This window comes from Pseudomonas sp. W2Oct36 (assembly GCF_041060465.1).
Classification (GTDB): domain Bacteria; phylum Pseudomonadota; class Gammaproteobacteria; order Pseudomonadales; family Pseudomonadaceae; genus Aquipseudomonas; species Aquipseudomonas graminis_B.
Genome location: NZ_JAUERW010000001.1, coordinates 574,385 through 632,055, shown reverse-complemented (window position 1 = coordinate 632,055; position 57,671 = coordinate 574,385). Strand labels below are relative to the sequence as shown.

The 57,671-nt window shown below is 61.1% G+C and carries 45 protein-coding genes (2 of these 45 running past the window's edge); 21 read left to right on the top strand and 24 right to left on the bottom strand.

Going from position 1 to position 57,671, the window contains the following annotated elements; all coding sequences use genetic code 11:
- From nfuA to QWI18_RS02760, 3 genes are all read right to left on the bottom strand, one after another.
- Positions 1 to 414 carry the 5' portion of a Fe-S biogenesis protein NfuA gene (gene nfuA, locus QWI18_RS02770; RefSeq protein ID WP_065991425.1) on the bottom strand. 180 nt of this gene lie to the left of the window's left edge, so only the first 414 of its 594 coding nucleotides appear in the window; its start codon is at positions 412 to 414; its stop codon lies off the left edge, out of view.
- 105 nt (positions 415 to 519) lie between these two features.
- Positions 520 to 1,539: an acyltransferase gene (locus tag QWI18_RS02765; RefSeq protein ID WP_065991424.1), complete on the bottom strand. Its 1,020-nt coding sequence runs from the start codon at positions 1,537 to 1,539 to the stop codon at positions 520 to 522.
- Between the two features lie 231 nt (positions 1,540 to 1,770).
- Complete coding sequence (locus tag QWI18_RS02760) at positions 1,771 to 4,071, bottom strand: fatty acid cis/trans isomerase (protein ID WP_369318155.1); 2,301 nt, start codon at positions 4,069 to 4,071, stop codon at positions 1,771 to 1,773.
- A 170-nt stretch (positions 4,072 to 4,241) separates the two neighbouring features.
- Here QWI18_RS02760 and metH point away from each other — a divergent pair, with 170 nt between their 5' ends.
- On the top strand, positions 4,242 to 7,952 hold the full coding sequence (metH, locus tag QWI18_RS02755) for a methionine synthase (protein ID WP_369318154.1): 3,711 nt from the start codon (positions 4,242 to 4,244) through the stop codon (positions 7,950 to 7,952).
- Positions 7,953 to 8,168: 216 nt separating this feature from the next.
- Here metH and tssF read toward each other — a convergent pair whose 3' ends face one another.
- The 7 genes from tssF to tssL form a co-directional block, all read right to left on the bottom strand.
- Complete coding sequence (gene tssF, locus QWI18_RS02750; protein WP_369318153.1) at positions 8,169 to 9,935, bottom strand: type VI secretion system baseplate subunit TssF; 1,767 nt, start codon at positions 9,933 to 9,935, stop codon at positions 8,169 to 8,171.
- 52 nt (positions 9,936 to 9,987) lie between these two features.
- Entirely contained in the window at positions 9,988 to 10,251 is a 264-nt protein-coding gene (locus tag QWI18_RS02745) for a PAAR domain-containing protein (RefSeq protein ID WP_122538493.1), read from the bottom strand.
- Between the two features lie 123 nt (positions 10,252 to 10,374).
- Positions 10,375 to 11,400, bottom strand: coding sequence for a hypothetical protein (locus tag QWI18_RS02740; protein ID WP_369318152.1), 1,026 nt, complete (start codon positions 11,398 to 11,400; stop codon positions 10,375 to 10,377).
- Positions 11,397 to 12,680: a DUF6396 domain-containing protein gene (locus QWI18_RS02735; protein ID WP_369318151.1), complete on the bottom strand. Its 1,284-nt coding sequence runs from the start codon at positions 12,678 to 12,680 to the stop codon at positions 11,397 to 11,399. Before QWI18_RS02735 ends, QWI18_RS02740 begins: the two co-directional genes overlap by 4 nt.
- Entirely contained in the window at positions 12,680 to 14,638 is a 1,959-nt protein-coding gene (locus QWI18_RS02730; RefSeq protein WP_369318150.1) for a phosphatidylserine/phosphatidylglycerophosphate/cardiolipin synthase family protein, read from the bottom strand. Before QWI18_RS02730 ends, QWI18_RS02735 begins: the two co-directional genes overlap by 1 nt.
- Complete coding sequence (locus QWI18_RS02725; RefSeq protein ID WP_369318149.1) at positions 14,635 to 17,361, bottom strand: type VI secretion system Vgr family protein; 2,727 nt, start codon at positions 17,359 to 17,361, stop codon at positions 14,635 to 14,637. Before QWI18_RS02725 ends, QWI18_RS02730 begins: the two co-directional genes overlap by 4 nt.
- Before the next feature lie 2 nt (positions 17,362 to 17,363).
- Positions 17,364 to 18,047 (bottom strand): type VI secretion system protein TssL, short form, encoded by a 684-nt coding sequence (gene tssL / locus QWI18_RS02720; protein ID WP_369318148.1) that lies wholly within the window; start codon positions 18,045 to 18,047, stop codon positions 17,364 to 17,366.
- 1,201 nt (positions 18,048 to 19,248) lie between these two features.
- Here tssL and QWI18_RS02715 point away from each other — a divergent pair.
- Both QWI18_RS02715 and QWI18_RS02710 read left to right on the top strand, forming a co-directional pair.
- Positions 19,249 to 20,907 carry a nitrite/sulfite reductase gene (locus QWI18_RS02715; protein ID WP_369318147.1) on the top strand — a complete coding sequence of 553 codons (1,659 nt, stop codon included), beginning with the start codon at positions 19,249 to 19,251 and terminating at the stop codon, positions 20,905 to 20,907.
- Positions 20,891 to 21,385, top strand: a complete 495-nt coding sequence (locus QWI18_RS02710; RefSeq protein WP_065991413.1) for a DUF934 domain-containing protein — start codon at positions 20,891 to 20,893, stop codon at positions 21,383 to 21,385. Before QWI18_RS02715 ends, QWI18_RS02710 begins: the two co-directional genes overlap by 17 nt.
- 330 nt (positions 21,386 to 21,715) lie before the next feature.
- On the opposite strand, the gene sohB is transcribed toward QWI18_RS02710, so the two are convergent.
- Positions 21,716 to 22,738 (bottom strand): protease SohB, encoded by a 1,023-nt coding sequence (sohB, locus tag QWI18_RS02705; RefSeq protein WP_369318146.1) that lies wholly within the window; start codon positions 22,736 to 22,738, stop codon positions 21,716 to 21,718.
- 206 nt (positions 22,739 to 22,944) lie between these two features.
- Here sohB and QWI18_RS02700 point away from each other — a divergent pair, with 206 nt between their 5' ends.
- The 6 genes from QWI18_RS02700 (at position 22,945) to QWI18_RS02675 (ending at position 28,275) form a co-directional block, all read left to right on the top strand.
- Positions 22,945 to 23,655, top strand: a complete 711-nt coding sequence (locus QWI18_RS02700; RefSeq protein WP_369318145.1) for a histidine phosphatase family protein — start codon at positions 22,945 to 22,947, stop codon at positions 23,653 to 23,655.
- A 57-nt stretch (positions 23,656 to 23,712) separates the two neighbouring features.
- Positions 23,713 to 24,027 (top strand): SCP2 sterol-binding domain-containing protein, encoded by a 315-nt coding sequence (locus QWI18_RS02695; RefSeq protein WP_065991410.1) that lies wholly within the window; start codon positions 23,713 to 23,715, stop codon positions 24,025 to 24,027.
- Between the two features lie 207 nt (positions 24,028 to 24,234).
- Positions 24,235 to 25,302: a phosphotransferase family protein gene (locus QWI18_RS02690; protein WP_065991409.1), complete on the top strand. Its 1,068-nt coding sequence runs from the start codon at positions 24,235 to 24,237 to the stop codon at positions 25,300 to 25,302.
- Positions 25,303 to 25,326: 24 nt separating this feature from the next.
- The gene (locus QWI18_RS02685) at positions 25,327 to 26,094 is read left to right on the top strand and encodes an SDR family oxidoreductase (RefSeq protein ID WP_369318144.1); all 768 of its coding nucleotides are present in this window, start codon (positions 25,327 to 25,329) and stop codon (positions 26,092 to 26,094) included.
- A 126-nt stretch (positions 26,095 to 26,220) separates the two neighbouring features.
- On the top strand, positions 26,221 to 27,360 hold the full coding sequence (locus QWI18_RS02680) for a Gfo/Idh/MocA family protein (protein ID WP_369318143.1): 1,140 nt from the start codon (positions 26,221 to 26,223) through the stop codon (positions 27,358 to 27,360).
- Positions 27,361 to 27,501: 141 nt separating this feature from the next.
- Positions 27,502 to 28,275, top strand: a complete 774-nt coding sequence (locus tag QWI18_RS02675; protein WP_065991406.1) for a TSUP family transporter — start codon at positions 27,502 to 27,504, stop codon at positions 28,273 to 28,275.
- On the opposite strand, the gene nudC is transcribed toward QWI18_RS02675, so the two are convergent.
- Complete coding sequence (gene nudC, locus QWI18_RS02670) at positions 28,237 to 29,103, bottom strand: NAD(+) diphosphatase (protein ID WP_369318142.1); 867 nt, start codon at positions 29,101 to 29,103, stop codon at positions 28,237 to 28,239. The two genes, QWI18_RS02675 and nudC, sit on opposite strands and share 39 nt — an antisense overlap.
- Before the next feature lie 90 nt (positions 29,104 to 29,193).
- Positions 29,194 to 30,006, bottom strand: a complete 813-nt coding sequence (locus tag QWI18_RS02665) for a crotonase/enoyl-CoA hydratase family protein (RefSeq protein ID WP_369318141.1) — start codon at positions 30,004 to 30,006, stop codon at positions 29,194 to 29,196.
- 280 nt (positions 30,007 to 30,286) lie between these two features.
- Here QWI18_RS02665 and QWI18_RS02660 point away from each other — a divergent pair, with 280 nt between their 5' ends.
- Complete coding sequence (locus tag QWI18_RS02660) at positions 30,287 to 31,771, top strand: ATPase domain-containing protein (protein WP_296308434.1); 1,485 nt, start codon at positions 30,287 to 30,289, stop codon at positions 31,769 to 31,771.
- Positions 31,768 to 33,798, top strand: a complete 2,031-nt coding sequence (locus QWI18_RS02655) for a response regulator (protein WP_369318140.1) — start codon at positions 31,768 to 31,770, stop codon at positions 33,796 to 33,798. Before QWI18_RS02660 ends, QWI18_RS02655 begins: the two co-directional genes overlap by 4 nt.
- 68 nt (positions 33,799 to 33,866) lie before the next feature.
- Here the strand turns inward: QWI18_RS02655 and QWI18_RS02650 are convergent, their stop codons facing one another.
- From QWI18_RS02650 to QWI18_RS02625, 6 genes are all read right to left on the bottom strand, one after another.
- A complete protein-coding gene (locus tag QWI18_RS02650) occupies positions 33,867 to 34,244 on the bottom strand; it encodes a response regulator (RefSeq protein WP_065991401.1) in 378 nt (125 codons plus the stop codon).
- Between the two features lie 306 nt (positions 34,245 to 34,550).
- Complete coding sequence (locus tag QWI18_RS02645) at positions 34,551 to 34,688, bottom strand: hypothetical protein (protein ID WP_369318139.1); 138 nt, start codon at positions 34,686 to 34,688, stop codon at positions 34,551 to 34,553.
- Between the two features lie 451 nt (positions 34,689 to 35,139).
- Positions 35,140 to 36,321 (bottom strand): ATP-binding protein, encoded by a 1,182-nt coding sequence (locus QWI18_RS02640; protein WP_369318138.1) that lies wholly within the window; start codon positions 36,319 to 36,321, stop codon positions 35,140 to 35,142.
- Positions 36,315 to 36,932 carry a chemotaxis protein CheB gene (locus tag QWI18_RS02635; RefSeq protein ID WP_369318137.1) on the bottom strand — a complete coding sequence of 206 codons (618 nt, stop codon included), beginning with the start codon at positions 36,930 to 36,932 and terminating at the stop codon, positions 36,315 to 36,317. Before QWI18_RS02635 ends, QWI18_RS02640 begins: the two co-directional genes overlap by 7 nt.
- Entirely contained in the window at positions 36,929 to 37,750 is an 822-nt protein-coding gene (locus QWI18_RS02630; protein ID WP_065991398.1) for a protein-glutamate O-methyltransferase CheR, read from the bottom strand. The genes QWI18_RS02635 and QWI18_RS02630 overlap by 4 nt, the downstream gene beginning before the upstream one ends.
- Positions 37,751 to 37,799: 49 nt before the next feature.
- Positions 37,800 to 41,309, bottom strand: a complete 3,510-nt coding sequence (locus tag QWI18_RS02625) for a response regulator (RefSeq protein ID WP_369318136.1) — start codon at positions 41,307 to 41,309, stop codon at positions 37,800 to 37,802.
- 269 nt (positions 41,310 to 41,578) lie between these two features.
- Here QWI18_RS02625 and QWI18_RS02620 point away from each other — a divergent pair, with 269 nt between their 5' ends.
- Together QWI18_RS02620 and QWI18_RS02615 are read left to right on the top strand one after the other, a co-directional pair.
- Entirely contained in the window at positions 41,579 to 41,941 is a 363-nt protein-coding gene (locus tag QWI18_RS02620; RefSeq protein ID WP_369318135.1) for a response regulator, read from the top strand.
- Positions 41,931 to 43,244: a glycosyltransferase gene (locus QWI18_RS02615; protein WP_369318134.1), complete on the top strand. Its 1,314-nt coding sequence runs from the start codon at positions 41,931 to 41,933 to the stop codon at positions 43,242 to 43,244. The genes QWI18_RS02620 and QWI18_RS02615 overlap by 11 nt, the downstream gene beginning before the upstream one ends.
- A gap of 9 nt (positions 43,245 to 43,253) precedes the next feature.
- Here the strand turns inward: QWI18_RS02615 and cobF are convergent, their stop codons facing one another.
- The 3 genes from cobF to QWI18_RS02600 all read right to left on the bottom strand — a co-directional run bounded on the left by cobF (position 43,254) and on the right by QWI18_RS02600 (position 44,706).
- Positions 43,254 to 44,015: a precorrin-6A synthase (deacetylating) gene (gene cobF / locus QWI18_RS02610; RefSeq protein ID WP_369318133.1), complete on the bottom strand. Its 762-nt coding sequence runs from the start codon at positions 44,013 to 44,015 to the stop codon at positions 43,254 to 43,256.
- Positions 44,016 to 44,085: 70 nt separating this feature from the next.
- Complete coding sequence (locus QWI18_RS02605; RefSeq protein WP_369318132.1) at positions 44,086 to 44,487, bottom strand: type II toxin-antitoxin system HicB family antitoxin; 402 nt, start codon at positions 44,485 to 44,487, stop codon at positions 44,086 to 44,088.
- A 36-nt stretch (positions 44,488 to 44,523) separates the two neighbouring features.
- The gene (locus QWI18_RS02600) at positions 44,524 to 44,706 is read right to left on the bottom strand and encodes a type II toxin-antitoxin system HicA family toxin (protein WP_369318131.1); all 183 of its coding nucleotides are present in this window, start codon (positions 44,704 to 44,706) and stop codon (positions 44,524 to 44,526) included.
- A 247-nt stretch (positions 44,707 to 44,953) separates the two neighbouring features.
- Between QWI18_RS02600 and QWI18_RS02595 the strand changes: the two genes are divergently transcribed.
- From QWI18_RS02595 to QWI18_RS02560, 8 genes are all read left to right on the top strand, one after another.
- Entirely contained in the window at positions 44,954 to 45,859 is a 906-nt protein-coding gene (locus QWI18_RS02595; protein ID WP_369318130.1) for a helix-turn-helix domain-containing protein, read from the top strand.
- A gap of 242 nt (positions 45,860 to 46,101) precedes the next feature.
- Entirely contained in the window at positions 46,102 to 47,424 is a 1,323-nt protein-coding gene (locus tag QWI18_RS02590) for a sugar ABC transporter substrate-binding protein (RefSeq protein ID WP_369318129.1), read from the top strand.
- An 81-nt stretch (positions 47,425 to 47,505) separates the two neighbouring features.
- Positions 47,506 to 48,438 carry a carbohydrate ABC transporter permease gene (locus QWI18_RS02585; protein WP_065991392.1) on the top strand — a complete coding sequence of 311 codons (933 nt, stop codon included), beginning with the start codon at positions 47,506 to 47,508 and terminating at the stop codon, positions 48,436 to 48,438.
- Between the two features lie 10 nt (positions 48,439 to 48,448).
- Positions 48,449 to 49,282 carry a carbohydrate ABC transporter permease gene (locus QWI18_RS02580; protein ID WP_065991391.1) on the top strand — a complete coding sequence of 278 codons (834 nt, stop codon included), beginning with the start codon at positions 48,449 to 48,451 and terminating at the stop codon, positions 49,280 to 49,282.
- Positions 49,283 to 49,373: 91 nt separating this feature from the next.
- Positions 49,374 to 50,477 carry an ABC transporter ATP-binding protein gene (locus QWI18_RS02575; RefSeq protein ID WP_074885476.1) on the top strand — a complete coding sequence of 368 codons (1,104 nt, stop codon included), beginning with the start codon at positions 49,374 to 49,376 and terminating at the stop codon, positions 50,475 to 50,477.
- 34 nt (positions 50,478 to 50,511) lie between these two features.
- A complete protein-coding gene (locus tag QWI18_RS02570; protein WP_369318128.1) occupies positions 50,512 to 52,029 on the top strand; it encodes a mannitol dehydrogenase family protein in 1,518 nt (505 codons plus the stop codon).
- 23 nt (positions 52,030 to 52,052) lie between these two features.
- Complete coding sequence (gene xylB, locus QWI18_RS02565) at positions 52,053 to 53,546, top strand: xylulokinase (RefSeq protein ID WP_369318127.1); 1,494 nt, start codon at positions 52,053 to 52,055, stop codon at positions 53,544 to 53,546.
- A 32-nt stretch (positions 53,547 to 53,578) separates the two neighbouring features.
- On the top strand, positions 53,579 to 54,514 hold the full coding sequence (locus tag QWI18_RS02560; RefSeq protein WP_369318126.1) for a carbohydrate kinase: 936 nt from the start codon (positions 53,579 to 53,581) through the stop codon (positions 54,512 to 54,514).
- A 710-nt stretch (positions 54,515 to 55,224) separates the two neighbouring features.
- Here QWI18_RS02560 and QWI18_RS02555 read toward each other — a convergent pair.
- Both QWI18_RS02555 and QWI18_RS02550 read right to left on the bottom strand, forming a co-directional pair.
- Complete coding sequence (locus QWI18_RS02555) at positions 55,225 to 56,280, bottom strand: permease (RefSeq protein WP_369318125.1); 1,056 nt, start codon at positions 56,278 to 56,280, stop codon at positions 55,225 to 55,227.
- 84 nt (positions 56,281 to 56,364) lie between these two features.
- On the bottom strand, positions 56,365 to 57,671 hold the 3' portion of the coding sequence (locus tag QWI18_RS02550; RefSeq protein ID WP_192131085.1) for an ABC transporter ATP-binding protein. 286 nt of this gene lie beyond the right edge of the window; the window shows 1,307 of its 1,593 coding nt (coding positions 287–1,593); its start codon lies beyond the right edge, outside the window — the gene reads right to left on this strand; the stop codon is at positions 56,365 to 56,367.

Here is a 57,671-nt window from a genome sequence, read left to right as displayed (position 1 = left end):
AACCTCGATCAAGGTGACCTGCCCACCATGACTGGCGAGACCCGGGTTGATCTCGGTTTGCAGGTAGTAATTGATGCGTTCGTTGATCGGGCTGTCGGCGTTGACCATCGGCACTTTGGCGTTAGGCGCCTTGATGGTCAGCTGGCCGCCCATGCGATCGGTGGCGTAATCGACAACGGCGTCGTCCAGAAACGCTTCGCTGAACGCGTCGATCCAGGCGGTGAAGCTTTTCAGGCCGATGGCCGTGTCTTCGGGCTTTTCTTCGCCTGGCTTGCAGTAGGCAATGCAGGTTTCAGCGTATTGGGTGCCAGGCTGGGTAATAAACACGCGGATGCCGATGCCGGGCGTGTTCTGCTTTTCCAGCAGATCGGCCAGGTAATCGTGGGCGGCATCAGTAATCGTAATAGCGGTCATGAAAATTCCTCGCAGACGTGGGGCGCAGTTTACGCCAATCAACTGCGCCTGACAAAGCCCTAGTGTTTTAGTCGGGTAAGTGACCCGACCGCTACCCAGTGTCTGTCAGGACAGCGCCGCCTCCTTGCTTGCCCGTCTCTGGTCCAGCCAGCCTTTCATGCGGCGGTACAAGCCCTTCTCGATCCATTCATAACTGAGCCACGCGCCGAGCGCGATGACCGGTACGCACACCGCAAACACCAGATACGGGTTCAGGCCGTAACGCTCACTGACCAGCCATCCCGCATACAGCACCAGCACGTGGAGCAAGTACACCGAATACGAGCAGTCGCCCATGGTCTTGAGCAGGCGATAGTTGCGCAGATAGGGTTCGAGGGAGATGCAGGCGACCACGATCACCGCACTCGGCAGACCCCAGTTGATGATGCGCGGCGCCGGTTGCAGATGGTCGATGGTGAACAGCGCAGCGCCAATGGCCAGCAACGGCAGCCACAACCGCTCACTGATCCAGCCCCGGCGATACATCACACCCACGAAAATGCCGAGCAGGAACTCATAGACGATGTCATTGGCGTAGAACCGGCTGACCAGCCCCGAACGACCCAGCACGTCGGTGATGGCAAACAGCGCCGCTGCGAGAATCAACGGGCGCAGACGCTGTTGGAACAGGAACACCATCGAGAACAGCACGTAGAACAGCATTTCGTAGTTAAGCGTCCAGCCCACGTTGAGGGTGGGATAGAGGCCGTAGCCGCCCGGGTTTTCCGAGGGGATGAACAACAGCGACAGCACAAAGCTTTGCCAGTCGACGACCTGGTGGGGCAGCAGCGGCTGAGCGACAACCACCAGCAGGCCCATCACCAGGGTGTACAGCCAATACGCCGGGACGATGCGAATGACACGGTTGAGCATGAAGCGGCCGGCGGGAATGTCCTTGTCTACGGTTGACAGGTAGATGACCAGACCGCTGATGACGAAAAAAATGTCGACGCCAACGGCGCCTTTCTCAGTGAAAAAACGGCCGACCGGCCCACTCGGATGGAAGTCGAAAAAAATCTGCATGAAGTGGTGACACACAACAGCCCACGCGGCGAGTGCCCGCAGGGCCTGAACCGAAATCAACATCTGCAACCTCTTGCTTCGTCTGGATTGACCTTCGCTGCCACGCCCGAAAAGGCAAGGTGTCGAAGAGCGACTCCTAAGGTCGGACTTCATAAGTTGCGAAAAGGTTCGGCGTCACTGACGGGCTGCATAATGGCTGCGCGCCATGTATTACAAGGGTTTCTCTGTTTGAAGCAGCATCAGCGGGGCCAACGCTTAGTGTGAAGATTTTCTGCAGGGCGGCTCTCGGGCGGCTCAGAGATTCTCGTAGCGATTCATGTCCAAGACACCCGCCTCGCGCGGCTCGGTTTCCTGAAGGTAGCGGTCCAGGTCGTGGAAGTACGTCCAGAACAGCGGATGGCTGCGGCGCACGCCCCAGCGCTGGACGATAGCGTCGAACGCCTGCTTGTGATCGTGGGCCTGCTCCATTGCGTCAACGAACGCACCGACCTCGCTGGCCGGGACGTTGAACATGAAATTCGGGTAGCTGCTCAGCACACCCGGATAGATTGTCAGCGTGTCCAGACCGGGCTGGTAGCGGTAATCCTCGCCCATCAGAAAGGCGACGTTACTGTGGGCCCGGTTGCGCAGCATGCTGTAGACGATGCGTTTGCCGCTGCCATCCTGGATCCGCAGCATCGTCGCTTCCGGCAACTGGTGAATGACCTTTAGCCCCGCCGCCGGCCGCGACGTCAGCCGGCTCAATGTCTGCTCCACCTCGCTGAACACCGGGTCCAGTCCCTCACGCGAACAGTAGGCGCCGTCGCAGCGATTGATCGGGTCCGGCGTCACGTTCAAGGTGCCCGCACGCTCGATCAACTTGCGCTCGAAGTCACGCTTGGGGTTGTTCTCATCGAGTGTCAGGCCGCTCGGGGTGTCATCGTCGATGGCCTGGTAATCCAGCCACATCTTTAATTTGCCGCCGTTCTGGTACCAGTCGCCGAGGATGTCATCGCGCTTGTCGGCCGGCATCAGGCGCAAGAAGTTGACCTCGGCGCCGTTGCGGATCAGGTCGAAATACAAGCGCGTCTGCACCTGATGGGAGACGTTGCCGTAGACGTCGAAATTGACCGCCAACTGGTAATAGGTGCGCTCCAGCAAGGGGTAGTCGAACAGCCAGACGCTGTTGGGCAGCGCGCCAATCAGCCCTTTGTTCACCGAGGCGCTGTCGAAGTGGCGGAAGATGGTCAGCAGCGCGTTGTCGTTGCCCGCCCACAGCGTCGCCCAACCCGGCGGGGGCATGTGCGCGTAGGCATCGCTGCGCAGGTCTTCGTACTGATTGCGCTTGTCGCGGTAGTCGTGCCACAGGGTCAGCACGCTGCCGACGTCATCGTCCTGCCCCGGCATCGCCAGCAATGGCGTGGCCTTGGCCCGGTAGGCCGCGTCGGTGATGTAACGGTCGTGGTCGGGCGCTTGAAACAGCGCCCAGAAATGATCGCGAATCACATCCGTGGCGATCTCGCCCCGACACACCGGGCCGCGAATGAACGTGCGAACGAAGTATTCGGCATTGTCCAGCATGAACTGGTAGCGCGCGTCAGCGGGGATCTGCTTGAACGTTTCGAACGGATTGGCCCGATGCTGCGGGCCATAGCCGGGCAGCTCGGTGGCGTGCCAGGTGCCGCTGTAGAACAGTTGCTTGACCCGGGCCAGCTTCTGCGGGCCCATCGGGTAGGTGATGTGGGTCTTGTGGACGATGACGCCCTGCACCGGCATCAGGCGGTAATAGAAGGTGGTGCCAGGATCGTCGTCGGGACGGCGCGTGGCGATCAGGTCAACCGGCTGGCCGCTCGGCGTGCGCGAGCGCACCCACTGGAAAAAGTGCCCCGGCTCGCCGTCGCTGAAATACACGTGGGCCAGAAACAGGTGTTCGTACAGCCAACGGCCGACCAACGCTTCGCTCGATCCGGGGCGATTGAGCAGGCGCTCCCATTCAGTGATCTGCGCCGCTTCGCCCGTACTCGGTTGCACCGGCGTCTGCTCCACGGGTGCCCCGGCTGCCAGCCAGCGTTGCAGCGTGCTGTATTGAGCGTCGGTGAGGCCGGTCACCGCCAGCGGCATGCCCTGCCCCGGACGCGCCGTGGCATAGGCGGCAAACTCGTTGGGCAACGGGCACATGTTCTGGCGGTTCAGGCCCAGCACGATGTCATCCGGCAGCCGCGCGTTGGGCACCAATGGCGCGCTGTGCCCGAACTCGAGCATCTTTGCCATCAGCGCCGCCTGGTTGCTCTGCCCGTCCAGCACTGAATAGAAGCCTTTCTTGCGCCAGGCGTCAGCGCCCTGCGCGTCGACGAAAATCCGGGTGGGTGCGACCGCCTTGCTGCGGTCGCCTTCGTAAACCGGCACCTTCGATGCACCGCGCAGCACACCTTCGCCGCTGCCCAGGTTCAGCTGACAGGCAGCGTCGTTGCAGGCGTGGCAGGCGACGCACTTCTCGGTGAAGATCGGCTGGATATCGCGGCTGTAGGAAATAGCCGGAGACTGAAGGGGTGACTGCGCGAACGCTGCACCGCAAAACAACAAGGCCAGAGAACTGGCGAGCACGCGATGCAACATGGAACGGGCGTCCTGAAAATGAATCGCCGGGATTCTACCGTTTGGCAGTGCCGCGTAACATGAACAGAATTCATGTAAATCCCGGAATGATTTAAATCCGCGCAGGTTTGCTATTATTTCGCACCTTTCAGCGCCACCTTATTTCGTACTTCTTCATCCGGGTAACCTTCATGTCAGATCGCAGCGCGCGTCTTCAAGCACTCCAGCAGGCTCTTCAACAGCGAATCCTGATCCTCGATGGCGGCATGGGCACCATGATCCAGAGCTATCGGCTGGAGGAAGAAGACTACCGCGGCAAGCGTTTTGCCGACTGGCCGAGCGACATCAAGGGCAACAACGACCTGCTGATCCTGACCCGGCCTGACGTGATTGGTGCGATCGAGAAGGAATACCTCGACGCCGGTGCCGACATTCTCGAAACCAACACCTTCAACGCCACCCAAGTGTCCCAGGCCGACTACGGCATGGAAGCGCTGGTCTACGAACTGAACGTGGAGGGCGCGCGCCTGGCCCGCCAGGTCGCCGACGCCAAAACCCTGGAAACTCCCGACAAGCCGCGCTTCGTCGCCGGCGTGCTCGGCCCGACCAGCCGCACCTGCTCGCTGTCGCCGGACGTCAACAACCCCGGCTACCGCAACGTGACCTTCGACGAACTGGTGGAGAACTACACCGAAGCCACCAAAGGCCTGATCGAAGGCGGTGCGGACATGATCCTCATCGAAACCATCTTCGACACCCTCAACGCCAAAGCGGCGATCTTCGCCGTTCAGGGCGTGTTCGACGAGCTGGGCTTCGAGCTGCCGATCATGATTTCCGGCACCATCACCGACGCCTCCGGCCGCACCCTTTCCGGCCAGACCACCGAAGCGTTCTGGAACTCGGTACGTCACGCCAAGCCGATCTCTGTGGGCCTCAACTGTGCGTTGGGCGCCAGCGAGCTGCGGCCGTACCTGGAAGAGCTGTCGAACAAGGCCGAGACCCACGTCTCGGCGCACCCCAACGCCGGCCTGCCCAACGAATTCGGTGAGTACGACGAAGCCCCGGCAGAAATGGCCAAAGTCGTCGAAGAGTTCGCCCAGAGCGGATTCCTCAACATCGTCGGCGGTTGCTGCGGCACCACCCCGGCGCACATCAAGGCCATCGCCAACGCCGTCGCGCCCTATGCGCCGCGGCCGATTCCTGAGATTCCCAAGGCCTGCCGCCTGTCCGGTCTGGAACCGTTCACCATCGATCGCAGCTCGCTGTTCGTCAACGTCGGCGAGCGCACCAACATCACCGGTTCTGCCCGTTTTGCCCGCCTGATCCGCGAAGACAACTACACCGAAGCCCTGGAAGTCGCCCTGCAGCAGGTCGAAGCCGGCGCCCAGGTGATCGACATCAACATGGACGAGGGCATGCTGGACTCGAAGAAGGCCATGGTGACCTTCCTCAACCTGATTGCCGGCGAGCCCGACATCTCCCGCGTGCCGATCATGATCGACTCCTCGAAATGGGAAGTCATCGAAGCCGGGCTCAAGTGCATCCAGGGCAAGGGCATCGTCAACTCGATCAGCATGAAAGAAGGCGTCGAGCAGTTCATCCATCACGCCAAGTTGTGCAAGCGATACGGCGCGGCGGTGGTGGTGATGGCCTTCGACGAAGCCGGCCAGGCCGACACCGAGGCGCGCAAGAAGGAGATCTGCAAGCGCTCCTACGACATTCTGGTTAATGAAGTCGGCTTCCCGCCGGAAGACATCATTTTCGACCCGAACATCTTTGCCATCGCCACCGGCATCGAAGAGCACAACAACTACGCCGTCGACTTCATCAATGCCTGCGCCTACATCCGCGACGAACTGCCGTATGCGCTGACGTCGGGGGGCGTGTCCAACGTGTCGTTCTCGTTCCGCGGCAACAACCCCGTGCGCGAAGCGATTCACTCGGTGTTCCTGCTGTACGCGATCCGCAACGGCCTGACCATGGGCATCGTCAACGCCGGCCAGCTGGAGATCTACGACCAGATCCCGGCCCAGTTGCGCGACGCCGTGGAAGACGTGGTGCTCAACCGCACGCCGGAAGGCACCGACGCGCTGCTGGCCCTCGCCGACCAGTACAAAGGCGACGGCTCGGTCAAGGAAGCGGAAACCGAAGAGTGGCGCGGCTGGGAGGTCAACGAGCGCCTCAAGCACGCACTGGTCAAGGGCATCACCACGCACATCGTTGAAGACACCGAGCTGTCGCGCCAGTCCTTCAAGCGCCCGATCGAGGTCATCGAAGGCCCGTTGATGGCCGGCATGAACGTGGTCGGCGACCTGTTCGGCTCGGGCAAGATGTTCCTGCCCCAAGTGGTTAAATCCGCCCGCGTGATGAAGCAGGCCGTGGCGCACTTGATTCCCTTCATTGAAGAAGAGAAAGGCGACAAGCCCGAGGCCAAGGGCAAGATTCTCATGGCGACGGTCAAGGGCGACGTCCATGACATCGGCAAGAACATCGTCGGCGTGGTGCTGGGCTGCAACGGCTATGACATCGTCGACCTCGGCGTGATGGTGCCGGCGGAGAAGATCCTGCAGGTCGCCCGCGAGCAGAAGTGCGACATCATCGGCCTGTCGGGCCTGATCACGCCCTCCCTGGACGAGATGGTTCACGTCGCCCGCGAGATGCAGCGTCAGGACTTCCACCTGCCGTTGATGATCGGCGGCGCGACCACCTCCAAAGCCCACACGGCGGTGAAGATCGAGCCCAAGTACAGCAACGACGCGGTGATTTACGTCACCGACGCCTCTCGCGCCGTGGGCGTGGCGACGCAGTTGCTGTCCAGGGAACTCAAAGCCGGCTTCATCGAGAAGACCCGCGCCGAATACGTGGAAGTGCGTGAGCGCACCTCCGCCCGCAGCGCCCGCACCGAGCGCCTGAGCTACGGCGCGGCCATCGCCAAGAAGCCGCAGTTCGACTGGGCCGCCTACCAGCCGGTGAAGCCGACGTTCACCGGGGTCAAGGTGCTGGAAGACATCGACCTGAACGTGCTGGTGGATTACATCGACTGGACGCCGTTCTTTATTTCCTGGGACCTGGCCGGCAAGTACCCGCGCATCCTCACCGACGAAGTGGTGGGCGAAGCGGCCACCTCGCTGTTCAAGGACGCCCAGGAGTTGCTGCGCAAACTGATCGACGAGAAGCTGATCCGCAGCCGCGCCGTATTCGGCTTCTGGCCGGCCAATCAGGTTGACCACGACGACATTCAACTGCTCGACGATAACGGCGCGCCATTGGCCAAGCTGCATCACCTGCGCCAGCAGATCATCAAGACCGACGGCAAGCCGAATTTCTCCCTGGCCGATTTCGTCGCGCCCCAGGGCAGCGGCGTCACCGATTACGTCGGTGGCTTCATCACCACCGCCGGCATCGGCGCCGAAGAGGTGTCGAAGGCGTACCAGGACAAGGGCGACGACTACAACGCGATCATGGTCAAGGCATTGGCGGATCGTCTGGCCGAGGCCTGCGCAGAATGGCTGCACCAGCAGGTGCGCAAAGAGTATTGGGGTTATGCCCGCGATGAGCAGTTGGGCAACGACGAGCTGATCAAGGAGCAATACACCGGCATCCGCCCTGCCCCGGGCTACCCGGCCTGCCCGGATCACACCGAGAAAGGCGTGCTGTTCGACCTCCTCGACCCGGCCCAGGGCGACGGCAAACCCGGCGTCAGCGGCGTGTTTCTCACCGAGCACTACGCGATGTTCCCGGCGGCGGCGGTCAGCGGCTGGTACTTCGCCCACCCGCAGGCGCAGTACTTTGCCGTGGGGAAAGTGGACAAGGATCAGGTGGAAAGCTACACCGCGCGCAAGGAGCAGGATCTGAGCGTGACCGAACGCTGGCTGGCGCCGAATCTGGGGTATGACGAGTAATCACGGCCCAGTCATTTTCGGCTGAACTGGATTCGGCCACTGCAGGACCTGCGGGAGCGAGCTTGCTCGCGAATACGGCATTCCAGACGCTGAAATAGGCGGCGGATTGCCGCCCTATATCGCGAGCAAGCTCGCTCCCACACCGCTATGTTTGCTCTGCGGCAGCGTAGCGTCTCAATGAAAGAAAATCTGCGACGGTGCTCGCCAGTTAACGATTCACCCGGGCACTCGCTGGCTGTGATTCTCACTCCATCGCAAATGTTTATCCTGCGGTTGCAGGATCAACGTCAGCTGGTTGAACAGATGAATGTCGGCGTACTGCGCAAAGAAGCGGTTGAGCAGCTCACCAAACAGGCAGATGTCCCCTTCCCCCGCAAAATTGCCCGCCTCCAGCGTGACTTCGATGTCCACACCCCGCAGCAGAAAGCCGCCCTCAAAACGTTGGATCAGGTGATGACGAACCTCGATGATCGACTGTAACCGGCGCCGATTCAGCGCACTGTCGGTCCAGTCGTAAAGCGCCAGCGTATTGCCCAAGACCTCGGCACTGTCGAGCAAGGGCAGAAAGCTTGAGCCCAGGTGACTGAGCACGCGCCAGTGAAAGCGGTCTTTGTCGGGTGCGTAACAAGGCATCGTCGGCGCACAGAGGTTGCGCACCGTCAATGTCCGCCGACTGGACTGCGCAGGCTGGTCCAGCACTGTTTCGGCCAGCGCCATTCGCGGCAGCTCGCCGTTGGTGCCCGTCAACTGCAGTGTCAGGCGGTGTGCCGGGTTCAAGCGGTCCTGTTCGAAACCGTCTCCTCCCAGGATCAGCCATGTGTCGTGGGACCCATCTGGCGCGGGTTTGAGCCGGGTATGGAAATAGCGCTCCGGAGCGTCGTCGCGCAGCATGCCGCCCCTGTGCTGAAAATGGCTGAAGGGCACATACTCGTGCCGCGCAGCACGCTTGCCCGCAATTACGCTGTCCACGGAATAGATGTCCGTGTCGGCATCCTCCACCTGCACTGGCCGCAGCCGGTAATCGGTCTGTAAGGGATCGAGGGCCAGAGGGTCCGCCTCCAGGGCAAACAGATTAATGACCGGCACGGCGTGAAGACGGACGTGCTCTGCACTGAGCGCGAACCCGCGGGGCCAGGGTTGACCGAGCACCACTTCAAGCTCTAACGCCTTTGTGTTGGCGTCCAGTTTCACCTGCTCCAGGCCCTTGATCGTGAGGAACATGAATTTCTCGGGGAAGCTGAAATACTCCAGCAATAACGGGCAGCCGCTGAAACGGTCTTCGCCCTGAGGCCAGAGGCGATCCTCGTCGCCGAAGCCCTTGGGACTGAATTTGACAGCGACCTCCTCGCGCTCCGAACTCCCCCTGCGCAGGTAGACCTTGCGGGCATTGAGCGCCAGCGCCTGATGCAAGGCGTTGGCCACGGGCGCGCTGGCATTCAGGTACAACGGCAGGTTGCCCAGGTCCATCGTGTCCCATTGCAACAGCTTGCCCCGGGAGAAACGCAGCCTGATCACCGAGCGGCCATCCGCCTCCTGTCCAACCCCCACGGCATCGAGGGACAGCGCACGCAGCGTCAGGTCCTGCGTGGTGGTGTAACGGCAGCGAGTACCCTCTGGGCCGACAGGTCGCGAGCGCACCTCGAAGCCTTTGCGGATCGTCTCGCTGGTCTTCATCTCATGGATGTCAGGCGAGAACTCGACGATCGACAGCGACGGAATCATGCGCAGGTACTGCGGGCTGACCAGCCCGACCAAGCCCTCAGTTAGCTCCGGCAGGTCGTCGTCAAGCTTTTCCCGCAGTCGGCCCATCAGGAACGCAAAGCCCTGGAACAGCTGTTCGACGGCGGGGTCCTGAGCCCCGGGCTTGTCCAGGTTCAATGCGCTGGCGCGGTCGGGAAATGCCTCGGCATACTCTTTAGCGGCTTCGCGCAGGTAGCGCATCTCGGCATCGAAGTACGCCAGCGTCGGGTTGTCCTTGTTCATGACAGATGTCCTTGTCTTGGGTGTCTCGGGTGTTGAAAAACATCACGCTTCGTCAGCCGGCGCTGGCTTCCGGCAGCGAGGTGATCAATGCGCAGCCACACTCACAGAGGTCGCCGTGGAACGCGATCGGCACGCCGTCATCGCTGCAGCCCGAGTTGCCCTGGGCAATGCGGGTGGTGCCATGGCCTGGCAGCGGGCAAAGGACGATGTCGCCTACGCGGGCGGCGCCAATGCCTTCGAAGATCATTGCGTCCGAGCCGGTTTTGACGATGCCGCCGCCGGTGGTGGTGTCGCCGATGCGGATGATGCCTTTCATAAGGGATACCTTCTGATTGAAATTCATGGGTAATGCATCGAGCCAAATAAGCAAGCCAGATGAGATTTCTATTTTTTTAAAAAATAAAACCATACAGGCAATTACGCCAGCGCATTAGCTGGTTCACTTTCTGCTCAATATAAGTGTCGCAAAGTTGCTCCGCCCCAACAACATTCTGAAGTTTGTGCCGCCACTATCAATGTACAACATTCCATCGCGCTCAAACACGAAGTAATCGGTCAAGGCCGCACCTATAAACTTACTTACTCCATAACGATGAAAATAGAAGACGTCCTTGCCCGATTGTGCCGCTACTCCCTTGTCGATGGCCGAATCCGAAATCTTCTTCAATGACCAGCACGCGCCCCTTACACCTTTCTCCGACATTTCGCAGGGTGCCAACACGTTCAGATTATGAGAAACAGCCAGTCCACAGTTAGCCACCCCATTGAATGAACTGCCACCTTCAGCCTGAAGCGGCTTAGCCAGCGCATTCGCCCCACAACCAGCGGGAACGCTTGGACCTTTAACAGGTGGGAGCAAATGATATAAAGCTGGATCGACGTTTCCCAAGCTTTTCCCGCTCACAAAGGTAAGACTTCCAGCACGGGAGACGTTGAAAAAGCTCCACACCTCAGAATCGCCCAGCGGGAAGATAACCGAGAAGTTTTTTGGGTCGGCCCCTTCCAACAACCGTCCTTCGAAATACACACCCTGTTCGCTCACGGCATATTTGTTGAATTGCTTTTTTTGCCAGTCCAACAGTCCGGATTCTGTGCCTTCTAAAACCCTGAACGCAGGCGACAGCTTTTCTAGCTTGGTTAACGTTCGATGCTCTACTGTTCGAATGTATCCCTTCATCTCCAACAAACACTTAAAACTAGTTATATTTGCAAGTATCGAAAAATACCCAAATCCGCAGTTTTTTTCAGGTGCATATTCTCGACCCTCCCAATACACCTGGCCTTTTCTGACCCTGTAGTCACCTGCAAGTACCTGATCATAGGGCAGACAACTATCGTTCATCGCGCCCCGTCCGTTTACCAGCTCTTCGCAGACTGGCATTTTGCTGTAGAGCTCAAACAACCCTGTGGTCAGCAGCATTGTTGCGGACAGCAGGAAGAACGCCTTCAGAAACCACTTCTTCATGCCAGCCTCCACCAGACCCGCACCGGGCCTTCGTGTTCGCTCTTGGGCAGCGGCCAGATTCGGTCACGGTAATAGCGCATGCGCTCGACAGGGAAAACGTCTCCTTGCTCGAAGTGACGAACAATGGACTGGCCGTCGGCGGTGTGCAGCTCCCGGTGCACGACCACCTGCCACCAACCGCTGACCGGGCACTTGGTCCCGGCGACGCATGGGTCGGCTGACAGGTCTGCCTGGCTGAAGCCCTTGGCGCCCGGCATCGGTCTGCCGGTGGCGGGGTCGAGTTTCAGGTCCTGAGTCAGGCGCTGAATTAACTCAGGCGATGGTTTTTCAGGCGGGACATTGGCTTCGCGGGCTTCCAGCCATTGCAGCTTGCCGTCCCACGGCGGCAGCTTGGCCGGGGGCAGCGGAAGGATGTCGTTGATTTCGGGGACTTTGGGGTGGGCGTAGGAGTAGTCGGCGAGAATGCTCCAGATGGTTTTGTACCGCTCTGCGCGCTGCAGGTCTTCCGCCAAATCCAGATAATGCAACTCGTTGGTCGGATCAGGCCCGCGAAAACCCTTTTGCAGAAAACTTGCAGAAGTCTCATCGCCTGCGGCGACACCAAGTTGAAAAACTTCAACTGCTTCTCGATATAGCTTTTCAATATGTAGGTCGACAGCCAGGTCGAGCGCGGCAGCTCCATGTCCTTGCTCAGCTGCGCAACGGCGCATCTGTCGCGCGACATCCGGCGCCCTGCTGCTCGGCGCCAGCGCATCACCAATTTCATATTGGGCTTGTGCACTGCCCTCGTCGGCGGCCTTGCGCAGGTAGCGCAGGGACATCTCCATGTCCTGTTTTAGATCGGCAATGCCGTTTTTTAGAAACACCGCTACAAAGTAGTAACCCGTTGCCACGTTGGCATCGATCAGGGCTTGACTGAAGCGCAGGTGTTCGTGGCCCCGCAGTCTGTATTTCCCGCGCAGGCTGCCGTTCTGCAGGTTGATAGTGGCTTTGACATGGCCGTTCTCGGCAGCAATGCGGTACAGCCGGATAATTTCCAAGTCGGTAGTCGGGTCCTGTTTGAGCTGGTTGTTCTTTTCCAACCAACGGGCGTAATGGAACAGCACATCGCTGTCAGGACTCGCCAGAGGTAGCGCTTCGTGTTTGCAGGTAAAGGCCAGGTTGTCCTTAATTGCAGCGAGGGATTTCATCGGGATGTCCTTGTCCGGTGGTGGGCGTAATCCGTTGCCGTTGTCGCAGGCAGTCAGAGTCAGGCAGGCGAGCAGTAGTAACCGGCGCATCAGTCGAGGTCCGTCAGGGTGGCAGGGCAATAATGAAACTCGACGAGAGGCGAACAGGGCTTGCTCTTGACCTTGCCATTCTGCAGGCCCTTATTTCTTTTGATAATTTCCTGCCAAGCGATGAACGCCACTTTCGGATCATCCTGCATCCCCTCCCCAGCCGTATGCAGCTTCCACAACCGCCTCCTCAACTTCTGAGTCGCCCCGGCCCACTCATGGGCAATGTTCAATTCGCTGTCCACCTGCATGCTGCGGGTGTTGATGTTGGCGGAGCCATGGGTGGTAAACACGTCGTCGACGATCATCAACTTGGAATGGATGTACACCGGCATCCAGTTACCGGGAGGTGAATCGGGCGCCACCAGCGAGCAGATGTGCACTTTGAGGTTAGGGATGTCCTCGGGCTTGAGGACTTCCTGCTGGATGGCCTTGATCTGGCCTTCGAGCACAGCCCGCCGAAAGGCCCCCGCGCTTTCGGCGTCGCGCTGCTTTTGCAGGGCCTTTTCACTCATCTCGCTATCTGGCCCAGTCAGCAAATGGCTCACGAAGGTCATCGCCTGATCTGCTATCAATTCGCTCAGGTCCTGCTCCTGCGCGGCGGCTTTTGCCTTGGCTGCCTCGATGCGCTGCAGTTGGGTGATTTTCGGCATAGTGTCGGCGCGCCCCAGGCTGTCGAGCATGCGGTGGGTGTTGACCGTGCCTTTGCCGATGCCGTCGTCGGTGACGTTGGTGATCACGAACAGGTGCAGTGCGCCGTGCTTGCCGGGGTCGCGCCCACCCTGGGTCTGGGCGAGGGCGGCCTTCTTGATCATTTCGGCCAGCGGCGGCCAGCGAAAATACTGGTTTTCGATGTAGATGAAGCCCGTGGCGTTGTTCACCGCTTGCAGGTAGAGCTTCTCGATGTCGCGTCGGCCTTCCTGGGCCTGGGTGCGAAGGATCTGCGCGAAGTGCCGTTGCTGGTCGGGCGGGCATTGCAGGCGTTTGCCCAGGGCCATGGCGTCGCGAGTGGTCATCAGGTCTTCGCCCGTCGCGTCGAACCAGGCGGTGGCAAAGTTGTGGTGCAGGTGCTCCAGGATCGGCCCGGCCACCTGGCTGGAAATGTCCTGACGCGGCGTGTCACCCCGAGGCCCGGCATTGGGCGCGGGTTTACTGGCTTTGTCGCGCTTGAGCGCCGAATGAGCGTCGGTGTCCCAATATTCGTCGAGGGTGTTGTGGCCCATTACGAAACCCACCGCCTGTTCGGGGGCTTCATAGTCCACAAGCACGGTTTTCTGATGGTGGGTGGCGGCAATACCGAGGGCTGCGAACGTGATGGCGCTCAGGTTCGGATCGGCGCTGTGATACCGGGCTTGGTGGATGATCTCGGCGCGGTCAAAGAGGCTGAAGCCGCGACTGGCGAAGGCAGGCCTTTCCAGGTCACGCCATAACGGCATAGGAATGCCTGAGATGGAACACATCGCGAACCACTTGCGGTCATAGGCGTACTGATCGTCGGTAGAGCTCTGCATCTTGCGATCGTCAATGGGTACCCGGCCTTTGCCGGGCAGATTGGCTTCGCCGCCGACGCCTGCGGTGTTGAATGGTAACTCCCAACCCAGCACGCGTACTTTTACGCCCTGCCTGGCCTTTTGCATGAGCAGTTCGCCGATGCACGGCTCATGGCATGCCACCCAATCCTTGCTGGACGGCATCGGCACTTCGGCAGAACAAACCGGATTGGATTGCTGACGAATGAAATACATCGACGGCTGAAAGCCCCAACAAATGATATCAACCGAACGTGTCGCGCTTGCAATGGCACGGTGCACGGCACCAAAGGTCTCTTCGCCGTTTACCAGCGGCATGTACGTCGTCAAAGCTGGCGGGTACTCAGAGTCCTGCACGAACCAGGGGGGCGTCAGAGTCACGGTGTCGGTTTCTTGAAACGATACGGGCGCGACGATTTCGGGCTGCGTCATGGAGCCTCCTCTTCCTGATCGGCGGTGTTATTCAGCACGGCGGCGTACTGCGTGCGGTGGTCGGCGTGCGAGGCGGGCTGATTGACCGGGGTGTCGGGCGCAGAACGGTGGTTTTGAAGGCCCTGATTGGCCAGCCTTCCCTGCTCGGGATGGCTGTAAGCGGTCACGGCGGGAATGCGGTAGCTGACGCCGTTGGCCATTTCCAGCCGGTATTCCTGCGTCGTCGGCTGATGATCAACCTCGACGTGCCCGCTGCCGTCCATGACGCCCTCGGTGATCAGTCCGCCATCGGCATAAAGCTTGTAGGGCATGTGAGTCCAGCTGCTGCCAAGGTTGGGCGTTGCGGCCAGCTTCAGGCGCAGGGACTGGCGGGTCAGCTGTTTCGGGGAGTCGGGATGGTCGGCAGCCATGGTCGCGCCGCCCTTGAGGAACTGAAAAGTCGAAGCCTTCAGTAGATGGTCGCCTGCCGTCCCCGACTCGATAAGGCCCTGCTCCAGCGTCAGGTAGCTGCCTGCGGCGTTGAGCACGATCTTCTTCTTGGCGACGATGTGGATTTCGTCTTCGGTGCTGGTGATGCTCAGGCCTTGCCGGGCCAGCAACTCCAGCGTGTCGTTCTGCGCCTGCACGGTGACCGGCCCTTGATTGGCGATCAGCTTGATGCCCAGCTGGCGCACGAACAGGCTCAAGCCTTTGCCGACCCCGATGAACATCCGCTTGACCACGCTGATGTCGGCTTCGCCGCCGGCATTGAGCATGAGGTTGTCGTGGGCCGCCAGTTGCAGGTGCTTGCCGCTGGTGAGGGCAATCCCTTGGGGCGCGCTGAGCAACAACACGGCGGATTTGAGCTGTTCGAGATTCTGCTCAAGCAAGTCCACTTGCGCCTGAACGCCGGCGGGCTCGGCCCTGCTCGCCTGGGCATCCTGGGACAGCCCTTGCAGTTGCTCCACCGCGTGCTGCAAGTGGGCAATCGCCGCTGCCATCTCCAGCTGTTGCCCCTGGGCGGCGGCCTGTTCATCGGCGCTGATGAACAGCCCTTTGCCGCTGCGAATCGCTCCCCACCCATCGGTGCGCAGTTCGAAGCCTTCGCCGCGCTTGTCCTTGTTGGCATCCACCAGATGCCCCAGATTCAGCTGGCTCTTGCCGCTGTGGTCAGTACTGAGCTTGACGTGCTCCTTGCCACGCTCGTCTTCCATGCGCAGTTTGTTGTTGGCGGGGGTGCGCAGCACATTACGGGTGAAGTCCCGGTCCGCCAGGGTCACCGGGTCGGGATGCCGGTCGTCGTGCAAGGCATGGGCGATGTAGGGCCGGTCGGGGTCGCCATGCTCAAAGGCCACGGCCACTTCGGTACCGGCAATCAGCGGCAGGTGCAGGCCGTGGGTGTCGCCGGCGTAGGCCCGGGCCAGACGCAGCCACGCGCTTTCTTCACCGGGCTCCCAGGGATCACGGTCGAACAGGAAGTTGACCTTGTAGCGACCTTCCTTGTCGATGTGGCTGTAGGGGTCGTTGGCGATGACGCTGGTGACACGGGCGGCAACGGTGCCGGCGAGCTGCGGCTTGCGCGGCACCGGGGGACGGAAGCAAACGGTCTCGCTGAAGGGAATGGCCACGAAGGCGACTTCCAGACTGCGGTCCCGGGCGGCGCGCAGGCTCACGCCGGTAATAACGGCGCCGGGCTCGAAGGCGTTGGGGGCACCGCCCGTGACGTCGAGGATTTGCCCCAGCGCCAGGGTCGCACTGCTGCTGACGCCGGTTAAACGCGTCTGGGCATTGAGATAACGTTCGTGGCGCAGCCGGCCATAGAAGAAACCGCTTTCGCTTATAAGGTCTTCGTCCTGATCCCGTGCGTCGCCCAGCACGGTATAGGGTTCGGCATAGTGATAGGCCTCGCCGTAGGTGGTGGTGGCGCGGCGGCTCTGGTCCACCTCGCCGTCGAGCCAGGCATTGGCATCCCGTGGGTCGTAGGCACGAAAGTGAATGCGCTTTTCCACCACGCAATGGTCGGATTGCAGCTGCCACACAGCGTCCTGGTCATGGCTGTCCAGGCCCGAGGGCGAGCGACACGGCACCGTGATTTGCGGCCATTGGTAATGGCGCTGATCGTCGTTGAATTCGATCACGTCGATATCGAGACGGGCGTCGTGGGCGAAACGAAACCAGATGCCCACCTCGGCCAGCAGCCGTGAGATGAACGCCAGATCGCTTTCGCCGAATTGCATCACTTGCTCGCGCCGGGGATAGTCACGGACGAGCTTGAAGCGGAAATCATGGCCTTCCATGCCGTGGCGACTGCGCAGAATGCTGTCGACAATCTCCGGCACCGACCTCTGTTGGTAGATGCGGTACTGGTGCCCGCGGGACAGCAGCGCCAGCCGCGGTTCAAGGGTGACTTCGTAACGCGCCTCGTCCCTGGAGGCTGACAGGCATTTGAAACCGGTGACCACGCCACACAGGGTGCGCAGCGGGGGTACGGCGGGTAACGGCAAACCGCCCGTGGCGCTGGGGAGCTCGTGGGGCGCGGTGTGCAGCGTGAACTGCGCGGCTTTGCCGAGCATGTGACCGGCGCCAATATCCTGAACCGTCGAGGTGAACTCGATGACGTAGGTGAACGGCTGGCTGAGGTGTTCTTCGCCCGTGAACGTCAGCACGTCGAGGTCGGCATTCAAGTCGTCGACGCGCAGGGTGTGACGGCTGTGGTCAAAAAAGGCCGGGAGTGAGTCCGTCATGGTCAGACGCCCCTCACGACAAGCTCGTCGACCATGTTGGCGAGCGTACGATTCAGGAACCACCACAGGACTACCAGCGCGAGTCCCGCGATTGCCAGGTGCAGGAGTGGAGAACGTAGCCACCAGGGGAATGTGCGGACAGGGCCTCTGGCGTCAATCCAGGTCGGCCGCACCGGGAACAGTTGAGGCCCTGCCAGTGCGTCCAGCTGGTTTTTCAGAACCATGCGCTCTTCGTCATCCAGCGATCGATAACCGCCCAGAAATCCCAGCATCATCACCCGCTGGAATAGGGTCACGACGTGCATGTCCGGCGCAGGCTCGCGCAGCACTTCCCGCATTTGCTCATGCAGGACTTCACCCGCTCGATGGTGCCCGCAGAAGCGGGCCTGCAACGATTCGTTGATCCATATCTGTCGGACGCCGTCCCCGACGTTGGTCAACACGGCTTCATCAAGCAGCGCGCATTGCGCATGGATGATCAAGTCCATACTGCGCTGGCTCATGCCTGCTTCCTGCAATGCGCTGCGCGCGCCTTCAACTTGGGCAATACACGTCTCGCGCAATGTTTTGCTGTCGGTCATGGTGCGACCGTGACGCAGTTCAACCGCCAGCAAATAGGTATCCTGGAAGATAAGGTCTACATTAATCGGCACAATACCGGAGGACTCATGACTTATTGAATTCATAGGTAACACCGAGAGCATTTTCAGGATTGAATGATTAATCGATCACTCAGGCGATAACGTGACCCCGGCCCACATCAATGAAGTGCGCGCAGGGAATAAAGAATATTGCGTCTACGGATTTGCCGTCCGTTTGGACACTGGATATTTTGATGGCGGAAATTGGCGTGTGCGAGCATGGACAACGCGGCCCCGGCAGCCTGCCCTTCGGCCCCACAGCCTTGGGGCCGCAGCTACGTTGCCCAGATCCCACCCGACGTTGAGGAGCAAGGCTAATGACTGAAAAATTAAAATGCTACCCACCTTTTCACATCAAGAAACTTCTTACAAATATCAGGAGCGATCCTACGGAAAGTTCTGACACGTTAAGTGAAAAGAATCTGAAGCCAGAATTTAAAGTCAGCTAAAGCCAGCACTGTGAACGCCAACACCAACCGCGAGGATTTATAGCCATCGGTGGGCTGCCCGAATATACATTCTGTTTAATCGAACGCTGACCCATCATTTAAATTTTACATGCAGGCCCTTTAGCCGATTCAGCCGGAAACACCTGAGTATTAAATCGTGAGGGCCGAAGTATGAAGACTGGAAACGGCAAAGCGATCGGCGGATAACCGCGCTTACAAGGCGAGCAGCCTTATAAAGAACGGCATAGGGTGCCCTTCGGAGCCGACTTGATGGCGAACCCGATTTCACAGACGCCGTTGCAGTGACTGCATGAACGGGTTCGCCAGCAGCAGGCCTACAGATAGGTGGAGGTTATCGCTACTGGTGCGTCACCCAGAACACCACCGCCCCCACCACCAGCACGACAATGAACAGAATGGCCCATGCATCCACATGGCTTTCGGATTTGGCAACTTTCGGTTGATTTCGCATTGCATCGCCTTTTGTCTGTTTTATGGGTGATCGCAAAACTCGCGGACCAGCGACAGGGGTCGTCGGCCATTGCCAGAGTAAAGTCGAGCCATGCCCTTATCACAAGTGAGGTTATGCCGGACCGACGTACTGCTTAGCACTTTTGGTTCTGTGCATATACTCAAACATCACTTTTGCGCATATCTGCAAACTGGTAACCTCCCCCGGCTCCGCAAGGAGTGCGCGGCCGTGCGCGCAGATTTGTTCGGTAGCCTGAAAGCAGACGACAACGCATCGCCTTTCCGGCTGGCCCAGCAGCAGTGAACCGCCTGAGAACAGGACCACCATGTACGTATACGACGAGTACGATCAGCGGATCGTCGAGGACCGCGTCAAGCAGTTCCGCGACCAGACCCGCCGCTATCTGGCCGGCGAGCTCAGCGAAGAAGAGTTCCGCCCGCTTCGCCTGCAAAACGGCCTCTACATCCAACGCTTCGCCCCGATGCTGCGCGTCGCTGTGCCTTACGGCCAGCTGACCTCGCGCCAGGCCCGCATGCTGGCGAAGATCGCCCGTGATTACGACAAGGGCTACGCGCACATCAGTACCCGCCAGAACGTGCAGTTCAACTGGCCGGCACTCGAAGACATCCCCGACATTCTCGCCGAACTGGCCACCGTGCAGATGCACGCGATCCAGACCAGCGGCAACTGCCTGCGCAACGTCACCACGGACCAGTTTGCCGGCGTCTCTGCCGACGAGCTGGTGGACCCGCGCCCCTGGTGTGAAATCGTCCGTCAGTGGACGACGTTCCACCCGGAATTCGCCTACCTGCCGCGCAAGTTCAAGATTGCGATCAACGGCTCGGCCTCCGACCGCGCTGCCATCGAAGTTCACGACATCGGCCTGGAGCCGGTGAAGAATGCTGCCGGCGAGCTGGGCTTCCGCGTGCTGGTCGGCGGTGGCCTTGGCCGTACGCCGGTGGTGGGTGCGTTCATCAACGAGTTCCTGCCTTGGCAGGACCTGTTGAGCTACCTCGACGCCATCCTGCGCGTGTACAACCGCTACGGCCGTCGCGACAACAAGTACAAGGCGCGCATCAAGATTCTGGTCAAGGCGCTGACCCCTGAAGTGTTCGCCGAGAAGGTCGAGGCCGAAATGGCTCACCTGCGCGGCGGCCAGACCACGCTGACCGAGGCCGAGGTGCATCGCGTTGCCAAACACTTCGTCGATCCGGACTACAAGGCACTGACCGATTACAGCGCCGAACTGGCTCAGCTGGATCAACAGCACCCCGGTTTCGCACGCTGGCGCTCGCGCAACGTCCTGGCCCACAAAAAGCCGGGCTACGCGGCCGTGACCCTGTCGCTGAAACCGACCGGCGTGGCGCCGGGCGATCTCACCGACAAGCAACTGGACGGCATCGCCGACCTTGCCGACCGCTACAGCTTCGGTGAACTGCGCACGTCCCACGAGCAGAACGTGATTCTGGCCGACGTCGAGCAGAGCCAGCTGTTCGCGATGTGGGGCGAACTGCGCGAGCAAGGCTTCGCAACGCCGAACATTGGCCTGCTGACGGACATCATCTGCTGCCCGGGCGGCGATTTCTGCTCCCTGGCCAACGCCAAGTCGATCCCGATTGCCGAATCGATCCAGCGTCGTTTTGACGATCTCGATTACCTGTTCGACATCGGCGAGCTGGACCTGAACATTTCAGGCTGCATGAACGCCTGCGGCCACCACCACGTGGGCCACATCGGCATTCTCGGCGTGGACAAGAAAGGCGAAGAGTTCTACCAGGTGTCCCTGGGCGGCAGCGCCAGCCGCGACGCCAGCCTGGGCAAGATCCTTGGCCCATCGTTCGCTCAGGACGTCATGCCGGATGTGATCGAGAAGCTGATCGACGTCTACGTTGAGAAACGCAACGAAGACGAGCGCTTCATCGACACCTACCAGCGTATTGGCATCGACCCTTTCAAGGAGCGCGTCTATGCAGCGAATCATTAAGAACAACGAGGTCATCGACGAGACCTGGCACCTGCTGCCCAAGGACACAACCTTCGACAGCCTGTCCAACTGCGACGACCTGATCGTGCCGCTGACCCTGTGGCGCGAGCATGCCCATGCGCTGAAAGCCCGCGACGGCGGCCTGGGTGTCTGGCTGGACAGCGACGAGGAAGCCGAAGAAATCGGCGACGACGCGGACCAGTTTCAGGTCATTGCCCTGAACTTCCCGGCGTTCACCGACGGCCGCAGCTACTCCAATGCGCGCTTGCTGCGTGACCGCTACGGTTACAAGGGCGAGCTGCGGGCGATTGGCGATGTGTTGCGCGATCAGCTGTTCTACCTGCACCGCTGCGGGTTCGATGCGTTCGCCATTCGTGCCGACAAGGATCCGTACGAGGCGCTGGAAGGTCTGAAGGACTTTTCCGTGACCTATCAGGCTGCCACCGACGAGCCGCTGCCGCTGTTTCGGCGGCGTTGAGTCGCTGCTGCTGATTCCGCGTTTAAACACGCTTGATAAGAAGCCCCGGTTTCGCGAGAAGCCGGGGCTTTTTAATTCAGCTGAATCAAGGTGCAAGCGCCGTCAATCTTGCGGTGTAGGGTCCGACGCCTTCCCGGCTAAAGCCGGTCCTACATTCGTGTTCACTGTAAATCTCAATAGCTGCACGGCTGCATTTAGTGGGACCGGCTTCAGCCGGGAAGAGGTCAGTGTGAGCGCTATCAATGTCGCGCCTGTTCGGGCCCCTTCCCGGCTAAAGCCGGTCCTACAATGGGTTCATGCAGCCTTCACGCGATGCGCTCAAGGGATCAGTCACCAGAACCGCTGCTGCGTCAGCTTGCCCCACCACCCTGTCACCAGGTGGTCAACCGACGTGCTCGCGGCGATGCCAACCCGCTGTTGCAGGCTCTTGCGTTCGGCGTAGTGCAGGTGGAACACCTCGGCGGTCTTGGCTTTCTCCGACAGGTATTCGTCGCTGGTTTTCAGCTCATCCACCAGCAGTTTGTCCTTGGCGGCAATGCCCAGCCAGATCTCGCCGGTGGCGACTTCGTCGATCTGCAACTGCGGGCGGTAGCTGGCGACAAAGTTCTTGAACAGCTCGTGGGTGATGTCCAGATCTTCCTGGAATTTCTCACGGCCCTTCTCGGTGTTTTCGCCAAACACCGTCAGCGTGCGCTTGTACTCGCCGGCGGTCAGCACTTCGAAATCGATGTCATGCTTTTTCAGCAGACGATTGACGTTGGGCAGTTGAGCCACCACGCCGATCGACCCGAGGATTGCGAACGGTGCACTGATAATACGGGTGCCGATGCACGCCATCATGTAGCCGCCGCTGGCCGCGACCTTGTCAATGCAGACGGTCAGCGGAATGCCCGCCTGACGAATCCGCGCCAGCTGCGATGACGCCAGACCGTAGCTGTGGACCATGCCGCCGCCGCTCTCCAGGCGCAGCACCACTTCATCCTTGGGGGTGGCGAGGGCCAGCAGCGCGGTGATCTCGTTGCGCATGTTCTCGGTGGCCGAAGCCTTGATGTCACCGTCAAAGTCGAGCACGTAGACCCGCGACTTGACCTCGGTGGACTTCTTTTCCTTTTTCAGTTCCTTGGCCTGGGACTTGCGCAGCGCCTTGAGCCGCGCCTTGTCCAGCAGCGAACCTTCGAGGCGATCACGCAGCCCTTTGTAGAAGTCATTGAGTTTGGTGACGTGCAACTGACCGCCTGCGCCACGGCGCCCGCGACCGCGCATCGACGCGATGACCACCAGCACCACAATGATCGCGATCACGATGGTGACGGTCTTTGCCAGGAAGCTGGCGTAATCGAAAATGAACTCCACAGAAACTCCTTACCGGTACAGCAGACCCTCGGCAGAGGATCGCGAGTGGGGCCAAGCATACCGGCGCGCCGGTGGCCGAGCCAGTGACGCGACGGCGGATACGGGACAGATCGGCCAATTCAAACGAGCGTATGTTTTTTCATTGACAGACCGCGGGCCGTCCTCATAACCTCCCAGCACTTTCAACGTGCCAGGGTGAAGCGGTCGTGGGCAGCATCTATCTCATACGACATGGCCAGGCCTCGTTTGGTGCGGACGATTACGACGTCCTGTCGCCTACCGGTTTTCGTCAGTCCGAAATCCTCGGCGCACACCTCGCCCAGCTGGGTCTGAACTTCGACCGCTGCATCAGTGGCGCCTTGTTCCGCCAGCGCCACACGGCCGAAACGGTGATCGCCCAGCTCGACGCTGCCGGCCTTGTCACCCCCGAACTTGAAACCGACATCGCCTTCAACGAATTCAACGCAGAAGGCGTGATCCGCGCGCTGCTCCCGGCGATGCTGGATGAAGAACCGGACGCCTTCGAGATCATGCGCGACGCGGCCAACAACCGCGCCGAGTTCCAGCGCCTGTTCGCCGCGATCATCCGCCGCTGGCTGGTGGGCGATCACGACGCCGCCGCCCTGCAGAGCTGGCAGGCCTTCGTCGAGCAGGTCGAAGCCGGCCTGAGCGGCATCCTCGACAGCGCCGGGCCAAGCGACCGCATCGCCGTGTTCACCTCCGGTGGCACCATCACCGCCCTGCTCCACCTGATCACACAGATGCCGGCCACCCAGGCTTTTGAACTGAACTGGCACATCGTCAACACCTCGCTCAATCACGTGAAGTTCCGTGAGCGCGAGGTGTCCCTGGCTTCCTTCAACAGTTACGCGCACTTGCAACTGATGAAGGCGCCGGAGCTCATCACCTATCGCTGAGCCCGGCCAATCGCACTCGCAAAGTGCTCATCACTACTCATATAAAAGGATCACACCATGAGCTCCGTAGAAAACGCCGTCCACGCCATGAAAGCCAAGTTCAACCCAGCCGCTGCTGCGGGCCTGGACCTGGTGTTCGGTTTCCGCATCGACGAAACCAAGAACTTCTCCCTGATCGTCAAGGACGGCACCTGCGAATTGCAGGAAGGCGAGAACCCGGACGCGCAGGTCACCCTGGTGATGGACGGCGAAACCCTGGAAGGCATCGTCAGCGGCGAGACCGACGGCATGCAGGCGTTCATGGGCGGCAAACTGCGCGCTGAAGGCGACATGATGCTGGCGATGAAACTGAGCGAGCTGTTTCCTTCCTGAGGACGCACCGCCGTTGCGAAAGAACCGAAGCTGCCCGGCTTCGGTTTTTTTTCGTCCGGGCGACGTGCAAGACAGCGCCTCCCGCCTGTGAATCAGGGCGGCTGATTGCGGCGTAACACCCGCGCCAATAGCCCTTGTTCGCGGTCGCCGGTGCGCATTAGATTAGCCAATGATCCTGGCCCACCAAAATAATCTGCAGGGATACGCATGGCGCTCACCGACCAGTCCACCCCGGTTCGATCCGGCGAAGAGCTCGACGCTGCATTGATCGACCCGTACCTGAAAGCCCACGTCCCCGGCCTGAGCGGTAGCGTGCAGATCAGCCAGTTTCCCGGTGGCGCGTCGAACCTGACGTACCTGCTGAAGTACCCCGAGCAGGAATTGGTTCTGCGCCGCCCGCCGTTCGGTCACAAGGCGAAAAGCGCCCACGACATGGGCCGCGAATTCCGCATCCTCAATCAACTGCGCGACGCATTCCCCTATTGCCCCAAGGCGTTCCTGCATTGCACTGACGACAGCGTGATCGGTGCCAAGTTTTACGTGATGGAGCGGGTCAAGGGCATCATTCTGCGCGCGGAGTTGCCCGCCGAGCTGAACCTCGATGCCGCGCAGACCGAAACCCTGTGCAAGAGCTTCATCGATCGGCTGGTGGAACTGCATCAGGTGGATTACAACGCCTGTGGCCTCGGCGATCTGGGCAAGCCCCAGGGTTACATTGAGCGGCAGATTCGCGGCTGGACCGAGCGTTACGAGAAAGCGCGCACAGCCGATGCCCCAAGCTGGGAAAAGGTCGCGCGCTGGCTGGACGAAAAGCAGCCGGCGGACCACCCCGTCTCCAGCCTGGTGCACAACGACTACCGCTTCGACAACGTGATCCTCGGCCCCGACAACCCGATGCAAATCATCGGTGTGCTGGACTGGGAGCTGACCACGCTGGGTGATCCGCTGATGGACCTGGGCAACAGTCTGGCGTACTGGATTCAGGCGGACGACCCCGCGCCGGTGCAACTGATGCGGCGCCAGCCCAGCCATGCGCCGGGCATGCTCACCCGTGAGCAGTTCGTGGCGTACTACGCCGAGCGCTCGGGCATTGCCATCGACAATTTCGATTTTTACTACACCTACGGTCTGTTCCGTCTGGCGGGCATCGTCCAGCAAATCTACTACCGCTTCTTCCACGGCCAGACCCAGGACAAGCGCTTCGCTCAGTTCATTCACATGAACGCCCTGCTCGAGCGCATGGCCCTGCAAGTGATTGAGCGTTCCAGCCTCTGATTGCGACACGACAAGGAAAACAACATGTCCAAGACCCAACTGTTCGACCTCGATGGCAAGATCGCTTTCGTCTCGGGGGCCAGCCGTGGCATCGGCGAAGCGATCGCCAAACTGCTGGCCCAGCAAGGCGCCCATGTCATCGTCTCCAGCCGCAGGATCGACGGCTGCCAGCAGGTCGCGGACGCGATCATTGCCGAGGGCGGCCAGGCCACCGCCATCGCCTGCCACATCGGTGAAATCGAACAGATCACAGCCGTGTTCGCGCAGATCCGCGAGCAGTTTGGCCGCCTGGACATTCTGGTGAACAACGCGGCGACCAACCCGCAGTTCTGCAACGTGCTGGATACCGACCTCGGTGCGTTCCAGAAGACCGTCGACGTGAACATCCGCGGCTACTTTTTCATGTCCGTGGAGGCCGGCAAGCTGATGCGCGAACACGGCGGCGGCAGCATCATCAACGTGGCGTCGATCAACGGCGTCTCGCCGGGGGTGTATCAGGGCATCTACTCGGTGACCAAAGCGGCGGTGATCAACATGACCAAAGTCTTCGCCAAGGAATGTGCACAGTTCGGCATCCGCTGCAACGCCCTGCTGCCGGGCCTGACCGACACCAAATTCGCCTCGGCGCTGGTGAGCAACGAGAAGATCCTCAACACCGCGTTGGCGCAGATTCCCCTCAAGCGGGTGGCGGCGCCGAGCGAGATGGCGGGGACGGTGCTGTACCTGGCGAGCGACGCGTCGAGCTACACGACGGGCGTGGCGTTGAATGTGGACGGCGGGTTTCTGTCCTGAGTCGTGGAGGCAGACCCACGCCGCTGAGGTGAAACTGAGGTGTTCCTGATGGAATAAAGATTCCATCAGGCGCCCCCAACCGCCTACATTTTCCGCACAACAACACGTCTTAAAGGACACGCTGTCATGCGCGGGAATTCTCTTCCAGAACTGGGCGTCGGCCTGATCGGCACGGGCTTCATGGGTCGGGCTCACGCCCTGGCGTTTCACAACGCACGCACTACGTTCGATCTGCCCTTCAACCTCACCCTTGTCGCGCTGGCCGATGCCGATGCTGCGCGCGCGCAACAGTGCGCAGCCAGTTGGGGGTTCCAGCGCAGCCATGGCGACTGGCAACAGCTGATCAGCGATCCGGCGGTCAACCTGGTAGCGATCACCACGCCAAATCAGCTGCATTTCCCCATGGCCATGGCGGCCCTTGAAGCGGGCAAGGCAGTGTATTGCGAGAAGCCGCTGGCGGTGAGTCTGGCGCAGGCGCGGGAGATGCAGGCGGCAGCGCGCAAGGCCGGCGTGGTGACAAGGGTCGGTTACAACTACCAGCACAATCCGATCATCGGGTTGGCAAAGCAGATGATCGAGCGTGGCGAGCTGGGCCGGATCGTCAGTTTTCAGGGGGAATTCAGCGAGGACTTCATGGGCGATGGGCTGTCGCCGTGGTCGTGGCGCTGCGAAGAGGCCCATGCCGGCGGGGCCCTGGCGGACCTCGGCAGCCATTTGCTGGCAATGGCGCGGTACCTGCTCGGCGATGTCGAGGCGGTGTGCGCAGACTCGCAAACCGTGTATCCGCAACGCCCGGCCACGCGCGGCAGCGAAGAGCAACGGGCGATCAGTATTGATGACCAGACCTACGCGCTGCTGCGCTTCGCCAACGGCGCGCGAGGTACGTTCGGCAGCAGTTGGCTGAAGCACGGCTACAAGAATCACCTGAGCTTCGAGATCGGTGGCACCGAAGGGACATTGTCGTTTGATCAGGAACGCTTGAACGAGCTGCGGCTGTACCGAACAGGATCCCGGGGACGCGACGGCTTTCAGCGGATTCTGGCGGGTCCTGCGCAACCCGGGTACGCGTCTTTCTGCCCGGCGCCGGGGCATCAGTTGGGGTACAACGAACTGAAGACACTGGAAGTGCACGACCTCATCCAGGCGCTGGGTGGGCAGGTTTCGAGCGGGACGGATTTTGCCGAAGCGATGGAGGTCGAGCGCCTGGCCACAGCGATTCGGATTGCGGCGAAGGAGATGCGCTGGGTGAGTGTGTCGGATATTTGAGTCAGGTCAGACCGAAAGCCAAGGGTGTCCCCACCGGCCCCTTCCCGGCTGAAGCCGGTCCTACTACACCGCGCGCCTTGCAGGTAGAATGCTGCGCTTCCGGGCAGCCATTCTGCCCATCTGCCCGATAAGCGCCTTCCCATGCCGTTCGAACTCACCGTTGAACCCATTACCCTTCTGGTGCTGGCTGTCGTTGCCTTTGCCGCCGGTTTCATCGACGCCATCGCAGGCGGCGGCGGGCTGTTGACCACGCCCGCCCTGCTCACTGCCGGCCTGCCGCCGCATCTGGTGCTGGGCACCAACAAGCTCAGCTCGACCTTTGGCTCGGCCACTGCCAGCTACACCTTTTACCGGCGCAAGCTGTTCAATCCGGGGCAGTGGAAACGCGCCCTGATCGGCACGGCGGTGGGTGCGCTGATCGGTGCCGTAGTCGCGCATTATCTGCCGGCCGAACTGCTGAACCAGATGCTCCCGGTGATCGTGTTCGGCTGCGGCCTTTACCTTCTGTTCGGCGGCACGCCCAAGGCGCCGCTGGACAGCAATGCGCCGATCAAGACCAAATGGCAGCTGCCCCAAGGCCTCGGGCTGGGCTTTTACGACGGCGTGGCCGGGCCCGGCACCGGGGCGTTCTGGACGGTCAGCACGCTGTTGATGTACCCGGTCGATCTGGTGAAAGCCAGCGGCGTCGCGCGCAGCATGAACTTCGTCAGCAACGCCGCCGCGCTGATGATCTTCGCCATCAACGGCTCGGTGGACTGGGTCATTGGTCTGTCGATGGGCCTGGCGCTGATGGTCGGCGCCTTTCTCGGCGCCAGAACCGCGATCAAGGGCGGCGCGAAGTTCATCCGCCCTGTCTTCATTACCGTGGTGCTGGGCTTAACCGTCCGCCTGGCCTGGCAGCACTGGTTCAACTGAGCCCGAGCGCTGGGCCAGATACAGATCGATCAGGTAGCGCGCAATCGAGCGACTGGCCGGCAACGGCGGCAGGTCATGGATGCTGAACCACTGGGCGTCTTCGATTTCGTCTGCCTGGGGCACGATCTCGCCGCTGTCGTATTCGGCGTGGAAGCCGAGCATCATCGAGTGCGGGAACGGCCAGCACTGGCTGCCCTTGTACTGGATATTCTTGACGGTGACCCGGACCTCTTCCATCACCTCGCGCCGTACACAGTCCTCTGCAGACTCGCCCGGTTCGGCGAACCCGGCCAGGGTGCTGTAGACCCCCGACACAAAACGCGGCGAGCGCGCCAGCAGCACTTCATCGCCGCGGGTGATCAGCACGATCATGCTCGGCGAAATCCGCGGATACGCGCGCAGATCGCAGTGCGGGCAATACATCGCCCGCTCCCCCGGCACTTGCTGCGCCGCCTGACCGCAACGCCCACAAAAACGATGTTCACGGGCCCAAGTGCTGATCTGCGCCGCGTAGCCAAGCATCTGGAACACATCGGCGTCGTCGGCGAGCATGAACTGACGGAGGGTCTGCCACTGCGAACCCTCAGCCTCCAACGCCAGATCCGACCCCGGCGAATGTTGGAGGGTCTGCACGTACACCGGCTCGCCGTCAAAATGGCCAATGCCATGCTCGTGCAGTAACGGGAGTTCCTGGCGCTTCAGCCATTCGCGGGGGAACAGCACGCCGTTGCTGTCTTTCAAAAAGCCCTGGTCACTCTGAACCACGGCCCAGCCGCCGGGTGCCTGAACATCAAGCACGGCGGTGGTCCAACGCTTCGGGGGCGTCATGCCTCAACTCCTCTGAGCACCGACGGGCCCGTCTGCAGCCCGGTAGGGAGACTCACAGGCAGGCGTCGGTGATGCATTCAAATAGGTCAGTCAATTGTCGAAAACCGGCTTCTGTTTGCTCATGTGAGCGACCATCGCCAGCTTCAGGTCGGCCGATTGCAACATGGCAGCGTTCCAGGTGGCAACGTATTCGAGACCGTCGTCCACGCTGTGATCGCGCATGTAGCCGATCGTGCGCTTGCTGCCGCTGATGGCGATGGGTGATTTACCGGCGATGTCCCGGGCGATGGCGAACACGCCTTCGAGCAACTGCGGCAGGTCAGTGAATGTGCGATTGACCAAGCCAATGCGCAGGGCTTCTTCGGCGCCGACGTTACGGCCGGTGTAGGCCATTTCGCGCATCATGCCGTCGCCGATCAAGCGCGGCAGTCGCTGCAGGGTGCCGACGTCCGCCGCCATGCCCATGTCGATTTCGCGAATGGAAAACAGCGCATCGTCCGCGGCATAACGCATGTCACAGGCGCTGATCAGATCGATGGCGCCGCCGATGCAATAGCCCTGAATGGCGGCGAGCACCGGCTTGCTGCATCGATCAACCACGCTGAAGGATTCCTGCATCTGCAGGATCTTGCGCCGCAGCAGGCGGGCGTTGCGGCCCACGTCCTTGCCCAGCTCGCTGGCCACCGAGGCGAGCAGCGTCAAGTCGATGCCCGAAGAAAAGTGTTTGCCAGCGCCACTGAGCACCACCACGCGGACGTCGTCGGTGTCCTCGACCCAACGGAAAATCTCGATGATTTCCTGCCAGAACGCAGCGTTCATCGCGTTGATTTTTTCCGGACGATTGATCTGGAAGTGGGCAATGTGGTCGGCCAGTTCGACCTTGAACGCACTGTAGTCAGACACGGCTTTAGATCCTTTTAGGGCAGACGGGGTTTATTCCATGACGCCGGATCATAGCAAGTCGGTCGGTGCGCCCGCAGGCCACGGTTGCGCCATTTGCCGGACAGCGAACCCGTTGCGTTCCGGGGATGCCATCGGTCGGCCAGCAATAAACTGAACGGTCTCAGGCGGCAAAGGTCCAGAGTCATGGCTGCATGGAATCGGACCTTCCGAACATGTCTGCCGGGGGCGTTCGAACCTGTTTCGGCGCCCGACCTTTTCTCAGGTCGCAAGAGGGCGATTCTTGACTACATCAAAAGCGGCAACCGGTATCGTGGGCCTGGATGACATCCTTGCGGGTGGTCTTTCGCGCAGCCACGTGTTTCTCCTGGAAGGAGAGCCCGGCACCGGCAAGACCACCGTCGCGCTGCAGTTTCTGCTGGCAGGCTCGGCGGCGGGCGAGCGTGGTCTGTACATCACGCTGTCTGAAACCGAACGCGAATTGCGCGATGGCGCACGCTCCCATGGTTGGGAGCTGGACGAGAACATCTCGGTATTCGAGCTCACCCCCCCTGAAGATTTGTTGAATGCGGCCCATCAGCAGAGCTTGCTGTACTCCTCCGACCTTGAACTGGGCGAGGCCACCAAGCAGATTTTCGAAATTGTCGAGCAGGTCAAACCTTCGCGGGTGATCATCGACAGCCTCTCGGAAATCCGCCTGCTGGCGCAGAGTTCACTGCGCTATCGCCGGCAGATCCTGGCGATCAAGCATTACTTCGCGCGCTACGACACCACCGTCGTACTGCTCGACGACCTCACCACTGAATCCCTGGACAAAACCGTGCACAGCGTGGCCCACGGCGTGATCCGACTCGAAGGTCAGACGCCTACCTACGGCGCCGAACGCCGACGCCTTCGGGTGGTGAAGTACCGCGGCCAGAAGTACCGCGGCGGCTATCACGACTTCAACATCATGGACGACGGCATTCAGGTGTTCCCGCGTCTGGTAGCGGCCGAGCACCGGGCTGGCTACGTCAGCCGCCAGCTGAGCAGCGGCATCAAGGAAGTCGACGCCCTGCTCGGTGGCGGTCTGGACAGCGGTTCCAGCACGGTGATCCTGGGGCCTGCGGGCACCGGCAAATCGCTGATCGCGTTGAAATTCGCCGCCGCGGCGGTGGAGCGCGGCGAGAAGGCCGCGCTGTTTATCTTCGATGAAGAACTTGGCCTGCTGTACACCCGGATGAGCAAACTCGGCATTGATCTTCACGCACTTGAAGAAACCGGCAACCTGCTCATCGAGCAAGTCGACGCCGCTGAATTGTCGCCGGGCGAATTTGCCCACCGCGTTCGCCGCTGCGTCGACGAAATGGGCATTCAGACCGTGGTGATCGACAGCCTCAACGGTTACCAGGCCGCGATGCCTGAAGAGAACGCGCTGGTCCTGCACGTCCACGAGTTGCTGCTCTACCTCAACCGTCACGGCGCCTCGACGTTCATGACCGTCGCCCAGCACGGCCTGGTCGGCGACATGCAGACGCCAGTCGACATTACCTATCTCGCCGATTCGGTGATCCTGCTGCGTTATTTCGAAGCACTGGGTCAGGTCCGTCGGGCCATTTCCGTCATCAAAAAACGCACAGGCACCCATGAGTCAACCATTCGTGAATACCGCATCAGTGCGTCCGGCATGACCATCGGCGAACCGCTGGAAGCCTTTCAGGGCGTGTTGAGGGGTATCCCGCAATACCTCGGTGATCGCAGCCCGCTGCTGCAGGACACCGACGCGTGAGCACTCCGGGACAGTTATCGGAGCGGGCCATTATCCTGGCCCCTCTCGGACGCGACAGCCAGATCGCGCTGACCATGCTGCAGGAAGCCGGCTATCCGGCGATCATCACCCACGACCTGACGCAGCTGTGCAGTGAGCTGATGTCCGGTGCCGGCCTGGCGATCATCGCCGATGAGGCGTTGCGCAGCGCGGACATCAACCCGCTGCTCAGCCTGCTGGCCAATCAACCGGCCTGGTCGGACTTCCCCATCGTGTTGCTGACCCACCACGGCGGCCCGAAACAGAACCCCTCGGCGCACCTGGGCAAGATGCTCGGCAACGTCACGTTCCTGGAGCGGCCGTTCCACCCTGCCACGCTGATCAGCCTGGTGAGCACCGCCGTCCGCGGGCGTCGACGACAATATGAAGCCCGCAGCCGCCTGGAAGAATTGCTGGAAAGCGAGCAGCGCCTGCAACATGCGCTGAAAGCCGGGCGACTGGGTTCCTGGCAGCTCGACACTGAATTCCTCGCGCTGGAATGCTCGGACATCACCAAAGCGCACTTTGGCTGGGACGAGCGCGACACGCTCTCCTATGAAGACTGGCTAAGCGCGGTGCACCCCGAAGATCAGCCGCGCATGCAGTCGGTGCTTCAGCACACCCTGGACAGCGGGGCCGATTTCATCATCGAGTTCCGCAACGTCTGGCCGGACGGCTCGGTCCACTGGATGGACATCAGGGCTCGGGCGATCCGCGCGCGCAATGGCCGCGTCAGCCTGCTTTCCGGGGTCACCTCGGACATCACCGAACGCAAGCTGGCCGAGCAGCAGCTGCGCCGGCTCAACGAAACCCTGGAGCAGCAGGTCGAGGAACGCACTTCACAGTTGCGCCACAACGAAGAAGTCCTGCGTCAGTCGCAGAAAATGGAAGCAGTGGGCCAGCTCACCGGCGGTATCGCCCACGACTTCAACAACATGCTCACCGGCATCATCGGCAGCCTCGAACTGCTCAGGCGCCGGCTGGCACGGGGACGCACCGACGACCTTGACGGCCTGATTGACCTGGGTGTGACCTCGGCCAATCGCGCCGCCGCCCTGACCCACCGCTTGCTGGCGTTCTCGCGCCGTCAGTCGCTGGACCCCAAGCCGGTCTTGATGAATGACCTGGTCAACTCCATGGGTGAACTGCTGAATCGCAGCGTCAACGAGAGCATCCGCCTGGACATGTGCCTGGACCCGGAACTGTGGACCGCCGAGGCCGACCCGAACCAGCTTGAAAGCGCCCTGCTCAACCTGGTGCTCAACGCCCGCGACGCCATGCCCGAGGGCGGCATGCTGATGATCGAGACCTTCAACCGCCGCCTCGACCGCGACTTCACCAACGCTTACGAGAACCTGCTGCCAGGTGACTACGTGGTGCTCAGTGTGCGCGACACGGGCTGCGGGATGCCGGAGAACGTCATCAGCCGGGCCTTCGATCCGTTTTTCACCACCAAACCGATCGGCCAGGGTACCGGCCTCGGCCTGTCAATGATCTATGGCTTCAGCAAGCAATCTCACGGCCACGTCGCGATCGAGAGCCAGGTCGGCGACGGCACCACGGTGCAGCTGTTCCTGCCGCGTTATCAGGGCGCGGCGCAGCAGGAGGGCCCCGCCCTGCCCAACGACACACCGCAGGCCCGTGAGGGCGAGACCATTCTGCTGGTTGAGGACGATCCGGCCGTGCGCGCGCTGGTCAGCCAGGTGCTGAGCGAACTGGGTTACGCGTACGTCGAAGCCGGTGATGCGGTCGGCGCGATTCCGATTCTGGAATCGAGCCAGCGCATTGACCTGATGATCAGCGACGTCGGCCTGCCGGGCATGAATGGGCGGCAGTTGGCGGACATTGGCCGGCAGCTGCGCGCGGACCTGAAAATACTGTTCATCACCGGTTATGCGGAAAACGCCAGTGCCCGCTCGGGGTTCCTGGAAGAAGGCATGCAGATGATCACCAAGCCTTTTGCCTTTGACCAACTGACGGCCAAGGTACGGGAAATGATCGAGGGCTAACGCGAGAGGGGTTGACACAAATGCCGGCGATTGCCGGCTTTGTTGTTTGTATCTGAGGGGCAGCAGAATCAGTTGAGCAGGGTCTGAATCTTCGAGTGCAGCGTTTCCATGGTGAACGGCTTGGCGAGGATGGGCGCTTTTTTGGTGATCGGGCTGCCGCAATCAACGATCTCAGCCGGGTAGCCGCTGATGAAGATGACCTTGAGTTCCGGTCGCAGCTTGACGGCGGGCTCGGCGATCATGACGCCGGACACGCCGCCGGGCAGGCGGTAATCGGTGATCATCAAATCGAGGTGGGGTTTGGTGGCAAGAATTTCGAACGCCTGCTCCCCGTTCTCCGCCTGCAACACCCGATAGCCTTCGCCCGACAGGTAGTCGGAGAGCAGCATCAGAATGAGCGGCTCGTCTTCGACGATGAGTACGACATTTTCTGCATCAGAGCTCATTTGAACGCCTTTGATCTTATAGATAGCTGCCATTACGACCATGGCCCGCGCTGGAGGTTGCGCAGGGTGTTCAGTTATTTGATTGAAGGCCAGATGGGTCGGCCTAACGGCCTCCTGTTTCGCCTTCGGCGAGTTACTTGGAAAAGCACCCCAAGTAACCAAGGGTGCTTGCTCTCGGTTGGGCCCGACTGCGTCGGGCTCCTTCACTCCGACGACGCTCCGTGGGCCCGCGCCGAACGGACATCCATGTCCTGACGGCGCTCTCGCGGCATCCATGCCGCTCGACCCACTGCGCGTCGTCTGCGTTCAGCCTGCACCCAAGTCGCGTTTTGTGGTGTTCGGACTACCGCGTAGAAGATCAAAAGCAAAAGCAAAAGCAAAAGCAACAGCAACAGCAACAGCAACAGCAACAGCAACAGCAACAGCAACAGCATTCGCGAGCAAGCTCGCTCCCACAGGTAGGGGGTGCTATCAGCAAAACTGTTGGCGCTTGGGCTGGCCTCTTCCCGGCTGAAGCCGGTCCCACTAAACAGTAGCGCGTTCAGTCAGTGGGACTGGCTCCGACTGTAGGACCGGCTTTAGCCGGGAAGCTTTTGCTGTTGATCTTCTACTCGATAGACCAGACACCGCAGCACGCGACTTGGGTGCAGGCTGAACGCAGGTCTCGCTCCGTGGGCCGAGCCGCATGGATGCGGCGAGAGCTGCCCCCCGCCATGGATGGCGGATGGCAGCGGGCCCACGGAGCGGGACCGGAGTGAAGGAACCCTGACGAAGGAAGGGCCCAACCAGGAGCAGGCACCCTTGGTTACTTGGGGTGCTTTTCCAAGTAACTCGCCGAAGGCGAAACAGTCTGCCCCCAGGCAGACGCTTGTGATCTTGATCTTAGATATCTTGATCAGAGCGGCAATGAAACCCGAAACATCGACCCCGCCCCTTCCTCGCTCTCGACACTAATCCGCCCGCCATGAGCGGCCACGATCTGGTCGGAAATAAACAACCCAAGGCCAAGCCCTGCCACCGCATGACTGGCCGCGACCCGCTCGAACTGCTGAAAAATACGCTTCTGATTTTCCGGACTGATCCCGATCCCGTGATCACGCACCTCCACCCGCGCCTCGCCAGCCTCGCTGTAAACCCGCAACTCGATCGGCTTGCGCTCGCCGTAGCGCAACGCATTGGTCAACAGGTTCGCCACCACCTGCTCGATACGGAACTCATCCCACACGCCAATCACTGGCGTCTTCGCCTGGAACGTCACCGCGCTGCCGGCAGCGGCGATCTGCGCGGAATAGCTTTCCACCAGATTGACCACCAACTCCGACAAATCAAAAGGGCTGGTACGGATCGACAGTTTGCCCGTCCGGATCCGCGACACATCGAGCATGTCCTCGATCAGCCGGATCAGGCTCTGAATCTGCCGCTCATCGCGGTCGACCATGGCCCTGAGTTTTTCCATGGTGAACGCCGAAGCGTTGTCCTTGGCCAGATGCAGCTTGCGCAGCTGGGTTTCGAGAATCAGGCCATTGAGCGGCGTGCGCACCTCGTGGGAGACGATCGACATGAAGTCATCGCGCATGCGGATCGCACGCTCCAGCTCGCTCTGGGTCGACTTCAGCTCCTGCATCAGGGCTTCCTGTTCCGCGCGGCTGCGTTCGAGCTCATCGAGTTGCTGCTTGAGGACCTTGCGCTGGCGATACAGGTCGACGAAGACGTTGACCTTGCTCTTCACCGCATGAATATCGAGGGGCTTGTGCAGGAAATCCACGGCACCGCTTTCATAACCCTTGAACGCGTAATTGAGCTCTCGCCCGGCGGCACTGACGAACACAATCGGAATGTTCTTGGTCTTCTCGGTACCGCGCATCAGCTCGGCGAGTTCGAAGCCGTTCATCCCTGGCATCTGCACGTCGAGAATCGCCATCGCGAACTCGTGTTCGAGCAGCAACGACAACGCCTCATCAGCAGACAACGCCTTGAACACCTGACGGTCCTCACGCTTGATCAACGCTTCGAGGGCGAGCAGGTTTTCCGGCAGATCGTCGACGATCAGCAGTTTGGCTTTGATTTCACTCAGCATGCAATTCGTTCCAGCTCGACAAGCAGGGACCCAATGTCGGGCAAAGGCAATAGAAAATCCGGCGTATGAAGGGCAAGCGCCGCCTCGGGCATGGTTCGCACGAGCGCTTGTGCCGGGTCCTGGACCACGGTGAGGCCACCGTATTCTTTGATTTTTGCGGTACCGCGCGCGCCGTCGCTGCTGGCGCCGGTCAGCAGCACCCCTGCCAGCCGCTTACCGTACGCGTCAGCAGCCGATTCGAACAGTACGTCGATGCTCGGGCGCGAATGATGTACCCGTTCTTCCTGACTCAATGACAGACTGAAATCATTCTCCACCGACAGGTGATACCCGGGCGCGGCGAAGTACAGCGTGCCCGGCGTGATGGTTTCCTTGTCGTCGGCCTCCTTGACCGGCATCGCCACGCTCATGGCGAAGACCTCGGCCAGGTGGCTGCGGCGCTGGTCCGGCACGTGGAGCACCGCAACGATCGGCAACCGGTAGCCCTTGGGCAGCGTGCGGAAAATCTTCAACAGCGCTTCGACACCGCCGGCCGATGCGCCGACCACAATCGCGTCCACCGCCGGCAGCGCGGGCTGGTCGGGGGACGGGCAAGGAAACGACGTTCTCATGATTTGCGGTAGATCCGCTCGAGTTTGACCAGAGGGTCGAACTGGTTTTTGTACCCGGAGAAATCCAGGGTTTCCTTGCTGCCCAGCACGAGGAATCCGCGGTGGCACAGGGACTCGTGAAACAGCCCGAAGGCGCGGTCCTGCAGCTTCTTGTTGAAGTAGATCAGCACATTGCGGCAGGAGATCAACTGTGTTTCGGAGAACACGCTGTCTGTCGCCAGGCTGTGATCGGCGAAGGTGACGTTCTCCCGCAAGGTCTTATCGAAGATCGCGTAATCGTAGGCGGCCGTGTAGTACTCCGAAAACAGCCGCTTGCCGCCGGCCTTGATGTAGTTCTCGTTGTAGGCGCGCATGTTTTCCATGGAGAAGATGCCTTGCTTGGCCTTCTCCAGCGAATTGGGATTGATGTCGGTGGCGTAGATGATCGTGCGATCGAGCAGGCCTTCCTCGCGCAGCAGGATCGCCATCGAGTAAACCTCCTCCCCGGTGCTGCAGCCGGCAATCCAGACTTTGACCGACGGGTAGGTCTTGAGCAGCGGCACGACTTCTTCGCGGATCGCCAGGAAGTGCGTCGGGTCGCGGAACATCTCGCTGACCGGGATCGTCAGGAATTGCAGCAGCTGCATGAACGCCGAAGGGTCATGCAACACCCGCTCCTGCAACGCGGAAATGGTCTTCAGTTCAAATTGACGCAACGCGTGGGCCACACGTCGTTTCACCGACGCACCCGAGTAATCGCGGAAATCGTAGCTGTACTTCAAGTAAATCGCTTCAATGAGCAAGCGTAACTCGATATCGGCGTCTCGTTCTTGGTGCATCGGCAACACTCTGGATCGGGCAAAAAGGCGGTCAATTGATCCGGTTCATTCAGATACGTTCCATCTTGGGCAACCACACGCGAATCAGCGAGAACAGCCGGTCCAGGTCAATCGGTTTCGCCAGGTAGTCGTTGGAACCGGCCTGCAGGCAGCGATCCTGATCGTCTTTCATCGCTTTGGCGGTCACGGCAATGATCGGCAGCTTGCGCCAGCGCGGGTTCTTGCGAATCTCGATGGTGGCTTCGTAGCCGTCCATCTCCGGCATCATCACGTCCATCAGCACCAGATCGATGTCCTCGACGGTATTGAGCTTCTCGATCGCCTCCAGGCCATTGCGCCCCACCTCGACGATGGCGCCTTTGTGCTCCAGCGCGCTGGTCAGGGCGAAGATGTTGCGTACGTCGTCGTCGACCACGAGGATCTTGCGCCCTTCGAACACACGGTCGCGACTGCGCGCGGTCTTCAGCATCTTCTGGCGCTCGTTCGACATCTGCGACTCGACCTTGTGCAGGAACAGCGTCACCTCGTCGAGCAACCGTTCCGGCGAGCGCGCGCCTTTGATGATGATGGTGCGCGAGTACTTCAGCAGCTCGGCTTCTTCGTCACGGGTCAGGTTGCGGCCGGTGTAGACGATGACCGGCGGGAACGCGCAGATCTCGTCGATGGACATGCGCTTTAGCAACTCGTTGCCGAGCATGTCCGGCAGTTTCAGGTCGATGATCATGCAGTCGTAGGCGTTGTCGCGCAGCAGATCAAGGGCGTCCTGAGCGAAGCCGACTGCCGTGATCTCGATGTCATCGTCGCCGATCAGGCGCGCGATGCTGTCACGCTGCAAGGCATCGTCTTCGACCAGCAGGATGCGTTTGACCTTCTGGGTGAGCTTGGCTTCGAGGCGGGCGAAGACATCCTTGAGCTCTTCGCGGGTGGTCGGTTTGACCGCGTAGCCGATGGCGCCCATTTGCAGCGCCGCTTCCTGACGGTCTTCGACGGAAATGACGTGCACCGGGATGTGGCGGGTGCTTGGCAGCTCTTTCAGACGTTGCAGGACCGTCAGACCGGAATGGTCCGGCAGGCGCATGTCCAGCAGCACAGCGTCCGGAATAAACGAGGAGGCCAGGTCGAAGCCTTCGTCGGCGGCATGGGCCACCAGGCAGTTGTAGCCCAGTTCATGGGCCAGATCGTAGAGGATGTGGGCAAAGCGCACTTCGTCTTCGATGACCAGGATGCAGCGATTGCTGAACGGCGCCTTCTCGCGGTCATCAGCGAAGCGCGGAATGGGTGTTGCCGCCGCCGCAGGCTTGGCAGCGACAGGCGCAGGCGGCGTGATGCGGGCTGGAACCGGCGCAGGCTGCACAGCCGCTGCTGGCCCCTCGACGTACTGTGAAGGCTCGACTTCGACGTACTCTTCCGGCATGACCAGGGTGAAAATACTGCCCTGCCCCGGCGCGCTGGTCACGCTGATCGAACCGCCCAGCAGGCGGGCCAGATCGCGGGAAATCGACAGCCCCAGGCCCGTGCCGCCGTAACGGCGATTGGTGGTGCCGTCGGCCTGACGGAACGCTTCGAAAATGCTCTCCTGCTGCTCCTCGGCGATGCCGATCCCGGAGTCGCGAACGGTGAAGGCCACGCCCTCGCCCGGCTGACGGGACACGGTCAGGCTGACGGTGCCGCTTTCGGTGAACTTGACGGCGTTGGACAGCAGGTTCTTGAGGATCTGCTCCAGGCGCTGGCGATCGGTGTACAGCGAGACCGGCGTGCCTGACTGAATCTCCACCGAGAACTCCAGCTTCTTCTCGGCCGCCAACGGTTCGAAGGTCATGCGCAGGCCTTCGACCAAGCGGCTGACGCTGCTGTTTTCCGGCCGCATGTCGAGCTTGCCGGCTTCGACTTTGGAGATGTCCAGAATGTCGTTGATCAGGTTGAGCAAGTCATTACCGGCGGAGTAGATCGATTCGGCAAACTTGACCTGCTCGGCGGTGAGGTTGTCCTGCGGGTTTTCCGCCAGCAGCTTGGCCAGAATCAACGAGCTGTTGAGCGGCGTGCGCAGCTCGTGGGACATGTTGGCCAGGAACTCGGATTTGTACTTGCTTGAGCGCTGCAACTCGTCGGCGCGGGCTTCCAGTTCAATCTGTGCGATGTGCAGTTCTTCATTGTTGCGGTCCAGCGCATCACGCTGATCGCCCAGCGCCTTGCTCTGCTCGGCCAACTGTTCGTTGGTCTGCTCAAGCTCCGCCTGCTGGATTTCCAGGTGCGCCTGGGACTCCTTGAGAATCCGCGACTGTTCTTCCAGCTCTTCATTGGCGGTGCGCAGTTCTTCCTGCTGCACTTGAAGCTCTTCGTTGAGCTGCTGGGTTTCGGCGAGCACTTCCTGCAAACGTTGACGGTAGCGGGCTGCCTCGATAGAGGTGCCCACGTTCTCGGCCACCAGCTCAAGGAACTCCAGGTCACGGGGCGTCAGCTCGCGAAGAAAGCCCAGCTCGATCACGCCGTTGACGTGGTCATCGTTGCTGGTCGGCACCACCACGACGCTGCGCGGTGAGCCTTCACCCAGGCCGGAGGTGACTTTGAAATAGTCCTGAGGGACGTTGTCCAGGGTGATGATCTGATCCTGCTCGGCCGCCTTGCCGACCACGCCCTCACCGCTGTAGATCGACTGCTCGTGCTGTTCCTGCTCGCGGGAGAAACCATAGGACGCCACGCGCACCAGACCGCCATGCTCCTGGCGTACGTACACCGCCGCCACCACCGCACCCAGGTACTGGGCGAAGAAATGCAGCACGTTGCGGCCCAGCAGATTGAGGGTGAGCTGGCCGATCACCTGCTCGGCAAGTTCGCTCTGACCGTTGCGCAGCCAGGCGACATGGGACAAGCGATCAGCGTCCAGCTGTTGCGCCCGCAGGTTGGCGGCGTAGGTGTTGGACAGCGTGGTCATGTCACGACGTCCGACCCAGGCGAGAATCCCGCTGACGATCAGAATGAACGTGACGTACAGCGAGACCGACATCACGGTGGTGTGGGTCACGTCGGTGTTGCGTGTCAGACGCAGCTGGTGCTCGACGTTGGCCGCCTGCTCGTATTGATCACGCATCTCGTCGGCCAGGCGCTTGCCGCGACGCTCCTTGATCGGCGTCTGATAGTCGCCACCGGCGCGGCGCAGATTAATCATCTCCTGGGCGAAGTCGTTCCAGGATGATTGCAGCGCGGCCAGTCGCTTGAAGCGGTCGACCTGATCCGGGTTATCGGCGACCAGTTCTTCAAGGCCCTGGAGCTCGCTCATGATGGCCGGCTTGGCCACTTCGTAGGGGTCGAGGAAACGCTCATCGCCGGTCAGCAGAAAGCCGCGCATGCCGGTTTCCATGTCCACCGAGAGCTTGAGCGAGCGATTGAGGTTGTTGATGACCCGGTCTGTGTGTTCGACCCACTGAATGGCCGACAACAGATAAGAGATCAGAATGACGAAGAAGGCCGCACTCAGCACGCCGACGGCCAAAGGTAAACTGACGTTGCGACTTAACAGTTTGCGGAAACGTTGCTCATCGACTGCAGAGTTGGTGATCATCGCGAGGGCTCAGGCGGATTCGTCTAAACGACGGAGTTTGCCGCAAACCTCGGCAAAAACTCCAGCGTACGACGTAGAAGATTGAATTTTCTGACATTAGATCGGGAACAATCAGGCCGGCACTGTACATTTGAGTGCAGCCAAAAAGCCATTACACTCAATTGAATCGTGTTGTTGCGGCTCAGAACTTGGCACAATTGCGCGCCCAGCGAAACGCTGTAAGCCCCGATGCCGTGCGATGCGCTCCCTGCCCAATTAAGGAACTTGCCATGTCCGATTCACCCCGCACGATTCTGGTGGTCGAAGATGACAACATCGTCAGGATGTTGATTGTCGACGTCCTCGAGGAGCTTGAGTACACCGTGCTGGAAGCAGCAGATGCCGCCGAGGCCCTTGCGGTCTTGCACAACGCTGGCCAGACCATCGACTTGATGATGACCGACCTGGGCCTGCCGGACATGAACGGCAAGGACCTCGCCGTCAAGGCACGTGAGGCCCGCCCGGACATCCCGGTGCTGTTCGCCAGCGGCTACGCGGATTCCGTTGATGTGCCTGAGGGCATGCACAATATCGGCAAGCCGTTTTCCATCGACCAGCTGCGTGACAAGGTAAAGGGCATCCTTGGCGACTGAGCAACTGGCGCAGCGATCCCCGATCCATGTGCTGATCATTGGCTACGTCTGGCCCGAGCCGCGATCGTCTGCGGCCAGCGGGCATGTCATGCAACTCATCGACTGTTTTCTCGAACAGGGCTGGCAGATCACCTTCGCCAGCGCCGCCACTGAAGGCGAGCACAAGGCCGACCTGGCCGCGCTGGGCATCACGGAAGTCGCCATCGCCCTCAACCACAGCAGCTTTGACGCCTTCATCCATGAGCTGCAGCCCGACGTGGTGTTGTTCGACCAGTTTCTGATGGAGGAGCAGTTCGGCTGGCGGGTGGAGAAGCACTGCCCGAACGCCCTTCGCCTGCTTGAGAGCTCCGACTTGCAGAGCCTGCGCCATGCCCGTCATCAGGCGATCAAGGAACGCCTCGACGGCAAGCCCGATGCTGACCTGACTGACTATTTCCAGACGCCCCGGGATCAGCTGTTCACCCGGATGGCGACCACTGACTTGGCCCAGCGCGAGATCGCCGCGATCCACCGCAGTGACCTGAGCCTGATGGTCTCCGACGTCGAAATCGGGCTGCTGACCCAGGCATTTTCGGTGCCCGCGGCTCAGCTCCATTGGGTCCCGCTGCTGGTAAGAGAGCCGCGCGAGGCGCCCCTTGGCCCGCGAAGCTTTGAAGACCGGGCGCATTTCATCACCATCGGCAATTTCCGCCACGCCCCGAACTGGGATGCTGTGCTATGGCTGAAAAACACCGTCTGGCCGCTGATTCGCGCGCAACTGCCCACTGCTCAGGTTCATGTGTATGGGGCCTACACGCCGCCCAAGGCTGCGGCATTGCATAACGCCGCCCAGGGGTTTCACATCATGAACTGGGCCGAAGACGCGCTGGAAGTGATGGGCGCTGCGCGGGTGTCCCTGGCGCCGTTGCGATTCGGCGCGGGAATCAAGGGCAAGATCATCGATGCCATGGTCTGCGGCACACCCACCGTGACGACGCCCATCGGCGCCGAGGCCATGCACGGCGAACTGGCATTTCCCGGCGCCGTGGCCTGTGAGGCGCAAGGGCTGGCAGACGCGGCGGTCAGTCTTTACAGCGATCAGGCGCGCTGGGAAAAGGCACAACAGGACGGCTGGCAATTGCTGCCGGCGCGCTTTGGCCATAACCGCCATTGCGCCGTGCTGATCGACCGTATCCTCACATTGCAGGACACGCTGCAGGCCCATCGCGCGGCCCACTTCACCGGCGCCATGCTTCGCCATCATCAGCACAAGAGCACGCAGTACATGTCTCAATGGATCGAGGCCAAGAACAAGAACGCCTGAAGCGTTTATCTAGCGGACGGCGCGGCGCAACAGGTAGGTGTCCATGATCCAGCCTTTCTCTGCCCGCGCGGTTTCACGCGCCTGACGTATCTGCGCGCTGACCTCGTGCAGCGGGCCTGAAATGAGCATCTCGTCAGGGGTGCCGAGGTAGGCGCCCCAATAGATGTGTAAATCCTGATCGACGAACCGCTCGAAGGTGCAATAGGCGTCGAGCATCACCACACTGTTGCTGATGTACTCGCCCTGCTCCGCTGCAAGCTCCCGGCCGGTGGTGATGTGGATCGGCTCGCCGATGCGGTTCAGGCCGATGCGGTGCCCGGCGGCGAGCGCCTGCACGCTGGTGATACCGGGAATGACGTCGTAGGCAAATGACTCACGGCCGCGGGCGAGCACCTGATCGAGAATCTTCAGGGTGCCGTCATACAGCGCCGGGTCGCCCCACACCAGAAACCCGCCGGTCTCGCCCGCCTTTACTTCATCGGCGATCAGTTGCTCGAACAACACGGCCCGCTGCTCGTGCCAGTGTTCGACCCCGCTGCGGTAAGACGGCGAATCGTCCTTGCGCCGGGGATCGCTCACCTGCACCAAACGATAGTCATGGCCCTCGATGTAGCGCTCGCAAATCTCCCGGCGCAACGCCAGCAGGTCGTCATTGGCGTAGCCCTTGTCGAGCATGAAAAACACCTGGGTGCGGTTCAGCGCCTTGATCGCCTGGATGGTGATGTGCTCGGGATTGCCTGCGCCGATGCCGATCACGAGGATTTTTTTCATGGGGTGGCGGTTCTCTGAAGGCGTTCGCAGAAGGTGCTCCCAATACGCAGGGAAGCGGCATTCCGAGCATCTATTCGTGCAGCTCGCGCAACGCAGCTGTTGCCAGAAAGCCCGAGCGCGATCGGTAACGTTGATCGCTCCTGACACGGGCATCGATGCGCTCCAGCAGCACTTCCGGCAGTGTCGCATTGAACCGCACTGAGCGACCGAAATACGGTGCCACGTCAAATTCGACCACAGCCCACACGCCGCCTTGATAGTCCGGATTATGGATATGCGCGTCGATGTCCATCGGCTGCGGCAGCGCCTCGCCATCAGCGACCAGCCCTTCAAAATGCAGCGCCAGGGCTTCTTTCACATTGTCCAGCGCTTGGCCAATGGTCGCGCCAGCGGAAAAACAGCCCGGAATATCAGGCACGGTGACGCCGTACACTGAGTCGGGATCCTTATGTAAAACGACGGGTAATTTCATGTTTTTATCCTTCCGAGCCGATTTGCTTCGAGACATTCATTTGAGGCCGGCCTGCTTCAATATGCTGTGAACCGTCCCTTTTGGCAGGTCATCTTTGGGATGAGGGACCGTGACACGTCCCTGTTTTATCGGGTGCTTGTATTGACGATGACTGCCTTTGTCCTCGACCACATACCAACCGTCGTCCTCGACCCTTCTGATCATGTCCCTGCTCCGCATCAGCCTATCCCTTTGTTGACTGATGTGGATAGTACACACCGCACTTTATTGCGCCACCGCTTGGGAAATCTTTTAAGCGACGGTATGTAACGTGATCCCGGGACGATCCCGCTGCGCGCCCCTCTCTTGCTAAAGCCGGCCCCTCTGAAGTCGTGCGCCCATCTGCCTCTGTTTAACGCCTGTATCTGTATTCCGCCCGACAAATAGTGCACATTAACCTCACGCCATTCTCCAGACCGGCACACGCATGACCAAAACAACAAGAGTCACCGACCCCGCCTATGAGCTGATGGATGACCATAACGGTCTGTCGATCATCTACCGTGAGCATGGCTTTCCCTGTCCACTGGTGCGCTGGCATTTCCACAAGGAATACGAGCTGCACCTGATCGTTGCGAGTTCCGGCAAGGTCTTCGTCGGCGATTACATCGGCAATTTCTACCCCGAGACGCTGTTCCTCACCGGCCCCAATCTGCCCCATAACTGGATCAGTCAGATCGCGGAAGACGAGGTCGTGCCCAAACGCGACATGCTGGTGAACTTCACCGAAGAGCTGCTCGAAAGCGGCAATCAGGTGTTTGCCGAACTCAAGGCCCTGGCGCCGTTGCTCGAGCGCGCCCGGTACGGCATTGAATTCCGCTGCAAGCGGACCCTCCGCCAGGCCACCAAGCTGATGCAGAAAATCGCCGACACCACGGGCATGACCCGGCTGGGGCACTTTTTCATTTTGCTGGAAGTGCTGGCGGCCAGTGATGATTTCCAGTTGCTGTCGGGCACCACCGCGTCCCAGCTGTCCGACGATCACGCCGTGGAGCGCACCAACAAGGCCGTCGATTACATCTTCACCCACTACGCCCGCGAGCTGCCGCTGGAAGAAGTGGCCGAATACCTGGGCATGAAGCCGACGTACTTTTCTCGGGTGTTCAAGCAGGCCACCGGGCGCTGCTTTGTGGAATTCGTCAACCGGCTGCGGATCAGCAAGTCCTGTGAATTGCTCGCCGATGGCGATCGGCCGGTGACCGACGTCTGCTTCGAGTCAGGCTTCAATAACATCTCCAACTTCAATCGACGTTTCCAGAAACTCAAAGGCATGACCCCCTCGCACTACCGACGCCTCGCTGTACAGCGCCTGACCGAACAAAACCTGTACTGATTCGTTGCCCCATCGCACCCTTCAACTACGCTGGAACTGCCCCACCCCACGCGCTGGCGCAGTTGTGCAGCGCGCCCGTCGGAAACCTCAGTGCAAAAAAGTATCAGTTCAAGTGCGCCGCAGGATTTGTCAACCAGCGCGCACAAGGCTGTAATCAGCTGACATTCTTCCTGGCCTCCGGAAGAAACAAAAACAATAACCAAGCTTCTGACGTCCGCCTGGGCGCAGAAGAGGAGTGATAAATGAAGACCTCTGCAAATGTTCTCCTTGCCGGTACCTGTCTGACCCTCCTGTCCCTCTGCGCCACCGCCACTGCCGGTGAAGTCACCATCGCCACCGTCAACAACAGCGACATGATCCGCATGCAGCGGCTGTCCAAGACCTTCGAAGAACAGCACAAAGACATCAAGCTCAAGTGGGTGGTGCTGGAAGAGAACGTGCTGCGTCAGCGCCTGACCACCGACATCGCCACAAAAGGCGGCCAGTTCGACGTGTTGACCATCGGCATGTACGAAGCCTCACTCTGGGGTGCCAAGGGCTGGCTCAAGGAAATGAATGACCTGCCGGCGTCCTACGCGCTGGACGACGTATTTCCTTCGGTACGCGACGGTTTGTCGGTCGACGGCAAACTCTTCGCCCTGCCGTTCTACGCAGAAAGCTCGATCACCTACTACCGCAAAGACCTGTTCAAGGCCGCCGGCCTGACCATGCCGGAGCGTCCAACCTGGACGCAGATCTCCGAATTCGCCGACAAACTCACCGACAAGTCCAAGGAACAGTACGGCATCTGCCTGCGCGGCAAGGCCGGCTGGGGCGAGAACATGGCGCTGATCACCACCATCGCCAACTCGTTTGGCGCCCGCTGGTTCGACGAACAGTGGAAGCCGCAATTCGACCAGCCTGAATGGAAGAACGCGCTGACCTTCTACACCAACGTCATGAAGAAGGACGGCCCACCCGGCGCCTCCAGCAACGGCTTCAACGAAAACCTCGCCCTGTTCAACAGCGGCAAGTGCGCAATCTGGGTCGATGCCAGCGTGGCCGGCTCGTTCGTCACCGACAAATCACAGAGTAAAGTCGCCGACAGCGTAGGCTTCACCTATGCGCCGCACGAAGTCACCGACAAAGGCTCGGCATGGCTGTATTCGTGGGCTCTGGCGATTCCGACCAGCGCCAAGAACGACAAGGACGCCCGCGCCTTCACCGAATGGGCCACGTCCAAAGAGTACGCCGCGCTGGTCGCCGAGAAAGACGGCGTGTCCAACGTGCCGCCAGGCACCCGCGCATCGACCTACACCGATGCCTACAAACAGGCTGCGCCGTTCGCCAACATCACCCTGGAATCCCTCAAGGCCGTGACGCCTAAAGCGCCGACCCTCAAGCCGGTGCCGTATGTGGGCATCCAGTTGGTGACCATCCCCGAGTTCCAGTCGATCGGCACCTCCGTCGGCCAACAGTTCTCGGCAGCACTGGTGGGCACCTCCAGCGTGGATCAGGCATTGACCAGCGCGCAAAGCGTGGCCGAGCGTGAAATGAAGCGCGCGGGTTACCCGAAAAAGGGCTGACACCCGCTGCTTCAAGGCGGCAGGCGCTGATTGCCTGCCGCCCACGTTCACGCTCACGCTTCTGCCCGGTCCGGAGTCAACATGAACACCTCAACCCTCACCCCGCGCACCGCCGCGGCTGACGATAAGTCGTCTGCCAAGGGCAGCGTCACCAAGCCCGGCTGGTTTCTGGTCAGCCCCTCGGTGCTGTTGCTGCTGGTCTGGATGATCGTGCCGCTGGGCATGACCATCTACTTTTCGCTGATCCGCTACAACCTGCTCAACCCCGGCGAAAACGAATTCGTCGGGCTGGAGAACTTCGAATTCTTCGTCACCGATGCCGGCTTTTTGCCCGGCGCCATGAACACGCTGTTGCTGGTCGGCAGTGTGCTGGCCATCAGCGTGATCCTCGGCGTGCTGATCTCGGCGTTGCTGGAAGCCAGTGAGTTTCTCGGTCGCGGCATCGTGCGCGTGCTGCTGATTTCGCCGTTCTTCATCATGCCGACGGTCAGCGCGCTGATCTGGAAGAACCTGATTTTCCACCCGGTGTCCGGGATTCTCGCCTGGGTCTGGAAGCTGTTCGGTGCCCAGCCGGTGGACTGGCTGGCGAATTACCCGATGCTGTCGATCATCATCATTGTGTCGTGGCAGTGGCTGCCCTTCGCGATCCTGATTCTGATGACCGCCATGCAGTCCCTGGATCAGGAACAGAAGGAAGCGGCGCGCCTGGACGGCGCCGGCCCGATCGCCATCTTCTGGCACCTGACCCTGCCGCACCTGGCGCGCCCGATCGCCGTGGTGGTGATGATCGAAACGATCTTCCTGCTCTCGGTGTTCGCCGAAATCTTCACCACCACCAACGGCGGCCCGGGCTTCGCTTCCACCAATCTGGCGTACCTGATCTACAACCAGGCACTGCTGCAATTCGACGTAGGCATGGCATCGGCGGGCGGCTTGATTGCCGTCGTGATTGCCAACATTGCCGCGATCATCCTGGTACGGATGATCGGCAAAAACCTCACCGACAAGTCTTGAGGGCAAGGCCATGATGACGCTCAAACAATCCCGTCGCCTGCAAAGTGCCCTGCTCGGCACCTTGTCGTGGCTGATCGCGGCGCTGATTTTCTTCCCGATCTTCTGGATGGTCCTGACCAGCTTCAAGACCGAGATCGACGCGTTCGCCACGCCGCCGCAGTTCATCTTCACACCGACCCTGGAAAACTACCTGCACATCCAGGAGCGTAGTGACTACTTCCACTTCGCCTGGAACTCGATCCTGATCTCTTTCAGCGCGACGATCCTGTGCCTGCTGATCGCGGTGCCGGCGGCCTACTCCATGGCGTTTTTCGAAACCAAACGGACCAAGGGCACGCTGCTGTGGATGCTCTCGACCAAGATGCTGCCGCCGGTAGGCGTGCTGATGCCGATCTACCTGCTGGCCAAGACCTTCGGCCTGCTGGATTCGCGCATTGCGCTGATCGTGATCTACACGCTGATCAACCTGCCGATCGTGGTCTGGATGATTTACACCTACTTCAAGGACATCCCCGGGGAAATTCTCGAGGCGTCTCGGCTGGACGGTGCCACCACGCGCCAGGAAATCTTTCGCGTGCTGATCCCGATCTGCAAGGGCGGGCTGGCATCGACGGCGCTGCTGTCGCTGATCCTGTGCTGGAACGAGGCGTTCTGGTCGCTGAACCTGACCTCCTCGAATGCCGCCCCGCTGACCGCGTTGATCGCCTCGTATTCCAGCCCCGAAGGCTTGTTCTGGGCCAAATTGTCGGCGGTGTCGACCCTGGCCTGCGCGCCAATCCTGATCTTCGGCTGGATCAGCCAGAAACAATTGGTCCGCGGGCTGTCGTTTGGTGCGGTGAAATGATCGACACATGATGGTTTCCACGCTCTGCGTGGTAACGATCCCGGGCAGATTTTTAGCCTCTGAACTTTGAAGAATAAAACTGGAGCCCCTCATGGCTAACCTGACAATCAGAAATCTGCAAAAAGGCTTCGACGGCCACCAGATCATCAAAGGCATCGACCTGGACGTGAAAGACCGTGAATTCGTGGTCTTCGTCGGTCCGTCGGGCTGCGGCAAATCCACCCTGCTGCGCCTGATCGCGGGCCTTGAAGACGTTACCAGCGGCAGCATTGAACTGGATGGCCGCGAAATCACTCAAGTCACCCCGGCCAAGCGCGACCTGGCGATGGTGTTTCAGACCTACGCGCTGTACCCCCACATGACCGTCGGCAAAAACCTGTCGTTCGCCCTGGACCTGGCTGGCACGCCGAAGGCCGAGGTCAAGAAAAAAGTCGATGAAGCCGCGCGTATCCTCGAGCTGGGCCCGCTGCTGGAACGCAAGCCCAAGCAGCTGTCGGGCGGTCAGCGCCAGCGCGTTGCAATCGGTCGCGCCATCGTGCGCAACCCGAAAATCTTCCTGTTCGACGAACCGCTGTCCAACCTCGACGCCGCCCTGCGCGTCCAGACCCGGCTGGAGTTGTCGCGCCTGCACAAAGAGCTGCAGGCAACGATGATCTACGTGACCCACGATCAGGTCGAAGCCATGACCCTGGCCGACAAAGTGGTCGTGCTCAACGGCGGTCGCGTCGAACAGGTCGGCTCGCCGCTGGAGCTGTACCACCACCCGGCCAACCTGTTCGTCGCAGGTTTTCTGGGCACGCCGAAGATGGGCTTCCTCAAGGGCATCATCAGCGGCGTCGAGGCCTCCGCCTGTGAAGTCACCCTGGACGCCGGGACAAAAGTCCTGCTGCCCTTCACCAACGCGCAACAGAGCGTCGGCGACTCGGTGACCCTGGGGATTCGCCCCGAGCACCTGGAGCTGGCCAACGAAGGCGATTGCCAGCTGACCGTCATCGCCGACGTCAGCGAACGCCTGGGCAGCGACACCTATTGCCACGTGCGCACCACCTCCGGCGAGCCGCTGACCATGCGCATTCGCGGGGACCTGGCCAGCCAGTACGGCGAGACCCTGAAACTGCACCTGAACAGCGCGCACTGCCACCTGTTCGACGCCCAGGGCCAGGTCATCCGCCGCGCGCTGCAGGCCGCTGCCTGATCCCTCGCACTCCACCGCATTCGGGAACACCGTCATGAAACTGAACAAGCAGAACCTCTCCAACCTGGGCGCCGGTATTGCCATCCCCGCCTACTCCCTTGACGAGCGTCGCCAGGGCATCGTGCACATCGGCGTCGGCGGTTTTCACCGCGCCCACCAGGCGTTTTACACCGATGCGCTGATGTCCCTCGGAGCCAATGAAGGCAGCGGCGAAGGCCTGGACTGGGCCATTTGCGGGGTCAGCCTGCGCGAGGAAGACCGTGCCAATTTCGAGGCGCTGAAGGGCCAGGACTTTCTCTACACGCTGTTCGAACTGGGCGACACCCCGGACACCGAAACCCGGGTGATCGGCGCCATGAGCCAGATGCTCATGTCCACCGACAGCGACCTGACGCTGATCGACAAACTGGCCAGCCCGGACATCCGCATCGTCTCGCTGACCATCACCGAAGGCGGCTACTGCATCGACGACAGCACCGGCGAATTCATGAGCCACCTGCCGCAGATCCAGTACGACCTCGAACACCCCGCCACACCGAAAACCGTGTTCGGTTATCTGTGCGCCGCCTTGACCCGCCGCCGCGCGGAGGGCACACCGGCGTTCACCCTGATGTCCTGCGATAACCTGCCGCACAACGGCGCGGTGACACGCAAGGCCCTGCTGGCCTTCGCCCAACAGCGCGACCCGGAACTGCATGACTGGATCGCTGAGCACGTCAGCTTCCCCAACGCCATGGTCGACCGCATCACGCCGATGACCAGCACCGCCCACCGCCTGCAACTGCACGACCAGAAAGGCATCGACGACGCCTGGCCGGTGGTCTGCGAGCCGTTCGTGCAATGGGTGCTCGAAGACAAATTCGTCAACGGCCGTCCGGCCTGGGAAAAGGTCGGTGTGCAGTTCACCCACGACGTCACTCCGTACGAAGAAATGAAGATCAAGCTGCTCAACGGCAGCCACTTGGCGCTGACCTATCTCGGGGCCTTGAAGGGCTATCGCTTCGTCCACGAAACCATGAACGACCCGCTGTTCGTCGACTACATCCGCACCTACATGGACCTGGACGTCACCCCGCAACTGGCGCCGGTGCCGGGCATCGACCTGACCGAATACAAACAGACCCTGATCGATCGGTTCTCCAATCAGGCGATTGCCGACCAGCTGGAGCGAGTGTGCTCCGACGGCTCGTCGAAATTCCCGAAATTCACCGTGCCAACGATTAATCGTCTGATCGTCGACAGCGGCAACATGGACCGCGCCACGCTGGTGGTTGCGGCCTGGGCGCTGTACCTGCAGGGCAACCGCACCGGCGATTTCACCGGCGAGAACGGCGTTCCGTACACCGTCGTCGACCCGCGCGCGGACTTTTGCAAGGCGCTGGTGGCCGATGACGTGCTGGTCACTCAGCGGCTGCTTGAAGTCGAAGAAATCTTCGGTGCGGCGATTCCCCAGTCCCCTGAGTTCGTGGCATCGTTCGAGCACAACCTGAACAGCCTGAAGCAATTGGGCGTCAGCAAAACCCTGGAAAACCTGTTAGCGAAAACCGCCTGAGCTTCATAGGGGAAGAGGTGAATATGTTTCTCGGCATCGATTGCGGTACCCAAGGCACCAAAGCGATTGTTCTGGATGCGGTCAGCGGCAAGGTTCTGGGCGAAGGCTCGGGTGCGCACCACATGATCAGTGGCGCCAACGGTCGCCGTGAGCAGGATGTGCAGGAATGGCTCGATGCGTTCGAGCAAGCCACGGCCGCGGCCCTGCAGCAGGCCGGGGTATCCGGCGCGGACATCCAGGCCATCGGCGTGTCCGGGCAGCAACATGGCCTGGTCATGCTTGACGAAACAGGCCAGGTGCTGCGCCCCGCCAAGCTGTGGTGCGACACGGAATCCGCGCCTGAAAATGATCGGCTGCTGACGTATCTGGGCGGTGAAGCCGGGTCGCTGGAGCGCCTGGGTATCGCCATCGCGCCGGGCTACACGGTCTCGAAACTGCTGTGGAGCAAAGAGCAGTTTCCCGAGCTGTTTGCCCGCATCGACAAAATTCTGCTGCCCCACGACTACCTCAATTACTGGCTCACCGGCCGCAGTTGCAGCGAGTTCGGCGATGCATCCGGCACCGGTTATTTCAACGTGCGCACCCGCGCATGGGACCTGGACATCCTTCAGCACATCGATCCCAGTGGCCGGCTGATCAAGGCGCTGCCGGAGCTGCTCGAGGCGCATCAGCCGGTCGGCACGATTCTCCCCGCGATCGCCGAGCGACTGGGCCTCAACCCGAAGGCCATCGTCTCCAGCGGCGGCGGCGACAACATGATGGGCGCCATCGGCACCGGCAATATCGCGCCGGGCTTGATCACCATGAGCCTGGGTTCGTCGGGCACGGTCTATGCCTTTGCCGACGCCGGCAATGTCAGCGCTCAGCCGTCGGTGGCGACCTTCTGCTCCTCGTCGGGCGGCTGGCTGCCACTGATCTGCACCATGAACCTGACCAACGCCACCAGTGCCTTCCGCGAGCTGTTCGCGCTGGACATCGGCGCCTTCAACGCAGCCGTGGCGTCCTCGCCGATTGGCGCCCAGGGCGTGCTCGTGCTGCCCTTCCTCAACGGCGAACGCGTGCCCGCCCTGCCCCACGCCACCGGCAGCATTCTCGGGCTGGACAGTACCAACCTGACCCAGGCCAACCTGTGCCGGGCGGTGGTCGAGGGCACCACCTTCGGCCTGCGTTACGGCCTGGACCTGTTGCGCGACAGCGGCATTAAGAGCGATAACATCCGCCTGATCGGCGGCGGCGCGAAAAGCGCGGTCTGGCGGCAGATTGTGGCCGACATCATGGACACGCCGGTCATCTGCACCACCGGCACCGAAGCGGCCGCATTGGGCGCAGCGATTCAGGCGGCGTGGTGTCATTCACACGTCGATGCCGGTGGTGACGGCGACGGCGAGTCGCTGCAGGCGCTGACCGAGCGTTGCGTCAGCCTCGACCCGGCCAGCGAAACCCGGCCGGTTGCCGAACACGTTGCGGCGTACCAAGCGGTTTATCAGCACTATCGCACTCAATTGCAGGGCCTCTGACGGACAGCCCCGTCGGCCTTTATGGAGCAACTATGTATCTGGTCTGTGGCGAAGCACTGTTCGACTTTTTCTGTCAGCCGGACAGCGGACAACGCAACAAAGTGGGGTATCAGGCCATCGCCGGCGGTTCGCCGTTCAACGTCGCGGTCGGCCTGCGCAGGCTGGGCATCGATGCCGGTTTTTTTGCCGGGATTTCCAGCGATTACCTGGGCAAGCGCCTGCTGACAGTGCTGGCGGAAGAAGGCGTGCGCGATGACTTTCTGGTGCCTGTCGACGCACCCACCACCCTGTCGATGGTCGCCGTGGGCGCTGACGGCTCGCCGCAGTACAGTTTTCGCGGCGAAGGCTGCGCTGACCGGATGCTGGGCGTCGAGCATCTGCCGACGCTGGACGAGAGCGTGCGTGGCTTGCACGTGGGTTCGTTCTCGCTGGTGGTGCAGCCGGTCGCCGACGCGCTGCTGACGCTGGTGCGGCGGGAAAGCGGCAAGCGCTTGATCACGTTCGATCCCAATGTGCGCCTGAACCCGGCGCCGAGCATCGAGCTGTGGCGCAGTCAGGTGGCGAAGTTCGCCGAGCACGCGCACATCATCAAGGTCAGTGATGAGGACCTGGAGCTGTTGTATCCGGACAAAGAGGCGGCAGCGGTGGCCGAGGGTTGGCTGAAGGACAATTGCCAGTGGGTGATCATGACCCGCGGCCGTCAGGGCGCCACGGTGTTTACGCGGGATTTGGGCACGTGGTCGGTGGCGGCGCGCAAGGTGGAGACGGTGGATACGGTGGGTGCCGGGGATACGTTTCAGGCGGCGTTGATTGCGTTTCTGACGGAGCGGGGTCTGGACGAACCCGCCGCGCTGGCGGGGGTGGATAAGCCAACGCTGACGAAGATGCTGGAGTTTGCGGTGGCTGCGGCGGCGGTGACCTGCACGCGCGAGGGGCCGGATTTGCCCTATCGGGCGGAGGTGGTCTAGGCGACTGGCCCTTCTCAGGTCAAGATCAACAGCGTCTGCCTGGGGGCAGACTGTTTCGCCTTCGGCGCCTTACTTTTGAAAAGCACCAAAAGTAAGCAAAAGTGCCTGCTCTCGGTTTGGCCCTTCCTTCGTCAGGGTTCCTTCACTCCGGTCCCGCTCCGTGGGCCCGCCGCCATCCGCCATCCATGGCGGGGGGCGGCTCTCGCGGCATCCATGCCGCTCGGCCCACTCCACGAGACCTGCGTTCAGCCTGCACCCAAGTCGCGATTGGCGGTGACTGGGCATTTTGTGTACGAAGATCAAAAGCACATCAAGGGCTTCCCGGCTGAAGCCGGTCCTACGATGCGTACGCGGTGCTTTCAGTGGGACCGGCTTTAGCCGGGAAGCTTTTGCTTTTGCCTTCGCTCTTGATCTTCAAACGCAAAGAGCCCAGACACCGCAACACGCGACTTGGGTGCAGGCCGAACGCAGACGACGCGGAGTGGGCCGAGCGGCATGGATGCCGCGAGAGCGCCGTCAGGACATGGATGTCCGTTCGGCGTGGGCCCACGGAGCGTCGTCGGAGTGAGGGAACCCGACGAAGTCGGGCCAAACCGAGAGCAAGCACCCTTGGTTACTTGGGGTGCTTTTCCAAGTAACTCGCCGAAGGCGAAATGCTCTGCCGTTAGGCAGGGCCGCTGTAGATCTTGATCTTGATCTTGATCTAAGCCTTACAAAAGCAAAGCGCCAACAAGCCCACTGATTACCCCGACCAGCATGGTCAGCACCCCCACGATCACCAGCACCTTGGCGTCGAAGGATTTACGCAGCATCAACAGCGACGGCAAGCTCACGCTCGGCAGGGTCATGAGCAACGCCACCGCCGGCGCAGTGCCCAGACCCAACGCCAGCAGCGTCTGTACGATCGGGATTTCGGCCGCCGTCGGGATCACGAACAATGTCCCGACAATCGCCAGCGGCACCAGCCACAACAGGCTGTTGCCCATCGCGCCGTCAACATGAGGGAACAGCCAGACCCGCGCGGCGCCGAGGATCAGCACAGCGATGACGTAGATCGGAATCGTCGTCCAGAACAACTGCCAAATCGTCTTGCCCCAGCGCACCAGCAGGCTGCCTTCCTCTGGCCGCTCGGCATTGGCCACGGCCTCCAGCGCCTGCTCCGGGACGGCTTCCGGGCGGGAAATGCGTTGTGCAACAAGGGACACGCCGATCACCAGCACAAGGCCCGCCACCAGTCGCAGCGCCGTGAAACCCCAGCCCAGCACAAAGCCCATGAACACCAGCGTGGCCGGGTTGAGCACCGGGTTGGCGATCCAGAAGGCCAGCGCCGCGCCCACCGACACGTTCTGCTTGCGCAAGCCCGCTGCCACCGGAGCCGCGCAGCAGCTGCACATCATGCCCGGCAGGGCGAACAGGCCGCCGCGAATGGTCGAGCCGAGTCCGGCGCGGCCGAACATCTTCAGCAGCCAGTCCCGGGGAATCAGCACCTGCAACAGCGAGCCGAGGATGACCGCCAGCACCGCGGCTTTCCAGATCGCCAGGAAGTACACCTGGGCGTACGCCAAAGCGGCAGCCCATGGCGTAGCCGGGTTGTCGTTGATGATCGAGGCGCCGATGGTGTGGGTGTCGGCGGCGATGAAGGATTTCAGGTAATACGGCGACCACTTGACGTAGTACAAGCCGATGGCGGCCACCAGCAGGAACGCCAGGGGTTTCCACCAGAACGACCAGCCGCGGCGTTCGGAGGTGAGCGGGAGGGCAGTCATGACAGGCACCAGAGCAGGAAATCGTGGGGGCGGGATGATACGCCGTGGCCGGGCATTATAGTAGGTGTCGCAAGGTATGTCGGCTCACGCCCGTCCGCCGAAATCCAGCCCGGAGGCGCGCAGCAGTTCCTGGGTGTAGGGCTGGCGCGGATGACCGAAGATAACCCGCGCCGGCCCTTGCTCGACCACTTTGCCGTCCTTGATCACCAGCACGTCGTGGGCCAATGCATGCACCACCGCCAGGTCGTGGCTGATGAACAGATAACTGAGGCCGTGACGAATCTGCAAATCCCGCAGCAAGGCAATGATCTGTTTTTGCACGGTGCGGTCCAGCGCGGAAGTGGGCTCGTCTAGCAAGATCAGCTCCGGTTCCAGCACCAGCGCCCGGGCTATGGCCACACGCTGTCGCTGACCGCCGGAGAATTCATGGGGGTAACGGTGACGGCTCTCCGGGTCGAGACCGACTTCGCCGAGCACGCGGATCACCGTCTGTTCACGTTGGGCCGGTGTGCCGATGCCGTGGGTCAGCAGCCCTTCGGCGATGATCTGCTGCACCGTCATGCGCGGACTCAAGCTGCCGAAAGGGTCCTGAAACACCACCTGAATGCGCTTGCGCAACGGCCGCATCAGTTGCTGGCTGCGCAGGCTCAGCTCCTTGTTGGCGAAACGGATGCTGCCTTCGGAATCGATCAGCCGCAGGATCGCCTGGCCCAGGGTCGATTTGCCCGAGCCGGACTCGCCGACGATGCCCAGGGTCTGGCCTTTCAACAGCTCGAAACTCACCCCGTCCACCGCCTTGATGTACTGCCGCTCGCGCCGCAACAACGGCTTGGGCAGGGGAAACCAGACCTTCAGCGCGTCCACCGACAGCAGGGTCTGGGTGTGCTCGCCGGGCACCGGTTCGCCGTCGGGTTCGGCATTGATCAGCAGGCGGCTGTAGGGGTGTTGCGCAGCGGCGAACAGCGTCTGGCAATCCGCCTGCTCGACGATTTCGCCGGCGCGCATCACGCAGACCCGCTGGGCGATGCGCCGGACCAGATTGAGGTCATGGCTGATCAGCAGCAGCGACATGCCCAGCCGTTGTTGCAGGGATTTGAGCAGTTCGAGAATCTTGAGCTGCACCGTCACGTCCAGTGCCGTGGTGGGCTCGTCGGCGATCAGCAGCTCGGGTTCATTGGCCAGCGCCATGGCAATCATCACCCGCTGGCGCTGCCCGCCGGACAGTTGATGGGGCAGGGCCTTGAGCCGCTGCGGCGGGTTCTGGATGCCCACCAGCCCGAGCAGTTCCAGAGTGCGCTCGCGGGCGGCCTTGCCCTTGAGGCCCTTGTGCATGGCGAGGATTTCGCCGATCTGTTTCTCCACAGTGTGCAACGGGTTCAGCGAGGTCATCG

Bases quoted from the DNA above. Each gene is read 5' to 3' on its own strand.
- QWI18_RS02765 (WP_065991424.1), bottom strand. From the start codon at position 1,539: ATGTTGATTTCGGTTCAGGCCCTGCGGGCACTCGCCGCGTGGGCTGTT.
- QWI18_RS02760 (WP_369318155.1), bottom strand. From the start codon at position 4,071: ATGTTGCATCGCGTGCTCGCCAGTTCTCTGGCCTTGTTGTTTTGCGGT.
- metH (WP_369318154.1), top strand. From the start codon at position 4,242: ATGTCAGATCGCAGCGCGCGTCTTCAAGCACTCCAGCAGGCTCTTCAA.
- tssF (WP_369318153.1), bottom strand. From the start codon at position 9,935: ATGAACAAGGACAACCCGACGCTGGCGTACTTCGATGCCGAGATGCGC.
- QWI18_RS02745 (WP_122538493.1), bottom strand. From the start codon at position 10,251: ATGAAAGGCATCATCCGCATCGGCGACACCACCACCGGCGGCGGCATC.
- QWI18_RS02740 (WP_369318152.1), bottom strand. From the start codon at position 11,400: ATGAAGAAGTGGTTTCTGAAGGCGTTCTTCCTGCTGTCCGCAACAATG.
- QWI18_RS02735 (WP_369318151.1), bottom strand. From the start codon at position 12,680: ATGCGCCGGTTACTACTGCTCGCCTGCCTGACTCTGACTGCCTGCGAC.
- QWI18_RS02730 (WP_369318150.1), bottom strand. From the start codon at position 14,638: ATGACGCAGCCCGAAATCGTCGCGCCCGTATCGTTTCAAGAAACCGAC.
- QWI18_RS02725 (WP_369318149.1), bottom strand. From the start codon at position 17,361: ATGACGGACTCACTCCCGGCCTTTTTTGACCACAGCCGTCACACCCTG.
- tssL (WP_369318148.1), bottom strand. From the start codon at position 18,047: ATGAATTCAATAAGTCATGAGTCCTCCGGTATTGTGCCGATTAATGTA.
- QWI18_RS02715 (WP_369318147.1), top strand. From the start codon at position 19,249: ATGTACGTATACGACGAGTACGATCAGCGGATCGTCGAGGACCGCGTC.
- QWI18_RS02710 (WP_065991413.1), top strand. From the start codon at position 20,891: ATGCAGCGAATCATTAAGAACAACGAGGTCATCGACGAGACCTGGCAC.
- QWI18_RS02695 (WP_065991410.1), top strand. From the start codon at position 23,713: ATGAGCTCCGTAGAAAACGCCGTCCACGCCATGAAAGCCAAGTTCAAC.
- QWI18_RS02690 (WP_065991409.1), top strand. From the start codon at position 24,235: ATGGCGCTCACCGACCAGTCCACCCCGGTTCGATCCGGCGAAGAGCTC.
- QWI18_RS02685 (WP_369318144.1), top strand. From the start codon at position 25,327: ATGTCCAAGACCCAACTGTTCGACCTCGATGGCAAGATCGCTTTCGTC.
- QWI18_RS02680 (WP_369318143.1), top strand. From the start codon at position 26,221: ATGCGCGGGAATTCTCTTCCAGAACTGGGCGTCGGCCTGATCGGCACG.
- QWI18_RS02675 (WP_065991406.1), top strand. From the start codon at position 27,502: ATGCCGTTCGAACTCACCGTTGAACCCATTACCCTTCTGGTGCTGGCT.
- nudC (WP_369318142.1), bottom strand. From the start codon at position 29,103: ATGACGCCCCCGAAGCGTTGGACCACCGCCGTGCTTGATGTTCAGGCA.
- QWI18_RS02650 (WP_065991401.1), bottom strand. From the start codon at position 34,244: ATGAGCTCTGATGCAGAAAATGTCGTACTCATCGTCGAAGACGAGCCG.
- QWI18_RS02640 (WP_369318138.1), bottom strand. From the start codon at position 36,321: ATGCTGAGTGAAATCAAAGCCAAACTGCTGATCGTCGACGATCTGCCG.
- QWI18_RS02635 (WP_369318137.1), bottom strand. From the start codon at position 36,932: ATGAGAACGTCGTTTCCTTGCCCGTCCCCCGACCAGCCCGCGCTGCCG.
- QWI18_RS02630 (WP_065991398.1), bottom strand. From the start codon at position 37,750: ATGCACCAAGAACGAGACGCCGATATCGAGTTACGCTTGCTCATTGAA.
- QWI18_RS02625 (WP_369318136.1), bottom strand. From the start codon at position 41,309: ATGATCACCAACTCTGCAGTCGATGAGCAACGTTTCCGCAAACTGTTA.
- QWI18_RS02620 (WP_369318135.1), top strand. From the start codon at position 41,579: ATGTCCGATTCACCCCGCACGATTCTGGTGGTCGAAGATGACAACATC.
- cobF (WP_369318133.1), bottom strand. From the start codon at position 44,015: ATGAAAAAAATCCTCGTGATCGGCATCGGCGCAGGCAATCCCGAGCAC.
- QWI18_RS02605 (WP_369318132.1), bottom strand. From the start codon at position 44,487: ATGAAATTACCCGTCGTTTTACATAAGGATCCCGACTCAGTGTACGGC.
- QWI18_RS02600 (WP_369318131.1), bottom strand. From the start codon at position 44,706: ATGCGGAGCAGGGACATGATCAGAAGGGTCGAGGACGACGGTTGGTAT.
- QWI18_RS02595 (WP_369318130.1), top strand. From the start codon at position 44,954: ATGACCAAAACAACAAGAGTCACCGACCCCGCCTATGAGCTGATGGAT.
- QWI18_RS02590 (WP_369318129.1), top strand. From the start codon at position 46,102: ATGAAGACCTCTGCAAATGTTCTCCTTGCCGGTACCTGTCTGACCCTC.
- QWI18_RS02585 (WP_065991392.1), top strand. From the start codon at position 47,506: ATGAACACCTCAACCCTCACCCCGCGCACCGCCGCGGCTGACGATAAG.
- QWI18_RS02580 (WP_065991391.1), top strand. From the start codon at position 48,449: ATGATGACGCTCAAACAATCCCGTCGCCTGCAAAGTGCCCTGCTCGGC.
- QWI18_RS02575 (WP_074885476.1), top strand. From the start codon at position 49,374: ATGGCTAACCTGACAATCAGAAATCTGCAAAAAGGCTTCGACGGCCAC.
- QWI18_RS02570 (WP_369318128.1), top strand. From the start codon at position 50,512: ATGAAACTGAACAAGCAGAACCTCTCCAACCTGGGCGCCGGTATTGCC.
- xylB (WP_369318127.1), top strand. From the start codon at position 52,053: ATGTTTCTCGGCATCGATTGCGGTACCCAAGGCACCAAAGCGATTGTT.
- QWI18_RS02560 (WP_369318126.1), top strand. From the start codon at position 53,579: ATGTATCTGGTCTGTGGCGAAGCACTGTTCGACTTTTTCTGTCAGCCG.
- QWI18_RS02555 (WP_369318125.1), bottom strand. From the start codon at position 56,280: ATGACTGCCCTCCCGCTCACCTCCGAACGCCGCGGCTGGTCGTTCTGG.